Below are 46,459 nucleotides of genomic sequence, written 5' to 3'. Positions count from 1 at the left end.
GGCGGCGGGTGGCCTCAATCCGTCGCTGCTCGCCGGTCTGGGCGGTCTGGGCTCGCTGTACGCGCCCATCCAGCGCCAGAACGTGGAGCTGAAGCTGACCGTCAAGCCGCAGATCAACGACAGCGACTACATCCGCATGGTCATCACGGAGCAGACGGAGGAAATCGCCTCCAATGACCCGGTGCTCGGTCCGACGACGAGCAAGCGCAGCGCGAAGACGACGGTCATCGCCAAGGACCAGGAGACGGTGGTGCTGGGCGGCATCATGCAGGACCGCACCATCGAGTCCGTCACCAAGGTCCCGGTGCTCGGCGACATCCCCATCATCGGCAACTTCTTCCGGGAGACGTCGCGCAAGAAGACGAAGACGAACCTGCTGCTGTTCCTGACGCCCTACATCATCCGGGGCCCGGAGGACTTCCGCACCATCTTCGAGCGCAAGATGAAGGAGCGGCAGCAGTTCGTGGAGCAGTTCTACGGCCAGGTGCCGGGCTACGACGTGGCGGTGGACTTCAGCCGCAAGCCCGGTCCGCTGTCGCGCATGAACCAGGCCGTCATCCGGGAGCGCAACCGCGCGGAGAACGGCGGCCCCGGGCTCCACGGGGAGAAGGTCATCGGACCGAGTTCCTCCTCGCCTGCTCGCCAGGACTCCGCGCCGTCCACGCGGCCCACGCCTGCCCCGTCGCCTGAGCCGGAGGTGCGGGAAGTGGCTCCGCCCCCCGCGGGTTCCGAAGAGTCAGCCCCCGCGGCCCCGACGCCCGAAGCGCCGTCTCCGGAGTCCTCCGGAGACGCGTCGCCAGAGCGCCTGCGCATCCAGCCTGAATCGGGGAACTAAGAGCCCATGAACGTGACCGCCGACCCCACCCTCGCCACCGCCGCGCCCGGCGCGGCCACCGCCCGGAACGACTCCACCCAGGTCGTCGCCCACGGGCAGGCCTTCCTCTGCGGAAGGCCCCTGGGGGAAATCCTTCGCGCGCTCGTCCCCTCGCTCACCGAGGAGAAGCTCCACGAGGCGCTCGCCGCCCAGGAGGAGAAGGGTGGGCGCATCGGTGAGGTGCTGGTGGGCCTCAAGGCGGTCTCCGAGGAGGACGTCGTCAAGGCCCTGGGGCACCAGTTGGACCTGCCCTACCTGGCGCGCATCTTCACGGAGGAGGTGGACGCGGAGCTGGTCAAGCGCATCCCCATCAACTTCGCCAAGCAGTCGCACATCCTCCCGCTGTCCGTGGAGGGTGACGCGGTGGTGCTGGCGGTGGCGGACCCGCTGGACACGTCCACCATGGACCACGCGCGGCTGCTGTTGGGGCAGAGCATCAGCCCCCGGCTCGCGCTGGCCTCCACCATCACCGACGCCATCAACAGCGTCTATGACCGCTCCATCAACGAGGCCGAGCAGCTGGTCGACGAGATGGAGACGCAGGACCTGGACGCGCTCGCCCACGAGCTGGACGAGCCGCAGGACCTCCTGGACACGGACGACGAGGCACCGGTCATCCGGCTGGTGAACTCCGTGCTCTTCCGCGCCGCCAAGGAGCGCGCGAGCGATATCCACATCGAGCCCATGGAGCGGGAGCTGCTCGTGCGCTTCCGCGTGGACGGTGTGCTCCAGGAAGTCATCAAGCCGCCCAAGCGCTACCAGAACGCCATCGTCAGCCGCGTGAAGGTGATGGGGCAGCTCAACATCGCGGAGAAGCGCCTTCCGCAGGACGGCCGCATCCGCATCAAGCTGGCCGGCCGCGACATCGACATCCGTCTGTCCACCATCCCCACCACGAACGGGGAGCGCATCGTCATGCGTCTGTTGGACAAGACGGCGACGCTCCTGGACCTGGCGGAGATTGGCATGAGCCAGGTGACGCTCCACGCGATGGAGGCGGTCATCAAGCGCTCGCACGGCATCGTCCTCGTCACCGGCCCCACGGGCTCCGGCAAGACGACGACGCTCTACGGCGCCCTGTCGAAGATCAACACCTCCGACCTGAACATCCTCACCGTCGAGGACCCGGTCGAGTACCAGCTCAAGGGCATTGGCCAGATGGCCATCAACCCGAAGATCGGCCTCACCTTCTCCCAGGGCCTGCGCTCGTTCCTCCGCCAGGACCCGGACGTCATCATGGTGGGCGAGATTCGCGACAAGGACACGGCGGAGATCGCCATCCAGGCCTCCCTCACGGGCCACCTGGTGCTCTCCACGGTGCACACCAACGACGCCGCGGGCGCCGTCACCCGTCTGGTGGACATGGGCGTGGAGCCCTTCCTGGTGGCCTCGTCGCTCACCGGCATCCTCGCCCAGCGACTGGTGCGCCGGGTGTGTCCCGACTGCCGCGTGGCCTACCAGCCCACGGACGTGGAGCTGAAGGAGCTGGGGCACTCGCTCGCCTCGTTCAAGGCGCGCTACGGGACGGACCGCATCTACAAGGCCGTGGGCTGCCCCACGTGCAACCGCAATGGCTACCGCGGCCGCACGGGCATCTACGAGTTCCTGCCCGTGGACGACGACGTGCGCCAGCTGGTGCTGAAGAACGTGGACGCCTCCACCATCAAGAAGTCCGCCACGAGCAAGGGGATGATCACCCTGCTGGAAGACGGCGCGCGGAAGATTTCGCTGGGCGAGACGACCATCGCCGAAGTGCTGAGCATCACCCAGGAGGACATGTAACCGACAGCTCCTCCCTGGGAGGGGCCGGGGTCATCGAGCCATGCCGGTCTTCGAGTACAGAGGTCTCAATTCCGCGGGCAAGCAGATCAAGGGCCTGTTGGAAGCCGACTCGCCCAAGACGCTGCGCTCCAAGCTGCGCGCCGACGGCGTGTTCCTCACGGACGTGCTGGCCCAGGCGGAAGGCAGCCGGGGCGCGGTGTCCAAGGGCGCCAACGCGGCGCAGGTGTCGCGCGACATCGACCTGCGCAAGCTGGGCCGGGGCCGCGTCAACACCGACGACGTCGCCATCTTCACCCGGCAGCTGTCCACGCTGCTGGGCGCCGGCGTCACGCTGGTGGAGTCGCTCACCGCCCTGGTCGACCAGGTGGAGAAGGAGCGCTTCAAGCGCGCCCTCTCCGACATCAAGCAGCGCGTCAACGAGGGTTCGACGCTGGCGGACGCGCTCGCTCAGCACCCGAAAATCTTCCCCAACATCTACGTGAACATGGTGCGCGCGGGCGAGGCGTCCGGCGCGCTGGACGCGGTGCTCACGCGCCTGGCCGACTTCACGGAGAACCAGGCCCGGCTGCAGCAGAAGATCCTCAGCACCATGCTCTACCCCGCCATCATGATGGTGGTGGGCGGCGGCATCCTCGTGGCGCTGATGGTGTTCGTGGTGCCGAAGGTCACCAAGATCTTCGAGACGATGAAGGCCACGCTGCCCTTGAGCACGCGCATCCTCATCGCCACGAGCAACTTCTTCCAGAACTGGTGGTTCGTCGCCGTGCCGATGATGGCCCTGGGCGTGTGGCTCTTCATGCGCTGGACGAAGAGCCCCAAGGGCAAGCCGAAGTGGGACCGCTTCGTGCTGAAGGCGCCCGTCGTCGGCAGCCTCGTCCGCCTGCTGTCCATCTCCCGCTTCGCCCGCACGCTGTCCACGCTGCTCAAGAGCGGCGTCCCGCTGCTGGCGGCCATGGACATCGTCAAGGCCATCATGACGAATACCGTGCTGGCCGAAGTCATCGAAAAGGCCCGCGACTCCATCCGCGAGGGCGAGAGCATCGCCACTCCGCTCAAGCGCTCCGGGGAGTTTCCGCCGCTGGTGTACCACATGGTCGCCATTGGAGAGCGGTCCGGACAGCTGGAGGACATGCTCACCAACGTCGCGGACAACTACGAGACGCAGGTGAACGTGCGCATTGGCGCACTCACCTCGCTCCTCGAGCCCCTGCTCATCGTGGTGATGGGCGCGGTGATTGCATTCGTCGCCCTCTCCATCCTGTTGCCGATTCTCCAGGTGAACTCGGCCATCCGGTGAGGTGCCAGGGACATGACGAATGACACGCTCGACCGTTGGATTCAGCGCGCGACGCTCGCGGCGATGATTGCCCTCGCGGCGGCGCTGGTGACGGTGGGGGCCCGACTCTACGGGCCCCGAGCCCCCGTGCCGCCCGCAGGGGTGGTGGACGGGCCCCGGGCACCCTGACAGGAAGTCCTGAACACGATGCGGTGGCTTGCCAGAAAGTCACCCCGAGGTGAGAGCAGACATGAGCCAGAACACCCACTCGCAGCAGCGCCGCCGCCGCAACCGCCGCGGCATGACCCTCATCGAAATCATGGTGGTCATCACCATCCTCGGCCTCATCGCCGCCGCCGTCGGCGTGGCGGTGATTCCGCAGCTCGAGGCGGCCCGAAGGGACAGGGCCTCCCTGGATATCAAGAGCATCCAGGGCGCGCTGAAGCTCTATTACACGAAGAAGGGGAAGTACCCGGACACGTCCTCGGGCCTCAACGCGCTGGTGGAGACCCAGTCGCTGGAGCAGATGCCCAAGGACCCGTGGAACAACGACTACGTGTACCTGAACGAGGGCGGCAAGCCCGTCATCATCTCCTACGGCGCGGACGGCACCGCCGGCGGCGAGGGCAACGACGCGGACATCTCCTCCGCGGACGGCGCCTCCGCCAAGAACAAGTGAAGAAGTAGCGCACCCCGCGTGTTGACAGGGCTTCGGGTATGAACGTGCAAACCTCACTTCCATCCCAGATGCCCTCGCCCGCGGGGGCCCTGCGCCCCCAGACGAAGGGGCGGCTGCTGCTGGCGGCCATCTTCCTGGTGGCCACCGTGCTGGCGTTCGTCCTCGTGTACGTGACGGACGACCGCTCGCTGGTGCCGGAGCAGCGCCGGGCTCGCGGAGAGATTCGCAAGCTGGAGGGCCTGTTCAAGGCGCACAACCGGCTGATGGGGCGCTTCCCGTCGAAGGAGCAGGGCTTCACGCCGCTCATCGAGGCGAAGCTCATCGACTCCGTGCCGTTGGACCCGTGGGGTCACCCGTACGTCTACTGGATGGATGGCAGGAATGGCGCCGTCATCTCCTACGGGGCGGACGGGAAGAAGGGCGGCGTGGGAACGGACGCTGACCTGAGCAGCGGGGGCGTGCTGACGGACTGGGGGCAACCATGACGCGTGTCAGGACAGCGACCGGGCGGCGCACGCTCCACCGAGCCCAGCGCGGCCTGACGCTCATCGAGATCTCCATCGCCATCATCATCGTCGCGATGCTGTTCTCCGCGGCGGTGATGGGCATCGGCTCGCTCACGGGCGCCAAGGCCAAGGGCGCCGCGGGGGAGCTTGCGGGCACCATCCGCTCGCTCTACGACTCGGCGGCCCTGCGCGGCAAGACGTGCCGGCTGGTCTTCGAGATTCCGGACCCCAAGGAGGAGAAGGCCACGCGCTACCATGCCGAGTGCGCCGAGAGCGCGGTGACGACGTCCAGGGACCGCGACACCGCCCTGCGCGACGAGAACCGCGAGCGCGAGCAGGCCCGGCGCTCCAACCGGGGCAACACCCAGGGCAACGAGGAGCGCCGCAGCTACGTGGCCTCGGGCGGAGACGCGCCCAGCGCGCAGGAGCTGATGGACGGAGAAAAGGAGCGCGTGCAGAACGCGGCGCGTTTCTCCTCGTTCACCTCGGAGGAAGTGCCGGCCAGGGACCTGCCCGCGGACGTGCGCGTGTCGGTGTGGACGCGCCAGCAGAAGGAGGCCGTCGACAACGGCGTGGCGTACCTCTACTTCTTCCCGCAGGGGTACACGGAGAAGGCGTACGTGTACGTGAGCCAGGGCGACAACGCCTGGACGCTGGACGTGTCCCCGCTCACCGGCAAGGTGACCATCGCGAACGACGTGCTGGAGGTGCCGCGATGAGGCGCGCCTCGGGCTTCACGCTGCTGGAAGTCGTCGTGGCGCTGGCCATCCTGGGCCTCGCGTTGATGGCCATCTTCGACCTGAACGCGGGCGCGGTGTCCAACCACGTCTACACCAAGCGCCTCACGGTGGCCTCGCTCCTGGCGCGCGCGAAGATGACGGACGTGGAGCAGAAGCTCTACGACGACGGCTTCTCGCCCGACGACGACGAGGAGTCCGGCGACTTCTCCGACGAGGGCTGGTCCCAGTTCAAGTGGAAGGCGCGCATCATCGCCCCGAAGCTGGACGGCGTGTCGCCGGACCAGCTCATCGGCGCCCTCTTCAACCTGCCCATCGGCGGAGGGGACTCGGATGACCCGATGAGCGGCATCGCCAGTCTGTTCGGCGGAGGTGCCGGTGGCGGCAAGGATGGCGCCTCCAGTGGACCGCAGCCCGCGGGCGGAGGCCTGGGGGGCGCGGCCATGGGCATGGCGCAGCCCATGTTCACGCAGATGGTGCAGCAGCTCACCCAGACGGTGCGCGAGGTGCACCTCACCGTGTACTGGCAGGAGGGCACCCAGTTGGAGAGCATCGACCTGGTGACGCACGTGGTGTCGCTCGGGCCGGGCTCGGACCGCAACGGCGGCTTCACGGCCACGCAGGGCACCACGCCGGGCGCCGACAACCAGTGGGTGGACCCCGACAGCCCGGGGATGATCGTGCAGAACCCCATCCCCGGCCCCAACGGCACCATGCTCCATCCTGAGACGCGCAAGCCGCTGATGCGCCGCTCGGAGTGGCTGCAGCGCGCCAATGGCGGCAGCCAGCCGCAGCGAGGCGGCGGTAACGGCGGCGTCGTTCCCAACCCGGGCGGCGGCATCTTCGGAGGCGGTCGTCCGTCGATTCCGAACTTCCCCGGCATGCAGCAGAGGAACGACCGATGAGGACCGGGCGCGCGCGCGGCTTCACGCTGATGGAGGTCATGGTGGCGGTGGCCATCACCGCCCTGATGGGCACGGTGGTGGCCATGGCCTTCCAGACGGGCCTGACGGCGAAGGAGTCGGTGGAGGAGGACGCGGACCGCTACCGGCAGGTCCGGGTGGCGATGAACCGGATGGCCCGGGAGATTGGCTCCGCGTACGTGAGCGACAGGTTCGACCTGAAGCGCTTCCGCGACCAGCAGGACCGCCCCACCAACTTCGTGGGCGAAAGCGACCGACTGCTGTTCACCACGTTCGCCCACCAGCGGCTGTACACGGACGTGAAGGAGTCCGACCAGGCGGTGGTGGAGTACTTCCTGGAGGCCTCCGACGACCGGGCCGCCAAGGGCCGCGTGGACCTCAAGCGCCGCGTGAATCCCAACGTGGATGACCGCATGGACCGGGGCGGCACGACGGACGTGCTGTTCGAGGGCGCCAAGAAGCTGGAGTTCGAGTACTGGAACTCCGAGAAGAAGGAATGGGATGACGAGTGGGACACCCGCCGCACGGAGCAGAAGACCATCCTGCCCACGCGCGTGCGGATGTCGATTACCGCCGTGGACGAGACGGGCAAGGAGGCGCGCTACTCCACCCAGGCGCGCATCATGTTGAACACCGAGCTGCCGAGGTACTGATGCCCCTGCCCTTCTTCCAGCAGACGCCCCGGCGGCGCCGTCCCAGTCCGCCCACGTCCGGAGCCGCGCGCGGCCCTGGTGGGGAGCGTCGCCCGCGTGGCGTGGCGCTCATCATCGCGGTGGTCTCCATCGCGCTCCTCACGGTCATCGCCACCGAGTTCGCCTACAACAGCCGGGTCGACCTCCAACTCGCGGCCAATCAGCGGGACGAGGTGCGCGCGTATTACATGGCGCGCTCGGGCGTGGCGCTGTCGCGGCTCCTGCTTCGCTTCCAGAAGCAGGTGGACCAGACGCCCATCCCCAACCCCGCGTCGCTGCTGGGCAGCCTGATGGGCAACCAGGGCAATCAGGGCAACACCCCGCAGCCGACGTCGCTCAACCTCCAGCTCTGGAAGATGGCGCGGGTGGACTGCCACATGCTCAAGGGCATGGTGAAGAGCGAGGGCCTGGAGCCCGAAAACGACGCTCCGCCACTGGCCCCCGTGGACGAGGACGACCCGAACTTCGACATGAAGGACGGCGAGGACCCGGCGTCGCGGGAGATGTCGCAGCAGATGACGCGCCGCTCGTTCGGCGGCTTCGAGGGCTGCTTCCTGTCCACCATCTCCGACGAGGAGGAGAAGCTCAACGTGCACCGGCTGGTGGCGGGCGCGGGCGACGCGCTTCCCACGGCGCTGCGGATGTTGGACATGCTCGAAGACAAGCGCTTCGAGTTCCTCTGGGAGCGCGACGACGCGAACAAGGTCCGCGGCAATCCGCGGGAAGTGATGCTGGCCATCAAGGACTGGGCGGACGACGACGAGACGGGCTCCACCATCAACCCGGCGGACCCCGTCAACCCCATGCCCTCCGGCTTCTCCGACGAGGGCTCGCCCTACAGTCGCTACGAGCCGAGCTACGAGCCGAAGAACGCGCGCTTCGACAGCATCGACGAGCTGTACCGGGTGCACGGGGTGAATGACCAGTTCATGTCGGCGTTCCGTGACAGGCTCACGGTGTACCCGGACATCAACTCCCGGCCCAACATCAACACGGATGACCCGGTGATGATGGGGCTGGCCATCATGTCCGTGGCGGACCCGGCCCGGCCGGACCCGCGATTGAAGGACCCGGTGTTCCTCAACGAGCTCATCACCCGCATCCGCAGCGCGCGCATGTTCAGCTTCTTCGGCATGGGCGTGCAGGACTTCGTCGCCGTGGTGGAGAGCGCGGGCATCGTCGTCAATCCCGCCGTGAAGTCCAACGTGGCGGGCAATCGCCTCATCGGCGACAAGAGTCAGACGTTCACCATCAAATCCGTGGGAGAGGCGGGCAACGTGCAGAAGACGCTGACCGCAGTGGTCCGGCTGGACGACACGCTGGGCAGGCTCCTGTACTGGAGAGAGGAATAACATGGCCCGCATTCTTGGCCTCGATTTGGGCAGCCACTCCGTGAAGGGCGTGGTGCTGGAGGCGCGGACGAAAGGACACGCCACCCGGAGCTACGTGGAGGTGCGCCGCGCCCAGGAGGGCGAGCGCGCCGACACGCTGCGCGCCGCGGTGCAGGAGCTGATTGGCAAGCTGCCACCGGGTCACGCCGACCAGGTCGTGGTCGCCCTGCCCGGCCCCGCGCTCATCACCCACTCGCTGAGCCTGCCGTTCTCCGACGGGAAGCGGATTGAAGCGACGCTGCCCTTCGAGATTGGCAGCCTGCTCCCGTTCGACATCTCCGACGTCGTCTACGACTACCAGGTCGTGGGCCAGAAGGAGACGGACGGCAAGGAGAAGGCCAGCGACCTGCTGGTGGGCGTGGTGCGCAGGGCGGAGCTGAAGTCGCTGCTCGACATGCTGGGCGAGCTGAAGGTGGACCCGCGCATCGTCACGCACCCGGCGCTGGCCTACCAGAACATGCTCCAGCAGGCCGCCAGCCTCTTCGAGGGCAGCGGCGAGGGCGGCGTGGTGGCCGTGGTCGACATGGGCCACGAGCGCACCTCGGTGGCCATTGGCCGGCCGGGCACGGGCGTGCAGTTCGCGCGCACCTTCGCGGGCGGCGGCAAGGACTTGAGCAAGGCGCTGGCGACGGAGTTCCAGACCTCGCTCACCGAAGCCCATCACTGGAAGGAGCAGCACGGGGCCATGGCCAGCGCGGCGCAGGGGCCGGACGCGGAGCGCGCGGCGGCGGCCTTCGTGCGCGGGCTCCAGCCGGTGCTGCGCGAGCTGCGCCCCACCCTGAAGGCCTACACGGCGCGCAGCCGCCAGCAGGTGGGCGCGCTGGTGCTGTGTGGCGGCTCGGCGCGGATGCCGGGACTGGCGGAGCAGCTCTCCCGGGACTTGAACCTGCCGGTGCGCGTGCTGGCGCTTCCCGCGGACACCTCGGAAGCGGTTCCCTCCGCGGAGCAGCCGTCCGCCGCGCAGGCCTACGCGCTGGCGCTGCGAGGCAACGCCACGGGCGCGCGTGCGCCGCGCTTCAACTACCGACGCGACGACCTCGCCTTCAAGGGCGACTTTGACTACGTGAAGGACAAGCTGGGCCTGCTGGCGTCCTTCGCCGCCACGCTCTTGCTCTTGCTCATCGCCTTCGGCGTGGTGCGCAACTCCGTGCTGTCGCGGCGCGAGGCGCAGGTGGACGCGGCGCTGTGCGAGACGACCCAGCGCATCCTCGGCAAGTGTGAGAAGGACTACAACCGCGCGCTGAACCTGCTCAAGGGCGTGGAGAGCCCGGCGGCGGCGCTGCCCCGGATGTCCGCGGTGAACCTGCTCGCGGAGGTGACGCAGAAGGTGCCCGCGGACCTGCCGGTGAAGTTCGACCGCATCCAGATCGACACGGACCGCGTCATCCTGCAGGGGGAGACGGACTCCTCCAAGCAGGTGGATACGCTGTCCAACGCGCTCAAGAACCACGCGTGTTTCAAGGAAGTGAAGCAGGGCAAGGTGGAGCGCACCCGCGACGGGCAGAAGGTGACGTTCCGCCTGGACGTGCAGGTGCAGTGCCCTGGTGCGGAAGGGGGGGAGAGCTAGTCATGGCCAGGCTTCAGGAAGTGCTCGCGCCGGTGCAGACGTGGTTCGAGCGGTTGAGTGACCGTGAGCGGCGGATGGTGTCCATCGCCGGCGCGGCGGTGGCGGTGTTCGTCGTGTTCGCGGTGCTGATGACATTCGCCAACACCGCGTCCGGCTACCGCAAGCGCACACAGGACAAGCTGGCGAAGCTGCAGGAGGTGCAGGCGCTGGCGGCCAGCTATCGCGAGGCGCAGGCGTCGCGGCAGGCGGTGGAGACGCAGCTGACGTCCAGCAACGTGCAGCTCATCACCTACATCGAGGACAAGGCCACGGCGGCCGGGCTCCAGGTGCCCAACATGACGCCCAAGGGCGACGTGGGCGTGGGTGACGGGAAGATCATGGAGAGCTCCGTGGAGCTGACGTTCTCCGACGTGGACCTGCGCAAGCTGACGGACTTCATGCGCACGGTGGAGAGCGGTCCTGGCGTGGTGAAGGTGAAGTACCTGCGCATCGAACCGAGGCCGAATGACACGCTGACGGCGTGGACCACCGTGGCCACCTACCGGATGAAGCAATAACCCATGTCCTCTGACACCAAGCTCGCGCGCTGGAAGATCATCCTGGGCTACGGCGCGTTCGCGCTCGTGGCCTTCATCCTCTGCCTGCTCATCACCTTCCCGTACGACACGGTGCGCACGCGCCTGGTCTCGGAGGCCGCGCAGGCGGGGCTCGCCGTGCGCATCGGCTCGCTGAGACCGGGGCTGGCGGGTGTCACCGCCACCAACGTGCGGGTGAGCAAGCCGCCCCAGCCGCTGAGCGCGGAGACGCTGGCGATGCTCGTCAGCGGCGAGGGAACCCTGCCGGGCGCCGCGGAGCTGGGCGAGGCGGTGGTCATCGACAGCGTGGCGGTGCGCCCCACCCTCTTCCCGCCGGGGCTGGCCATTCGCGCCAACGCGCTGGGTGGAACGGTGGCGGGCTCCATGGGCTGGCTGGGCGACATGAAGGTCCGCGCGGAGCTGGACGGGCTCAAGGCCAGTGGTGGCAACCTGCCGGCCTTCCTCGGGATGGACCTGGATGGCGAGCTCAATGGCGTGCTGGCGCTGACGCTGCCCAAGGGCAAGAGCCCGGAGCCGGACCTGTCCCAGGCGAACGGCGAGCTGACGCTCGACTCACAGGGGCTCATCATCAAGGGCGGCAAGGCGTCCATCCCCATGGGCGGTGGCAACTCGATGCCCATGGAGCTGCCGCAGGTGGCGCTCGGCGCGCTGGTGGGCCGCATCAACTTCGAGAAGGGCCTGGGCACGGTGCAGGAGTTGCGGCTGAAGGGCGAGGACGTGGAGGCGCTGGCCACCGGCACGCTGAAGCTGGGCAAGCGGCTGGAGTACAGCGAGCCCGCCATGGATGTGAATCTCCGGCTGGACCCGGAGGCACAGAAGCGGCTGGGCCTCCTGGCGGCGGGCATCACCATCTTCCCCCCGGACAAGAAGGACCCGAGCTTCCGGGCGGCCAGGCTCGGCGGCTTCCTCAACCGGCCCACCTTCCTGCCCCGTCGGTAGCACGCGGCACCTGGGGGCGCGCCCAACCCGACGCGTGGGGTTGAAGTCAGCGCGCCGGGACGTGTAAAGCGCGGGCGCACAGGAGGGTCGTGGATGCCGGAGCTGGTGTTTTTTCGTCGTGGCGAGGAGGTGTTGAGGGTGGGCGTGGACCGGGCACGGTTGGTGCTCGGGCGCGGCGAGCAGAGCGACGTCGCCATTCCGGACCCGGAGGTAAGCCGTCAGCAGGTGGCGCTGCTGTGGGACGGAACGCGGTGCCGGGTGCAGGACCTCTCCGGCAAGGGCACCGTGGTGGGCGGCACGTCCGTCACCGACGCAGAGCTGCCCGATGGCGCCGACCTGGTGCTCGGTCAGTGGCGCGCGGTGTTCCGCCTGAGCGGCGGCGGCGAGGGCGCGGATGTCGCCACCGAGGTGGGCCACACCACGTCCATCCAGAAGGACGCGCAGGTGCCGCGCTGGCAGCCGGCGCAGGTGCGCGTGAAGCAGGGCCTGAACGAGTCGGTGCACCGGCTCACCGGGGACAGCTTCACGGCGGGCAAGGACGCGGGCTGTGACCTGGTCCTCCAGGACCGGTTCGCCTCCAGCAAGCACCTGAAGGTGACGCGGCGGGAAGGCACGTTCCACGTCGTGGACCTGCGCTCCACCAACGGCACGTGGCTGGGGCCGGTGCGCCTGTTCGAGGCGGAAGTCACGCTGCCCACCACGCTGCGGGTGGGTGAGACGGAGCTGGTGCTGGAGGTGGCGGCGACGGGGTCCAAGAAGGAAGTGGCCTCCTTCCACGGCATCATCGGCAACGACACTGCGGTGAAGGGGCTGGCGGACCTCATCGAGCGCGTGGCGCCCTCCACGGCGGCCGTGACGATTCTGGGCGAGTCCGGCACGGGCAAGGAGCTGGTGGCGAAGGCCATCCACCAGTGCTCGCAGCGGGCGAACAAGCCGCTGGTGCCGGTCAACTGCGCGGCCATCTCCAAGGAGCTCATCGAGAGCGAGCTGTTCGGCCACGAGAAGGGCTCCTTCACGGGCGCGGCGAACGCGCGCAAGGGCGCCTTCGAGGAGGCAGACGGCGGCACCCTCTTCCTGGACGAGATTGGCGAGCTGCCGCTGGACCTGCAGGCGAAGCTGCTGCGCGCGCTGGAGAGCGGAGAAATCAAGCGCGTGGGCGCCAGCCGGCCCATGCACGTGGACGTGCGGGTGGTGGCGGCGACGAACCTGGACCTGCTGGCGGCGGCTCGCGAGGGCAAGTTCCGCGAGGATTTGTACTACCGCCTCTGCGTGATTCCGTTGCACCTGCCGCCCCTGCGCAGCCGCAAGAGTGATTTGCCCGCGCTGGCCGAGCACTTCGTGAAGGTGTACGCGCCGCGAGGGCAGACGGTGAGCTTCTCGGCGGCGGCGGTGGAGCGGCTCCGCGGACACATGTGGCCGGGCAACATCCGCGAGCTGCGCAACGTGGTGCACCGCGCGTTGTTGTTCCGCAAGGGCCCGGTCATCGACGCGGCGGACCTGACGTTCGACCAGGAGATGAACAAGGAGACCGGCATCGCGGTGCCGGAGCTGCCTCCTGGGATGACGCTGGAGCAGATGCTGGAGAAGCTGGAGCGGCAGATCGTCGAGGCCGCGCTGCGCCGGTACAACAACAACCGCGAGCGCGTGGCTCGCGAGCTGGGCGTGGCCCGCTCCACCCTGTTCAAGCGCCTGAAGGACTGGGGCCTGACGAAGCAGGACGAGCAGGAGTAGCGCCCGCGACAGCCCCGCCCTTCAGGCGTCATGAAGGGCGGGCGCGCCGTGTCGCGGGGCCCGTCGAGCATCAACACCGCGAATCGCTCGGACCGCATCGACGTGCGCGTGGAACCGTTCCCGTTTGACGACGCCCAACCCCGAGTCGGCGACGATGACGATGTCCGTCGAAGCCGTCGCGAGATCGACCTCGAGGGGCGGAATCCGGAACGAGTCCCCCCCACCGCCCAGCCTCATCTTCTTGTCCATCCACGACCTTCCTCCGTGGATGACACGGAGCCAGACGGCGTTCGACCCGGCCGGCGGAACACCCCGTGAACCCCGCCCACGTCCCGCGCCACGCGGCCCCAGGACACCGTGAGCCTACCCACCTTCATGCCCTGAAGTACGAGCGGAAACCCGGCGCCGGGCTCCTGTCCGTACCGATAGATGCGCGGTGGAAAAATCCCACCGCCACGGGCCGATAGACCCTTTTCGCGACCGGTTCGTTCCAAAGGAGGTCCCCGCTGGGGTGTTCAGGAGCCCACCCGTGATGCACGCCGCAGTCATCGACCTTCCGCCACTGACCCAGCTCTACAACGAGCACCGTGCCCGCGCCCTCGCCATCGCCCGCCGCATCGTCGGCGACGCGGACGATGCGGAGGACGTGGTGCAGGACGTCTTCGCCCGACTCGCCTGGAAGTCTCCTGGCTACGGCGGACGCGCGGCCTGGACCACGTGGCTCCACCGCGTCATGGTCAACAGCAGCATCAACTGGCTGCGCGCACGCAAGCGCCGCGAGCGACTCAGCCTGGAGCCATCCGAGCCCCTCACGCCCGAAGTCCAGGCCGTGGGCGCGGAGTTGGAGCGCCACTTCACCGACGCCATGCAGGAAATCAACGAGCAGCAGCGCCAGGTCCTCCACCTGCGCGAGGTGCGCGGCCTCAGCTACCCGGAAATCGCCCGCCTGCTGCGCATCCCCGAAGGCACCGTGAAGAGCACCCTGCACCGCGCCCGGCAGCGCACCTTCGGCCTCATGGAAGAGCGCGGCCACCACCCCTGAGGCACACGGCGCTACTCCAGCGCCCGAAGCTGGAGCTTCTCCCGAGCCTCCAGCCACGACGCGGGAATCGCCGCCCTGCCCGTGACGAGCACGACGATGCCGCCCACCATGGCGCACGTCGTGTCCATGTCGCCCCGCCCGGACACCGTGGACCACAACGCGTCCTCGTAGTGCTCCAGGTGCCGCACCGCGCACCACACCACGAAGGGCACCGTGTCCTCCGACAACACCTGGAAGCCACTGCCCAGCTCCTTCGCCGCCGCCGTCGGCGTCGTCTCCAGCGACCAGCCCCGAGCCTTCTCCAGCCCGCGCCGCGTGGCCCCGTTCGGCGTGTACTCCAGCACCACGTCGAAGAGGTTGCGCGCACGCCCGCGCGTCGCCGCGTCCTGACACGCCCACGCCGCCGCCACCGCGACGGCCACGGCGCCCGCCTGTCCATCTGGATGGTAGTGCGTCACCTCCGCGGAGAGCCGCGCCTCGTCCGCCGCGCGCCGCAAGTCGCCCGCGAAGTAGGCGCCCAACGGAGCCACCCGCATCGCCGCGCCGTTGCCCTTGGACCCCGTGCCGTCGAAGACCTGGGACGACGCGGGCAGCCAGTGCATCCCCAGGTGGATGCGCTCGAGGATATCCAGCGCCGTGCCGCCATAACCCCGGTAGCGGTTGGCGCGGTAGCGCTTGCCGAAGAGCTGCGCGAGCCGCTCCTGCTCCACCTGCCCATGCTCGTCGAGCACCTGGACGATGGAGAGCGCCATCTCCGTGTCGTCCGTGTACGGCCACGGAGGGGAAGGCGGCCTGCGCGCCTCCACCCACTCCGCCACCAGGCTCCGCGCCGCGAAGAACCGCTCGCCAAAGCCATCCCCCACGGAGAGCCCCTCCAACGACAACAGGGCTCGAGACATCCGCTCCGCGTGGTCCGCCGGTCTGCCAGTCGAGGACATGGCGCCAGTCAACACCCGGCGCCACCTTCGTGTCAAATCGACACTATTCGACTACTCGTCACCCTTCGCGCCGACGAACTGGTCACCCTTGTCCTTGAAGAGGACGTTGAAGTTGGTGAGAGAGCCGTAGACGCGGGTGATGTAGCTCTGCATCTCCACCTTCTCCGCATCGGACAGCTTCGGATGGGCGTTGAGCTTCTGCTCGAGCACTCGGAGCCTGTCGCGCACCATCACGACCTTGTGGAACAGGCTGTCGATGGGCAGGTCCTTGGCCTGCAGCTCCGGGTTGCCCGGAACCAGGCGCACCATGCCGCCCTCCCACTTGCCAGCGAGCGGGGGCGCGTCGGTCAGGCCGGACGCCTCCCGGAAGATGTCCATCAACTCTTCACGCGTCATGTTCAGCCCTTCCAGGTCCACGACTTCATTGGGGTCCACCCGGCGGCGAATGACCACCGGGGCCACGCTGCGCGCGGTCCGCTCGCGCGAGGGAGAATGCGCCGCCGGGGCCACGGCCGTGCCTCGGGGCGCGTACTTGTCACAGATGGGGGCGGACGGAGGGAACATGCCCCGCGAGGACTGGAGCCGACACGGCCCCACCCAGCCCCGGCGCTCATCCACCGAGTGAGGGCTCCACAGCTTGCAGTTGCCGCACACCTGCTCTTCCGGCCGGAAGGTGGGCAGGGGCGGAGCGGTGTCCGCCGGGTCTGTCATCAGCGCGTCTCCCCCGCAACGGGCGGGCCCTTGCGCACGCCCAGCTCCCTCAAGAGCGTGTCCGCGTTCTCCACCTGGTCCAACATCCACAAGACATACCGCACGTCCACGTTGACGTTGCGGGCCACGTCCGGGTTGTAGCCGAAGTCGTTGGCCACGTTCTCCCAGACGCGGTCGAAGTTGACGCCCACCAACTGCCCCTTGCCGTTCACCGTGGGGCTGCCGGAGTTGCCACCCGTCGTGTCCGCGTCCGCCAGGAAGTTCACCGGCACGTCCTTCAGCTTCTTGTCCGCCCAGGCGCCATACCGCTTGGACTCGGCGACCTTCGACACGCGCTCCGGCACGTCGAAGGGCTCCTCGCCGGTGTGCTTGGCGAGCATGCCCGTAAGCGTCGTCTGCGGCGTGTACACCGCGCCGTCTCTCGGCGAGTAGCCCTGCACCTTGGCGAACGTCACGCGCAGCGTCCCGTTCGCATCCGGCGCCACGGGCTTGCCCGCATGCGCCAGCACCGCCTTGCGCCAGTCCGGACGCAGCCGCAGCGACATGCCCTGGCGACGGTCTCCCACGTCGTCCAGCGCCTCCAGCTCCCGCGCCAGGTCCGCGCCGAACGCCAGCATCGGGTCCTTGCGCGCCTCCAGCTGCGCGACCGTCTCCGTCGCCATCTTCATGCGCTCGGACAGCGTCAGCACCTGGGTGACGGCATAGAGCGCGTCCACCTTCGCGGCGACGTCCTTCTCCACGAACACCTTGCCGAAGTGCTTGTCCACGGCGGCGATGCGCTCGTCCGCGCCCAGCGCCTGCGCGCGCCGCACGTAGGCCATGAGCAGCCGCTTCTCCGCCGGCAGGAACACGTTCTTCTGCTCGCGCTCCAGGCGGTCCTTGATGCGGGCCTGCTCGCGCTCCATGTACTCCGGGCGGCGCTCCAGGTCCGGCTTCGCGCGCTCCGCGGCCAGCCGCGACAGCGTCACCGCCAGCGCGGGGCCTCGGGCCAGCCGAGGAGTCGACCCGAGCAGGAACTCGCGCTCGAATACCTTCGTGTTCGCCTTCTGCTCGGCCAGCAGCGCGTCGCGGGCCGTCAGGGCGCTCGCCCACTTCGCGCTGTTCTTGCCGGCCCAGGCCGCCACGTCCGCTTCGGACTGGTGCTGCTTCTCCACCAGCTTCCCGCGCTTGAGCCCCGCGAGCTGCCCGCCCGCGTTCTTGTGCACGTTGTGCAGGCTCTTGACGGTGGACGCGACGGCGATCTTCCCGGCCGGGTCCTTGTCCCCTTCTTCCTCCAGGATGCGGATGGCCTCGCCGAACACGTCGCGCATGCGCGGGTAGAGCCGCGACTGGCGCTCCGCCATCTCCTCCGCGAGCAGCGCGCGGTAGGTGCGGCCCGGGTAGCCGAGCACCATCACGAAGTCGCCCGGCTTCACGCCCTCGGTGGCCAGCGGGAAGAAGAACTCCGCCTTGAACGGCACGTTCTTCTCGCTGTACGGCGCCGAGGCCCCATCCGGCGCGGTGTACGCGCGGACGATGGCGAAGTCACCGGTGTGGCGCGGCCACATCCAGTTGTCCTCCTCGCCGCCGTACTCGCCCACCGCGCGCGGCGGCGCATAGACGAGCCGCACGTCCACCAGCTCCACCGCGTCCACCAGCGTGTAGTTGACGCCGCCGTCGAACGTGGACACCTGGCAGCGCGTGGCAGGGCGCTTCTCGCACTCGGCCACCAGCTCCTTCTGCTTGCGCTCGATGGCCTTGTAGCGGACCAGGTCGTCCGCGCCCTGGGGCACCGCGGCGAGCACCTGCGCCGTCACGTCCGTGAAGCTGCGGGGCACCTGCACCCGCGCGCCCTTTCCGGGCAGCTCGTCCTTGCGCTCCGAGGCCAGGAACCCCTGGGTGATGAGGTCCCTCTGGGGCGTGCTGTGCTCCTGGATGACGCCGAAGGCACAGTGGTGGTTGGTGATGACCAGGCCCGTGGAGGAGATGAAGGCGCCGGTACACCCACCCACGTTCACCGCGCCCGCGAGCAGGCCGGTGCCACGCTTGGGGTCCCAGAGCTTCCGGGGAGAGACCTGGAGCCCCTGGGCGCGAAGCCACGCCGGGTCCAGGTCCAGCACCTGCTGGGGGGTCCACTTCCCTTCCCCGGCCAGAGCCGGGGCAGCCACGAGCGAGAGCAGGAGCAGCGCTTTCTTCATGGAGAACTCCCTACCCCGTCCGGCGCCCGGAGGCGACCCCCTCGGAGGGTCCGACGCTGCGCGGCAAGCCAGGAGTTTCCCGGGAAGAGGGACCGAGCTTAAGTGTTGGGGTGTCTGATGGAGGGGAGGCCCGGAAAACGATGAGGACCGCCAGCGGAGCAAAGCTCGACCTCGGCCGCCTGGCCCTCCTGCTCGCCATGCTGGGAGTGGGTTGGTATTTCTGGGACTCGCCCGTCCTGTGGCCCCTCAAGGTGCTGGTGGTGATGATGCACGAGAGCGGGCACGCGCTCGCCACCCTGCTGCTGGGTGGGTCCGTGGACCGCATCCACCTGATGGCCGACCAGGGGGGCCTGTGTATGTCCCGCCTCCCACCGGGCGTGCTGCGACAGGTCGTCCTGTACTCGGGGGGCTACCTGGGGAGCGCGGTGGCCGGGGCCGGGCTGCTGATTGCCACCTTCCGGTTCCAGCTCCGCCGGGGCGTCCTCGTGGCCGCCTCCGCGTGGCTCGTCATCATGGGCCTGCTGTACGCGGGCGACATGTTCACCCTGGCCTTCTGCGTGGGCACCGCGGTGGTGATGGGCGCATGCGCGAAGTGGCTGCCGGATGGCGCGGTGGACCTCCTGAACCTCTTCATCGCCGCCTTCACCGCGCTGTACGCGGTGTTCGACCTTCGCGATGACCTCTGGAACAGCACCGTGCGCGCGCAGAGCGACGCGGCGCTGCTCGCCGACGTCACCTACGTGCCCTCCATCGTGTGGGCCGCCTTGTGGACGCTACTGGCCGTGGGCCTGCTGGTCGTCGCCGCGTACTGGTCCCTCCACGCTCGGCCCCGGGGCATCCAGATGCCCCCGGTGGGCACCCGGGCCCGCCGGGCCTGAGCCGCCACTTCATACTCCGTGGCAAACGCAACATTGAAACAATTACAGAACGCCTACTAGAGTGGGTCGGGTCGTACTCCCGCTCGAGAGGTGTTCCATGAGAAGCGTCGTACTCAGCGTCGTCGTGGCGTTCCTGGCCGCGTGTGGCACGGGCCCCGAAGAGACGACTGCCCAGGCGCTCGACGTCCAGCGCTCCGCGGTCAACATCACCGTGGAGGACCAGATTGTCACCCGCCTGCCGAGCGCCTCGGGAGCCACCCTCGGGTATTCCGAGTACCTGCCTCCGGGCTATCTGACGTCGACCCAGAGCTACCCGGTCATCATCCACCTCAACGGCATGGGGGAGCTGGGTCGGGCGACGACGGAGGCGGAGCTGTACGCCATCACCACGAGGCACGGCGCGCTCGCCAACATCCGCGCGAGCGCAACGTGGAAGACGTACTTCGGCAACAAGCAGGTGATGGTCTTCACGCCGCAGAGCCTGGACAACTACTCGCCTGCGGAGCTTCGTCCGTTCGTGCAGTTCATCGTCGCCAACTACCGCGTCGACCCCACGCGGGTGTACCTGACGGGCCTGAGCATGGGCGGCTGGGGGACGTGGCGGTACGCGAACCTGTATGGCGCGGAGCTGGCGGCCATCGCCCCCTTCGCCACCAACATCGGAGCGCCGGGCAACACGCTCACCACGCTCAAGGACGTGCCCATCTGGGCCTCCAGCAGCTACAACGAAATCGCCGCGCAGCAGGCCTGGCTGGTCAGCTACACCAAGAACTACGACGTGTCGCAGGTGGTGAACATCTCCAACACCTCGCAGAAGCTGACGTACCTGTTCGACAAGACGACGAAGCAGTGGACGTCGCAGGCGGGCGCCGTGAGCACGGGGACGGCCATCGCCCGGTTCATCGTGATTCCCGGCTCGGACCACACCGGTTGGTCGGAGTCCTACGGCACGCAGGCATTCTGGGACTGGATGCTGGCGCAGCAGCGCGGCACGACGCCGCCCCCACCCACCCAGTACACGCTCACCGTCAACAGCGGCGCGGGTGACGGCCAGTATGTGAGCGGCACGCAGGTCACCCTCACCGCCGACGCTCCGGCCCCTGGCTACGTGTTCGACCAGTGGACCGGCGCCACGGTGGCCAGCACCACCTCCGCGACCACGACCTTGACGATGCCCGCGACGGCCACCACCGTCACCGCGACCTACCGCGTGTCCTCGCCCACGCAGTACACCCTCACCGTCAACAGCGGCGCGGGCGACGGCCAGTACACGAGCGGCACGCAGGTCACCCTCACCGCCGACGCTCCGGCCTCTGGCTACGTGTTCGACAAGTGGACCGGGGCCACGGTGGCGAACCTGACGTCCGCGACCACGACCCTGACGATGCCCGCGGCGGCCACCACCGTCACCGCGACCTATCGCGTGTCCTCGTCGGGCCTGCCCATCACCACCGAGGACCAGCTCGTCGGCCGGCTGACGAGCGCCACGGGCGCGCCGTACGCCTACGCGGAGTACCTGCCGCCGGGCTACCTGACGTCTCCGACGACGACCTATCCGCTGGTGCTCCAGCTCCACGACTCCGGGGAGATGGGCACCACGAGCACCGAGGCCCAGTTGGTGGAGATGGTGTCTCGCTACGGCCCGCTCAAGCTCATCCGCGACAACGCCACCTGGAAGGCGTACTTCGGCACGAAGCAGGCCATGGTCTTCGCACCGCGCGCCTCCGCGAACTGGGACGCCACGCAGCTCAACGCCCTGGTCGACTTCCTCATCGCCAACTACCGCGTGGACCCGTCGCGCATCTACGTCACGGGCCGCGTCCTCGGCGGCTCCGGTGCGTGGAATTATGGCCACAGCCACGGCAACCGCATCGCCGCGCTCGCGCCCGTGGGCGCGAACCTGGGCGGCCCCGGCCCCGCGCTCACCCAGTTGGTCAACGTCCCTGTGTGGATGGTGGACTCGTGGCAGACGGCCGATGCGTGGACGGCCCAGCACTCCTGGTTGCGCGGCCTGACGAAGGCGTACGGCTGGGACCAGTACCTGACCTTCGCCGCGCCCGCCGCGACGCTCACGTACGTGTTCAACGCCACCAACGACACCTGGTCCACCCAGACGGGAGCCCACGGCGCGGGGACCTCTCCCCTGCGCTTCACCGTGCACCCCCAGGGCACCGACTTCGGCACGCCCACGTACGAGGCCGTCGCCTTCTGGGATTGGATGTTCGCCCAGCAAAGACAGGCTGGATTCTTCCATCCGCGCCTGAATTGACCCCCTGAGCGAAGGCCTGCTCATTCCAAGGCGACGGTCATCCTCCGTGGCGACTGTCGCCCTCCACCAGGGGCCAGGAGGTTGCGAGGGATTGCCATTCCGCACGCACCCGGGTCCGTCCGAACGTGGGTCAAGACTTATCCGCTAAACGGAATTTCACGGATTTGTCTTGTGCAAAACAGACGGACTATACGTGCGGGCCACGTAGCTATTTCCGGCTACGGGCAATCCCATACCCCCAGGAGCAGACATGAAGCTCAAGACGTTGATTGGCTCGCTGACGCTGGCGACGCTGCTGACCGGTGGCACGGCCGTGGCCCAGAACATCGAGCCGGTGCCCCCGCACGAGACGGGCGAGATTCCCAGCAGGGATGGAGAGATGGTGCGCGTTCCGTTGAGCAAGGTGCTCAAGGACTCGGCGCGTGAGGACATCGAGCAGGCCCCCGTGGAGGGCTTCCTTCCGGAGCTCCCCATCCTGGTCGACGGTGTGAAGTACACCGCGAAGCAGATCCAGGAGAAGGACATCCACCTGTCGCACTACGTGCTGGACGCCCGCTCCGCCGAGCAGGCGGTGGTGCAGGGCTTCCGCACCACGGCGGACGTGACGAAGTACTTCAACCAGACGGGCCAGTTTCCCTCCGAGCAGCCCACGGGAGCGGAGCTTGGGCCGTGCAACCCCTGGTCGGTCTTCTTCGAGCACTCGTGGTACGGCGGCGCCAACTTCTCCGTCTATCCGGGCTGGGGCTACAACACGCTGGGCTGGTGGAACGACCGCATCTCCTCCATGTGGAGCACCCAGTGTGGCCGTTGGACGGTGATGACCGAGCACCATTATTTCGGCGGTCACCAGCTCTGGGTCGCGCGCGCCTGGGCCGTCGGCAACATGGGCAGCTACGGCTGGTACACGGGCTGGTGGCCGTTCCGCCGCTGGCACTCGTGGAACGACCGCGTCTCGTCGGTCGCCGTCTACTGGTAGTCGCAGGGTGACGTGAGTGGGCCGGAGGCCGCTGTCGCCTCCGGTCCCGCGTCAAGGAACCGGGCCCGTGCTCACTCGGAGGGAGGCTCGGCCGCCACCGTGTGCCACCGGTCGTCGTGAATCCAGCCGACGGTCCGGTCCGCGAGCGCCCACACGCCATTTCCGGCGCCGCGCAGCCCGGTGAAGCGCAGCGAGTCCGCCTTGGAAATGGCCACGGGCTTCAGCCTGTCGCCGACCACCCGGTCGATGCCTCCCAGATGCGCCACGTAGACGTGGTCCTGGAACGTCGCGATTCCGTAGTAGTCGCGCTCGGTGTCGGGAGGCCGGATGACGCGCCAGTCGTCGCCGCTTCCCAGCAGGACGGCGCCTTCGCCACCGCAGAGGGCATAGCCGCTCTTCAGCGTGCATACGCCATTGAAGCCCGTCTCCAGCGGAAGCGAGATGCGGCGCCAGCGCTTTCCGTCGAAGTGCGCCAGATGCCCCTCGGAGGTGGCGGCCATGAAGTCGTCGCGGCCGTGGCCCGCGAGGGCTTCGAGGGTGACGTCCTCCCCGTCGATGGTGAGCTGGGGCAGCGTGCTGAAACGTGCCTTGCCCAGCACGTAGGCCTGCCCCACCGAGCCCACACAGACGACGTCGTTCCCCAGCACGCGGAGTCGACGCAGCGGCCCGAGGTCCTCGACGGCCGCGTTCTTGAACACCTTGCGAGAGGCCTTCAGCGCATCCCGTGTCCTCGGCGTCTTCCAGTCGAAGCGAATCACCGTCCCGTTCTCTCCGAGGACGTACGCCAGTCCCGCCTCCGTGGCATCCACGGAGAGGACCGCCTCACCGAACACTTCGAACTCCAGCCACGCGCCGTCCCTGCGCACGCCGATGCGATTGCCGGGGTTGTCGTAGTCATCCCCCACCGTGCATGCGGCGATGACCACCCCAGGAACGGGGCTCAGGCCCTCTTGGATGTAGGCGTCGCGCAGGAACTCCGCATCCGTCAACCCACTCATGTCCGAGAACTCTCCAACGTGTGGCGCCACAAGGATTCGACCAGACAGGACATTTACGACATGGGCGTCGGGCACGCCATCTCCTCCTCGCTCGGCCCCTTCGCGCCTCTGTCAACGCTCCATCCACGGACATGCAATTGCAACTCAAGAAACAACAGAAACTGGTGGGCTTGTGAATCCAGATATAGACAGACAGGGCCGCACTCCTCCCACACCTCGAGGTGGATTCATGAGAAGCGTTGCGCTCGCCGTCTTCGTAGCGGTCCTCACGGCCTGCGGGCCGGGCCAGGAAGAGACTCCCGCCCAGGAACTCGATACCCGCCCTGCCCCGCTCATCACCCCTGTCGAAGACCAGATTTCGGTGCACATGCCGAGTCCCGCGGGCTCGCCGCTTCCCTATGGCGAGTACATCCCTCCGGGCTACAACACCTCGACGGAGACGTACCCGGTCGTCATCCACCTGAACGGAATCGGCGAGCTGGGCGTCGCGCAGAACCCGACGGCGCTCTACGAGGTCGTGACGCGCAACGGGGCGCTGCGGAACATCCGCAACAGCACCACCTGGAAGACGTACTACGGCCAGAAGAAGGCGCTCATCTTCGTCCCGCAGGGGTTGGACAACTACTCGCCAACGGAAATCCGTCCGTTCGTCCAGTACATCGTCGCCAACTACCGGGTGGACCCCAAGCGCGTCTATCTGACGGGGCTGAGCATGGGCGGCTGGGGTGCCTGGCGCTATGCCACGCTCTACGGGAACGAGCTGGCGGCGCTGGCGACCATCGCCTCCAACATCGGCGCCCCGGGTGACACGCTCACCAAGATGAAGGACGTCCCCGTGTGGGCCGCCAGCAGCTACGGGGACCGGTGGGGCGAGCAGTCCTGGGTGCTCCCCGTGACGAAGAACTACAACTACTGGGCGTTCCCGCCGCTCGTCCAATCCACGCAGACGACGACGTACCTGTTCAGCAAGACGACGCAGACCTGGACCTCGCAACCCGGCGTCATCTCCACGGGAAGCTCCATCGTTCGCTATGTGCTGTACCCGGGCACGGCGCACATGGGCTGGTCCGAGACCTACGGCCTGCAGGGCTTCTGGGACTGGATGTTCGCCCAGCAGCGTCCGTAGTCGGCACCGGAGCGGACCGGAGGGCCGTGTCCCCTCCGGTCCCGCTTCACGGAGTGCTCACTTCCGGGGGCGCATTCGGAACGCGACGAACGACGCCACGTCGGGGAAGGCGAAGTACGGGTTCTTCTGACGCACGTCACCCAGGGGAGCCACCGGCACGTCCGCGTAGTCGTGCCCTGGCAACAGCCGCGTCGAGTCCGGGACCTTGAGCAGCACCTGAGACAGTGAGCGGTACATCGCCTCCGGGTCTCCCCCGTTCATGTCGCACCGGCCGCAGCCGTTGATGAACAGCGTGTCCCCGGACACGAGCGCGTCACCGGCCAGCAGGCAGTGGGAGCCCGGCGTGTGCCCTGGCGTGTGCAGTGCCTGGAAGACCTCGGCGCCCACGGGCACCGCGTCCCCGGGCCCCAGCGGACGCAGCGCGTCCTTCAGTTCGCGCAACTCCGCGGAGAACTCCACCTCCGCGCGCTGCGCGTAGACGGGCACGTCATGCCGCGACAGCAAATCCGGCAGACCGTTGATGTGGTCGAAGTGGCAGTGCGAGACGAAGGCTCCGGCCAGGCGCTTGCCGTCCTGCGCCACCGCGCGCTCAATCGCCTCCACATCCCACGCCGGGTCCACCACCACGACGTCGGGAGAGTCCGCCGCGCCGACCAGGTAGACGAAGTTGTCCATGGGCCCCAGCTTGAGCTGACGCACGTAGGGAATTCGCATCTCTCATACCTCCCGGGAAGACTCTACCGCTTGAGACTTGCCGCCACGGCCTCTTCCCTCTTGAATGGGCGTCTTTTTCTCGGAGGTCCACCCACCGTGAAGCGCTCTCTGCCGTTGCTCGTCTGCACCCTCCTCGCCGGCTCGAGCGTCGTCGCCAAGGAACGGTCCACCTTCAAGTACACCGCGCCCGCGGACGGGGAGCGTCCGGTCATCGTCGACGCCGTCATCGCGCCGCAGGGCAGCGACTTCGCCATGCGGCTGCGCTTCGACAAGGACCCCTGGGGCGAGGAGTGCAAGAGCCGCTGCTCCAACGCCACGTTGTTGATCGACACGGACTCCAGCAAGCAGACGGGGCTGCGGCTCGCGCAGGGGGCCCCGGGCAACGGCGCCGACCTGGCCGTCATCATCCAGGGCGTGCGCGACTATGCGTCCGGGGGCGGCGGCAGTGCCCAGACGTGGTTGCGAGTGAAGGTACGACTGCTGGGCAGCGAGGCGAGCACCGTGGATGACGGCGAGTTGCTGGCCGAGCTCAGCCACAAGCACGACACCGACCGCATCCAGTCCGACGGTAAGACGGTCTACCTGTTGATCGACACCACCCACGCGTCCATTCCGTCCGCGCGCAAGGCGCGGGTCGTCTATCAGCCACCCGGTGGCAAGCCCATCCAGGCCACCGTGCCCGGCATGATTGGCGGCGGCGGCGGCCGGGGCGTGCGCATCTTCAAGGACGGCAACTGGGGCAAGGCGCCCAAGGCGACGCCCTGAGCTGACGCGGAGCCCACGGGGCACGGCTCCTCGCTCGAATGGCCTCGGACGAGACCAGGCGCCTGTGCTAGGGCAGGCCCGCCTCCTGCCCTGCCCCCATCATGAGAACAAGACCCCTGTTCTGGCGCCGAGCGTTCGTCGCCAGTTTTCTGCTCCTCGCGGCATGTGAAGCCCGAGAGCCCGCCGCATCCTTGCCCCCCAGTGGCGAGGTCTTCTCCGAGCGCCGCCCCATCCAGGCGTCCAGTCCCTCGAAGCAGGTGGGGGAGAGCTGCGACAGTGGGCACGGCACCGCCTGTATTTCGGATATCTGTCTGCACACCCGACCCGAGCCCGGCGTCGGCTACTTCTGCACGCAACGATGCGAGAGTGACGCCCAGTGCCCGCAGGACTGGCGCTGCGGACAGGTCTTCCCGACGAAGGGTGGCGAGCTGTGCGTGCCCCCCGAGGGATGGACTGGCGCGGCGGCCGAGCCGCGCTGACACGTCTTCTCCCCGGGGAGGCGTCGAGCCCCCCGTGAGCCTTGCACCTTTCGACCCGTCTGCCCCGACGCTCGTCCATGCCAACCTTGAGTCACGCCTTCGTTTGCGCCTTGTTGCTCATCCCCGTCTCGCTCGCCCACGCGGCCCCCTCCTGCGTCGTGGGCTCGACGAGTTCGTGCATGTCGGGCATGTGCCCCGGCGAGAGGCTCTGCGTCCCCAACCCCGAGACCACCACGGGCGGAGTCTGGAGCGAGTGCAATCCAGACATGTCCCCCAAGCCCTGCACGGCCTGCGGCGCGGGCGGAACCCAACGATGCGAGTCCAATGGCACGGACCTGGGGACCTGCCAGCCCGCCACCCCGTGGGACTTCGAGAGCTGTGGCAACAGCTGCGACGAGAACGCGGATGGTGTCGAGGGAGAAGGGTGCGCGGGACCCAAGACCTATGACTACTGCGAGCGCGATTCGGCGGGGGCGCTGGTGCGGTGGACCTGCGGCTGTGGACTGACGGCCAAGGTGGGCTATTGCCTGGGCAGCACGGACTCGCAGACCAGTTGCGCGAGTCCCGAAGGGTGCCTGAAAGCCCCGAACTTCGGAGCCACTGGAGCCGCGCAAGCCGGAGGCGACTACGCCTGCTGTGTGTCGAGCCTGCCCTGCGCCTCCGAGGGCTACATCCGCGCCGCGATGCACTGCGAGCAGACAGACTCCCTGCGCTTCGAGTGCGCGCCAGGGGATTCGTGCGATGACAGCAACGCGTGCGGCAACACCTGCAAGGGACTCGCACCCACCATCAATCCCACGACGGGCGCCCAGAGCCGGGGAGGTGCCTACTGCTCCGCCGGCCCGGTGTGCAGCGCCGCGCAGGGCGGCTTTGGTCCGCCGCAAGAAGGAAATGTCAGCGCGAGCATCTACCGCGTGGAGTGTGGCTGGGCGTCCAGCGCCGACATGGGCAGCAGCTACACATGCCACGTCGTCAGTCGCCCCGGCCTGACGCTGACGGTGCCGCCCCCCGAGCATTCGGACGGGCCACGAGACCCGCGCGGAGACCGTGACGAAATCGGAGGGAGCACCAGCGGAGGAAAAGACGACGAAACCGGAGCCTCGCCCACCCCCGATACCGCGAACGCGTGCCTCGCGAAGGCGTCTCAAGTCACCGCGTCGGCCATTGGGGCGACGTCGAGCCCCACGGTCAGCCTCTCGGACTTCACGACGCGCTACAGCGCCTCCGACCTGGGCATCCGCCTGCCCGGCAGCGGCTTCAACTTCGTGCGGAAGTACGTCTCCACGGACAACTTCTGGTCCTATCAGTCCATGCTGGGCAACGCGGATGAGCCCTTCGTGGCGAAGCCCTTCGGCTCCAGCCCCACGCGCAAGAGTTCCCTGCGGTGGTGGCATGGGCTGTACAGCATGGTTCAGCCCCAGGGCTGGGTTGGAGGCGTGAGCACCTGGGCGGTGCGCGACCCGGAGGGCTCCGTCCTGGAGTTCGTGGCCTGCACGCCCGGCACCATCAGCACCACGCCCTGCTTCGCCTCTCCCCGAAAGACCACGCGCTGGTCCAACGCGAGCCTGCTCTGGACGGGGAGCCACTTCGTGCTCATCAAGCCGGGGGACGGGCGCTACGTCTATCAGTCCCCGTGGACGCATGAGGAGTCCTGGTACGTCCGCACGAAGTACTTCTTCCTGACGCGAGTCGAGGATGAAGCAAGCGCCTCTCCGCCGCGCGTCCGCCTCGAGCTGACATATGCGGTCCCCTCCGTCTGGGATGAGAACGACGAGCCTGTCGCCTGTCCTGGCCAGAGCAGTCTGGGCAACGGCGTCCCCTACCTGCGGGACATCACCACCGAGACGGGAGCGCGCGTCCGCCTCCGCTACCGGCTCGTCCGCGCTTCCGTCCAGCCCACCACCGAGTGCGTGATTGACAGCCTCTCCCTGGCGAGAAACCCCAACGCGATCGACCCCCTCCTGCGGCAGCAAGAGGACGTCGTCGCGCGCTACGAGTACTACACGCACCCCAGCCTGCCCTCGGTGCAGCGCGCGGGGCTCCTCGCGCAGGTGGAGTATCCGGAGACGGGGGACGTGGTGACCTACGGTGACACCACGACCTCCGACGCGGGCAGCACCCAGTGGGGCGTCGCCGCCAACTCGCAGGTCCTCGCGACCCATGCGTATCAAGCCGGAAAGGTGCAGGCCGTTGGCGCGGGCGGCACGACCACCATGGCCTTCAGCACGGGCTCAGGCAACTGCGGCGGCCCGTCTCCCATGGGGCTGGACGCCGGCACGCCCTGTGTCCCCCCCAGCGTCGAGGGAATGACGGCGAGCTCCGGTGACTCGTCGGGCACCACGGTGCAGTTCACGCGGGGGTTCTCCACGCGGGTGAGCCCCTACTCTCCCCACCCTCTCCTTGAAACCCAGTCCGACACCTGCCTGTCCGGAGACTGCCGAGGCTTCGCCTCGGGCTACCTCGCGTACGAGTACGCCGAGCCAGAGGACGGCAACCTCTACCTGCGACGCACGAGGAACAAGGCCCAGAGCTACGTCCGGCGAGACCGCGTCTTCGCGGAGGAAGGCGTCGCCTCCGTCCCGGGTGTCGTTAGCCCGGTCATCCAGGTCACGGAGAACTTCGGAGAGACCTACCAGGGGGATGGTGGCGTCGCAGGGGCGACGACGAACTTCATCTACTCCAACTCACCGCTCCCGGCGGACCAGGCATGGCAGCCCGTCACGGAGAGCGTGAGTGTCGCGGCCTCTACCTTCAAGCCAGGCGAGCAGGTCATCACTCGGACACGGCATGACGCGTCGACGGGGTTCCTCAAATCCGTCATCCGCTCGGGCTACACGCACCAACTCGACATGGCCACCGGGACCTGGAGCCCACCGGTGCTCCAGCACATTGGCGTCTTCTACTTCAACCACCACCGGTGCCTGGGCGCGACAGATTCGGGGACGGCCCGGCTCGCGGAGATCCACGGCCCCTGCTTGATCTCCAGCCCGGAGGCCACCGACTGCTCCGGCACGGACTTTCCCATCACCCAGCACCACCACTACGGCCCACCGTCCGCCGAACCCAGCAACCAGGCCGGGAAGTTGAAGAAGGTCTCCCAATTCATCCGCCATGGCGGGCCCCTGGCGTGCGCGGGGCACCCCACCCTGGAGACCCGCTACGATGAGTATGACGGCCGAGGCAATCCGGTACAGGTCCGCTCGCCCCAGGGCGAGGTGACGAGAATCGCCTACATCGGGGGCCGCATCTCCCGCTCCACGAGCGGTGGGTTGTTGACCACCTATCAGTATGACGGCGCCAGACAGCTCGCCGTGCATCACCCGTCCGGGGCCTACACGGTGAGCTGCTACCGGAAGAACACCCCCGCCGGCCAGGGCTGCGCGCAGGGAGAGCTCACGTCCGTGCTTCAGTGGGAGGCGGTGGCATCGGACGCGGCGGGCGTCGACTGGAGCGAAATGCGAGTGCTGGAGTACTGGCCCCATGGCGCGCTGAAGACGGAGACGCTGCGCTCGCGCGGGCAAGGCACGGAGGAGACGCGCAGGACCGTATCCCATCATCCAGATCCCCACCTCCGCCCCACCTTCACCCGCTGGGGAACCGGACCTGGGAGCTTCTCCGCCACCTCCGCCTTCGACGTCAGGAACAACCTGGTCGCGACGGGCGACGCGTTCAACACGCCTCCGGACTTCTGCAAGGACGGCAACGCGGTGTCTCCGGCGTGCACGGCGCTCGCCTATGACAACCTGAGCCGACTGACGCGCGTGTCGGAGCTGCCCACGCCGGGCGTCGAGCAGCATTCGACGTATGACTATGACGTCCACGGCAATGTCAGCAGCGTGCGGATGGGCTGCTCGAGCACGGACCCGACGTCGTGTGGAGGCTCCTCCACGTACCAGTTCGACGACTTCGGCCGGCTCGTGAGCGTCCTCCTGCCGAATGCACGAGGGCCGGTCCATCATGCACATGACGCGCGTGGCAATGTCGTGGCGAGGCAGACCGAAGCCATGCGCGGGGCGGGCGCATTCATCCGCTACGAGCATGACCTCCTCTCAAGGCCCCTGACCGCGTCATCCGTGCACTGGAGCGACGACTACCGCTCCTTCCACTACAGGCTGGGCTATGACGACGACGAAGCGCCACCCGCCGGTTGCGCCACACAGCTCAACAGCCTCGGGAAGCTCCGGTTTCGCCAGGACAGCTTCGGACGCACCTGGTTCCAATACGACGCCGCGGGTCGCGTCGTGCGGGAGATGCGGGTGCGCGCCACTGCCACCGGCTGCGCGCAGGGCCTGGAAGCCAACCCCGACACGTTCTACGAGTATGACGCCGTGGGGCGGCTCTCGCGCTTGACCTATCCCCATGGGCGAACCGTGACGTATGTCTATGGGACGGGCGCGAACGCGGAACGAGTGGCCGCCGTGGATGTCAGCACCTATGACGGCGCCACCTGGCAGACCCGCCGCATCGTGAGTACCGTGGCGTGGGAACCCTTCGGCGGACTGCGCGGCTACCAGATGCACCATGCTGGCTCGGGCACGAGCAGCTCCGTCGAGTACATGCTGGGTGACGACTCCTCGAGTCCGCCCACGTCGTCGGCGGACGCCTGCACCCGTCCCGCGCCCTCGGCGAGCGCGTCCGACCTCACGGGCCGATGGCGGGCCTTGCGAGTCTCCTCGGGCGCATTCAGTCCCGGGTCGGGCAGTGGAGACATCTACAACCGCACCTTTACCTGGACCGCGAACCAACTCAGCCGGATGGACACGTGCGTGCTCGACTCCGCCGAGGCGCAAACAGAGCTGTACTCGTATGACCGGACGCTGCGGCTCACAGGGGCCACGCGGCCTCCTGGCAACGCCCTGGCCACGGGTGGCGCATACACGTCACGGACCTATGGGTATGACCGGCGCAGCAACCGCACCGCCAGCACTGACGATGGCGTGGCGAACTCCTTCGTCTTCTGGGCCATGCCCACGGACGGGCCGGATGCGGTGGGTGTGCACTACAGCGACCCGGGCCAGCTCGCTCAGGAGTGGTACTTCTACGACGGAGACGGCCGCTTCAACCGCAAGAGCACCGCGCGCGACGGCCCCACGGGGATGTATCTGCACATGTATCCCCAGTACTACACGGGGCTCGGGTTCCTGGAGGGCACCTTCCAGGCGGTCTATTTGAGTTCGGGCGCGTACTACAATTACTTCTACGACGCCCACGGCCGCCGCCGCCTCAAGGTCCACCCCACGGGCGCACGCGAGGAGTACTTCCACGACCTGGGGAACCAGCTCCTGTCCGACAGCGCGCCGAACGACCTGGTGACGTCAGCCACACACTACGTCGAGGACGACTATGTCTGGCTGGGAGGAAGGCCGGTCGCGGTGCTGCGCGGGAAGTTCTCCACGACGTGGGCCCGGCAGGCGGATGACTCGGCGGACTGCACTCGCGCGGGTGAACCCGCCGCATGCGGACTCTACTTCCTCGTCACCGAACGCTCCGGCATGCCCGTGGTCATGCTGGATGACTCGCGCCGCGTCACGGGCGTCGGCGAGTACGACCCGTTCGGGCACGTCAACCGCGTCAAGCAGGTCGCGGGCTCCACCAATCCCTATGCCGACAGCCTGAACGTGGAGCTCAAGCGCTTCGAGCAGCCCACGCGCAGCTCGCAGCTCCGACTCCAGCAGCGCGTGCTCTTCAACCTCGTGGAGACCGAGCCGACGCAGGACTTCGTGCGGCTCGAGGACTCCGTGACGCACGCCGCGTTGTCCGGGGCCATCTCCGGCAAGAAGCCAGGGAAGTTCTGGAGCGACTGGGTCGAGCCTTCGTCCGGGTCGCTGTCCATCCAGTTCGTGTCCAACGCGACGTGCGACAGCGCGACCTGCGGCGGCGATGCGGGAGCGGGGCTGGGCTGTACGTGCCCCTCCGAGCCATCGCGAGGCGTGGTGCTCAAGGGCACCGAGTACCGGCGGTTCCAGCAGGGAGCGACACCGTTCTGGGTGCCCTTGCGGTTCCGCGGCCAGTATCACGACATCGAAACGGACTTCTTCGCGAACGGCCACCGCTACTACGAGCCGGAGCTCGGCAGGTACATGGACCCGGAGCCGCTGCTGGGCGCCGCGCCCATCGCGTTCCCCGCGTATGCGTATGCGCTGAACAATCCCGTCATGCTTGACGATCCGACGGGACTGGTACCTGGAGAAATCTTCCGGGGCGGCACGATGCAGGAACTTCGAGACCGCGCCGCGATTGACGCGCTGGAGTTCATCCATCCCTCCGCTGAGTTGTACCAGATGGAATATGGAGGAATGCTCTGCCTCCGTGAGGATGGCGGGGTCTTCGCGACGGACCCTGTATGCAGCACCAATCCCGACGACCTTAAAACCGTGTATCCCCAGGATGCACCTTGTCCTGAAGGAACCAAGTCGATTGGCGGGTACCACACCCATCCCGGCAACTCGCAAGACATGGACAACAAGACCGCGCCTCCATTCAGCTACCACGACGTGAAGTGGTCGAATTCCTTTGGGACCTTCTATCTCTCGCGCGCAAACGGGGCTGAAATCTGGCGGTGGTACCCCCACCCGGTTGCCATCCGCACGCGGATTCGGCCCTGAAGCGGAATCACAACCGAGACGTTCTCCTCTCGCGCGGAACGCTGATGGCTCCACGCGGGAGGCAACCCAGCCGGGAGAGTTCATGAAGCCCATCACCATCGCATTCGTCGCCTACCTGGCCGTCACGGGTGCGGACGCGCCCGCATCTTCTTTCGAACTGGTCTCCCTGGTACGACTGCTCGCGGCCCCCGAGGCCTACGACGGCAAGCGCATCCAGGTTGTCGGCTACGGGTCCTTCGACTCAACAGGCACTGCGCTCTACCTCAACGCCCAGGATCACCAGCATGGCGTTCCCATGAGCGCGGTGTGGCTCGTGCTTGGACAGACGGGGGCGCCCAAAGCGGGTTCGCCTCCGGGCTACGTCGTCGTGAGAGGAACCTTTCGCGCGGAGGGCCGCGGTGCAATGGGTCTCTTCTCGGGAGCCATCACCGACATCGACCGCCTCGAGGACTGGGTCATGGATTCCCCCGCGCTCCCCACGCAGCCGAAGAATGAGCCCACTCGGACGCAGGGCTGTCGCTGAGTCGCGCGAATCATGAAGCCCGTCACCATCGCATTCGTCGTCTACCTGGCCGTCGCAGGCGCGAGCGGTCCCTCTCCGGCTGTCGAGTCCGTCTCAGTGGTACGACTGCTCGCGGCCCCTGAAGCCTACGACGGCAAGCGCGTCGAGGTCGTCGGCTATGGGACCTTCGAACATGAAGGCACGGCCCTCTACTTCAATCCCCAGGACCATCAGCATGGCGTTCCCATGAGCGCGGTGTGGCTCGTGCTCGGCGAGGCGTGGGATTCGAAGGAGCGCACTCCTCCTCGCTATGTCATCGTGCGAGGCACCTTTCGCGCGAAGAGCCGCGGTGCCCTCGGCCTGTTCGCGGGCGCCATCACGGACATCGACCGGCTCGACGACTGGGACCTGGGGAGCGCCGCGCCCCCACAGCAACCCAAGGGAGAACCCACCCGCGCGCGGGGCTGCCTCTGAAACGAAGCCCGTGGACCAGGCCCTCCCCCGGCTCGGGCCTCAGTCCTCGCGCCATGACCCGGCATGCTCCCGAGCAAAGTCTTCGAAGGAGCGCGGCGGAGTGCCCGTAACTTCGAGCACAGCGTCGCTGGCCCTGGGTGCCCGGCCCTCTCGGTGGAAGCGGAACATGTCGATGAGCCCCTCGACGTGCGCGGGGCTCACGGCATACGGCAGCATCGCCTCGCGAAACCCCCCGTCAGGGATGGACTCGTACCTGAGCTCGCGGCCCGCCGCCTGACCGAGAACGCGCGTCATCTCCTGATACGTCATCGCCTTGGGGCCGCAGAGGTCCAGGTGCCTCCCCGTGAAGGACTCGGACGTCAGACACACCGCCGCCACGCGGGCGATGTCCCTCGCGTCGATGGGACTCTCCTCTCCATCGCCCCATGGCAGGCGCAGCACCCCTTCGGTTTTCAGCGCGTGGCCGTAGTACGTGACGAAGTTCTGCATGAAGCCCCCAGGCCGGAGCACGGTGTTCGGGATTCCCGAGCGCTCCAGCTCACGCTCGATGGCGCAGTGGACACGAGCCAGGAAGAACGCCTCGCTCCCCGCACAGAGAATCGAGAGCTTCACCAGCCTGTTCACCCCCGCGCGACGCGCGGCCTCGATGACTCGCACCTCGGCGCCGACCTGGTCGACCATGTCCCCCGTCGCGAGGAACACCGTCCGCGCACCGTCCAGACATGCCTCCAGTCCTTCGCCCGTGCTCAAGTCGACACGCGCATGCTGTGTGGCGCGAGGGTCCGGTACTCGCGAGCGAAACGCCGCCCGCGTGGGCACACCCCGCTTCACGAGCTCGTCGAGGACCGCGCTTCCCACCACTCCCGTTGCACCCAGGATGACGTTCATGCGCGGCAAGATGCGCGCGCCAGTGCCTCACCCAATAGGAAGCATTTGACCCCGCTCCTCGGGCGGCAGCGCCGTGGCGCCGCGAGCGGCCGCTGACAGGGCCCCCGGAGCCAATCCGGAGAGCTTCCGGCATTCGAGCAACCAGTGGGACTGGTCGCAGTACCCCGCTTCATGCGCCAGCCAGGTGAGCGACGCCGTCGCGTCCTCTCTCGTGCGCTGGAGTGCCTGCTGGAAGCGGCGGACCCGGAGGAAGTCTCGCGGCGTCAGTCCCACCTCGCGCCGGAACAACTCGATGAACCTGCGGTGACTCAAGCCCGAGCCCGCGACGAGCGAAGAGACAGGCACGTCCGCCGTACTCGCTCGAAGTCGCCCCAGCGCCGTCCACACCGCCTCATGCACGGCCCGGAGCGACGCATGCCGGGCAAGGAACGCCGTGCCCAGAAGCGCGAAGCGCTCCTCGTCACTCGACGCCTCTGAGAGTCGCGCCACCCACCGCGTCGCGACAGGCCCCCACAACGAGGACAGCTCCACGTGCCGCCCGGCCAGCGCATCCAGGGGAACGCCCAAGAGGGGCCAGGCGCCCCCCGCGCGGAAGTGGACTCCCGCGAGCATGGACTGCTGCGCCGTGGGAACATCGAACGCCGCGCGCCGAGGACCAGAGACCAACGCCTCCGCGCACGCCCCCGCCTCACCATCCAGCTCCCGCCACTCCAGTCGCTGCCCCGCCAAAGGAATCACCAGCTCCAGCGTTCCCGTGGGCAGCACTCGCTCCAGCCCATGCCCGGGCCGATACCCGTCGTACAGCCAGAAGGCCTGGATGAACGGGCGCAGGGGCTCGGGAGGCGCGAGCGCACGGTAGAAGGAATGGACCTGGGTCATCGCTCGCCCTGCTTCATACCCCCGTCTCCAGCACGCCGCGTCGAGGCCCGGGCAAGGGAGCAAGCCCACCCTGTCCTACCTGCCCAGGGCCTCCCAGGAGCCAACCGGGCGTCCTCTCCTACCCGCACCCACCGTCCCGTCCCCAGGTGAGTCCTACGGGCCCTCGCCCTCGGAATTCCAAGGGGTTACAGGGATGTTTCACCTTGGGACCGAACTGGACGGGCTTTCAGGTAGGATGCCTCCGAGGATACGCAACCCCCCGAATTCGTTCCAATTGTCAGGGGGCCATGGTAGTCCCGCCGCTTTGTTACAGCTTCCAGATTCCATGGCGCGGAGTGCGCGAGTCACGCACCGCGTTCGGGTACGAGACGTTCTCACCTGGGTTTGAAGAGCATGCGCGCAGAAGCCGAAAAGAAGACGCCAAAGAAGCAGGGAGGCGCGGGTGGCGGGGGTGGAGCCTCGGGCTCGGCGGGTGGTGGAGATGGATATATCCCCGCCTCGCTCGCTGACGAGGCGCGTCGCCGGTACATCAACTACGCCCTGTCGGTCATCACCTCGCGTGCCCTGCCGGACGTGCGCGACGGCCTCAAGCCCGTGCAGCGCCGCATCCTGTACGGCATGTGGAACGACCTGAACCTGTCGTTCGACACGAAGTACCAGAAGTGCGCACAGGTGGTCGGCGCCATCATGGGTCGCTACCACCCGCACGGCGACGCCTCCATCTACGACGCGCTCGTGCGCATGGCGCAGGACTTCTCCCTGCGCTACCCGCTGGTGGACGGCCACGGCAACTTCGGCTCGCTCGACGGCGACTCCGCGGCCGCCTACCGCTACACCGAGTGCCGACTGGAGAAGCTCGCCACCGAGATGCTGGGTGAGCTGGAGCGCAAGACGGTCGACTTCCGGCCCACCTACGACGGCACGCGCAACGAGCCCATCGTCATCCCCTCGCGGGTGCCGCAGTTGCTGATGAACGGCACCACGGGCATCGCCGTGGGCATGGCCACCAACATCCCGCCCCACCACCTGGGCGAGCTGGTGGACGCGCTGGTCGCGCTCATCGAGAACCCGGCGCTGCTCACCAAGGATCTGCTCAAGTGGATCAAGGGCCCGGACTTCCCCACCGGCGGGCAGATCCTCAATGACAAGAAGGAGCTGCGCGACATCTACGAGACGGGCCAGGGCAGCGTCCGCATCCGCGGCGAGTGGGACACCGAGGAGCTCAAGCGCGGCGGCACGCAGATCATCGTCACGTCCATCCCCTACACGGTGAACAAGTCCACCCTGGTCGCGAAGATTGGCGACCTGGTGCGCGAGCGGAAGCTGCCGCTCATCGTCGACGTGCGCGACGAGTCCACCAAGGACGTGCGCATCGTCCTGGAGCTGAAGAAGGACGCCAACGCCGACCTGGTGATGGCGTACCTCTACAAGCACACGCCGCTGCAGACGACGTTCGGCGTCAACCTCACCTGCCTCGTCCCCAGCGACGACAACCCCGAGGTCGGCACGCCGCGCCGGCTGGACCTCAAGAGCATCCTCCAGTTCTTCCTCGACTTCCGCTTCGGCATCGTCACGCGGCGCTACCAGCACGAGCTGGGCGAGCTGCAGAAGCGCGTCCACCTGCTCGAGGGCTTCGAGAAGGCCTACGACGCGCTGGACGAGATCATCCGCATCATCCGCCAGTCCGAGGGCAAGCAGGACGCCGCCCAGAAGTTGATGGTGCGCTTCAAGCTGGATGAGCTCCAGGTGGACGCCATCCTGGAGATGAAGCTCTACAAGCTCGCCCGCCTGGAGATCCTGGTCGTCCAGAAGGAGCTCAAGGAGAAGCGCGCGGAGATCAAACGCATCGAGGGCATCCTCAAGGACAAGAAGAAGGTCTGGGGCACCGTCAAGGACGAGCTCGCCGAAATCAAGGGGCTCTACAACGACAAGCGCCGAACCAAGATTGGTGGCGCGGGCTCCGAGGAAGTGGAGTTCAACGCCGACGCGTTCATCGCGGACGAGGATGCCCATGTGGTCATCACCCGCGACGGCTGGGTCAAGCGCGTGCGCGAGGTCAAGGACCCGTCCTCCACCCGTCTGCGCGAGGGCGACGCCGTCATGGCCGTGCTCGCCGGCAGCCTGAAGGCGAACCTCGTCCTGTTCAGCAACTTCGGCACCGCCTACGTCACCCGCTTCAACGACATCCCCGCCTCCACCGGCTACGGCGACCCCGTCCAGAAGCTGTTCAAGTTCGACGACGGCGAGCGCGTGGTCGCCGCCCTCTCGCTCGACACGCGGCTGGCGAGTCCGCAGAAGCTCCTGGGCGTGACGAAGCAGGGCATGGGCATGCGCTTCCTCCTGGAGCCTCACCTGGAGGTTTCCACGCGCGCCGGACGTCGCTACGCCAAGACGGGCGAGGGCGATGAGATCATCGGCGTGCAGGCCGTGGGCGAGAAGGACCTGCTCGCGGTGCTCACCAAGAAGACCAACGCGCTGGTGTGCAAGGCGGCGGAGATCAACGAGCTGGCCGGCCCTGGCAAGGGCGTCACCGTCATCAAGGTGGACGCGGACGACCAGGTGGTCGACTTCCTCGTCACCGCGCCGAACCAGAAGGACGCGAAGCTGGATTTCGAGACGCAGAAGGGCCGCAAGCTGCAGCTCGCCCCCGCGAAGTACGGGGTGACGGGCCGCGGCGGCAAGGGCCACGAGATGTCCAAGCGCGACGCGGTGGAGGACGTGGCCCGGCCCGTCGTCTTCATCCCGTTGCCCGAGAAGAAGGACTAGCCAGAGGACGCCATGGCGACGAAGAAGGAAAGCTATACAGGCGCCGACATCCAGGTCCTCGAGGGCCTGGATCCGGTGCGCAAGCGCCCGGCCATGTACATCGGCGGGACGGACGGCACCGGGTATCACCACCTGTTGTGGGAGATCCTCGACAACTCGGTGGACGAGGTCATCAACAGCCACGCCACCACCGTCGAAGTGACGCTCCACAAGGATGGCCGCAGCATCACCGTGGTGGACAACGGGCGCGGCATCCCCGTGGACATCATGCCCAAGCTCAAGAAGCCCGCCGTGGAGGTCATCCTCACGACGCTGCACTCGGGCGGCAAGTTCGAGCAGGGCAACTACACCCACTCGGGCGGTCTGCACGGCGTGGGCAGCTCCGTGGTGAACGCGCTCTCCCGCAAGCTGACGGTGGAGATCAAACGCGACGGCAAGCGCCACATCCAGACGTACGCGCGAGGCAAGCCCACCAGCCCCCTGAAGGCGGACGGCGGCGCGCGCGGCACGGGCACGTCCATTACGTTCGAGCCGGACCCCGAAATCTTTGGCGAGAAGCTGAAGTTCGACGCGGAGCTGGTGCGCGAGCGGCTGGAGGCCAAGAGCTACCTGCACAAGGGCATGATCGTCATCTGGAAGGATGAGACGGCCAGCCCCGCCACGTCGGTGACGTACAAGCACGACGGCGGCATCGCCGAGTACCTCACCAAGGTGGTGACGGAGCGGCAGAAGCCGCTGGTACCGGTGGGCAGCACCAACTTCTACCACTCGCGCGACAACGGGGTGCGGCTGGAGGCGTCGCTGGGGTGGACGGAGGCCACGGACGAGCACATCCGCTCCTACGTCAACGGCGTGCCCACCCCCATGGGCGGCACGCACGAGGCGGGCCTCAAGGGCGCCATCGTCAAGGCGGTGCGCAACTACATCGAGACGCACGACCTGACGCCCAAGGGCGTGACGCTCACCGCGGAGGACATCCGCGAGGGAATCACGGCCATCCTGTCCGTGTACGTGGTGGAGCCCCAGTTCCAGGGCCAGACGAAGTCGCGCCTCAACAACCCCGAGGTGACGGCGCAGGTGGACGGCGTGCTGCGCCCGGCGCTGGAGAAGTGGCTCAACGACAACAAGAGCATCGCCGAGGCCGTCGTCGGCCGCATCATCCTGGCGGCCCGCGCTCGCGAGGCCAGTCGCGCCGCGTCCCTGGCCGTCAGCCGCAAGACGGCCGTCAGCCACCGGCTCAACCTGCCGGGCAAGCTGGCGGACTGCTCGTCCACGGACCCCAACCTGAGCGAGCTGTTCCTCGTCGAAGGTGACTCGGCAGGTGGTTCCGCCAAGCAGGGCCGCGACCGGCGCACCCAGGCCATCCTCCCCTTGCGGGGCAAGGTGCTCAACGCGGAGCAGGCGTCCACCGACAAGGTCGCCGGCAACAAGGAGCTCCAGGACATCGTCAGCGCCCTGGGCTGCGGCATCGGCGCGGACTTCGACATCACCAAGCTGCGCTACGGCCGCGTCTTCCTGCTGATGGACGCCGACAGCGACGGGCACCACATCGCCACGCTGCTGCTGACGTTCTTCTACCGGCACCTGCGCCCGCTCATCGAGAGCGGCGCCATCCACATCGCCCAGCCTCCGCTGTTCCGCGTGGACATCGGCAAGGAGACGTACTGGGCGCTGGACGAGGCGGACCGCGACAGAATCATCCGCGAGAAGGTGAAGGGCAACGCCAAGCCCAACATCATGCGCTTCAAGGGCCTCGGTGAGATGACCGCCGACGAGCTCAAGGAGACGACGCTGGACCAGAAAAACCGGATGAGCCTGCGAGTCACGATCGACAACCCCATCGAGACGGACCGCGTCATCAATGACCTGATGGGCAAGGACGTGAGTGCCCGGTTCCGGTTCATCATGGAGCGCGCGGGCGAGGTCGAAGCGCTGGACGTCTAGCCATCCGTCATCCTGCCGCGGGTCCCCCCCGCCCCGGATTGCCCCCGGGGCGGAGGGCCGTGACGGGGCTCCCCTCGCTCGGCTAGCATCCGGCGCCGTGACTACGTTCCGCCGAATCGCCCTGCTCCTCACCCTGCTGCTGGCCGTCCTTCCCGCTCATGCCCAGACGACGCGCAAGAAGTCCGCGCGCAAGAAGGCCGTGCCCACCAAGGTGGTGAAGAAGAAGCCCTCGGGCAGGGACGTGAAGAAAGCCCCGCCCGTGGAGGACACGGACACGGCGGACACGAACGACGTCGCGTCCCCGGAGCCCATGGTCTTCGGAGAGCCGGACTCGAAGCCGCACCCCACCAACAAGCCCGAGGCGCCCGCCGCGAAGCCTCCGCCCGCCGCGGTGGCCACGCCGGTGGCGCCGCCCCCTCCGAGCGCCACCGAGCCGGAGAAGCCCAGCACGAGGCCGTCGCTGGCCGCCACGCCCGCCGTGTCCACCGGCCCCGTGGCGCTCTTCTCCGTCGCCCGAGCCTCGGCTGCGTCCGCCGCGGCGCTGAAGCTGGAGACGGAATTGACGCGTCACCTGCAGCGCGGCGGAGACGTGCAGTTCGTGGACCTGGGCGCGGCCTTCCCGCCCCCGGAGCCGACGCCGCTGACGAAGGCCGACGGGCTGTTCGAGGACGGCCGGGCCGCCTACGACAACCTGGACCCGGAGGTCGCCGAGGCGAAGTTCCGCGCGGCCGCCGAGGCGTACGAGCAGGCCCCCGGTGAGCTGCGGCCCGAGCGGCTGGGTGAGGCGTTCCTGTTCCTCGGCGCGGCCCGGATGCTCAATGGCGACGCGGCTGGCGCGAAGGAGTCCTTCATCCGCTCCGTGGTGGCCGAGCCCGCCACCCGCCCGGACAAGGCGCTCTTCGGTCAGGACGTGCAGAAGGCCTTCGACGAGGCGCGCGCCGAAGTGAGCGCGCGGCCCGCTGGCACCCTCGCCGTGGAGTCCCAGCCCGCGGGCGCGCAGGTCCACGTGCGCGGCCAGGAGCTCGGCGTCACGCCGCTCAAGGGCGTGTCCGTCCCCGCCGGCCACCACGCCGTCATCGTGACGCTGCCGGGCTACACGTCCTTCGCCCAGTACGCGGAGGTGAAGTCCACCGGGAGCGCCGAGGTGAAGGCGACGCTTGTGCCCGGGCCGGGCCTGTCCGCCATCCGCGAGGCCGCCGTGCGCGCCGGCTCGCAGGAGGCCTTCGACAGCGAGACGCTGCCTCCCGAGACGGGCGCCATCGCCGAGCGCCTGGATGCCCGCTACCTGGTGCTGGCCGCAGTGTCCCAGGACAAGAAGGGCCGCCTCCAGGCGGAGCTCCAGGTCTGGGACGTGCGCACCCAGGCCCGGCTGCGCGGCGTGGAAATCGACCTGTCGGGCAAGGACCGCAAGCGGGGCCCCGAGGCGGCCGCGCAGCAGGTCCGCGACTTCATCCACGGCGCCATGTCGCCCCGCGTCGCGGAGAGCGGTGGCACGGGCGTGTCCCTGCTGAAGCGGCCCTGGTTCTGGGCCGCCGTCGGTGGCGTGGCGGCGGTGACGGCGGGCGCCGTCTTCGTGGCGACCCAGGACAAGGGCCGTCCCTTCAATCCCATCACCGGAGGAACAGGCTTCTGAGCCACGGGTTGAATGACGGTTCGCCGCTCGCGTCGCTCGTTTCAGAGGTTACCCCATGAGAGCCCTCGTCCTCGCCCTGCTTCCCTCGCTCGCCCTGGCGGCGTCCCCCGCCCCGGCCCGGCGTGTCTCCAGCCTCCTCGTCCCCATGGACCCGGCCTCCGAGGCCAACGCGGTCCAGATGGAGGGCTACATGAACGAGGCGCTGGGGAACTTCTCCGGCTTCACCGTGCGCAAACCCGAGGAGCTCTTCGGCCTGCCCGGAGACCCCGCCGCCCAGTCCGCGCTCGAGCGTGCCCGCAAGGGGTACTCGGAGAGCGCCGCCGCCTTCGACAAGAAGGAGTACGACGAGGCGGAGGCGAAGGTCCGCGCCACCCTCAAGGAGCTCAACGGCGCGCCGTCGTCCATGAGGGGTTGCTCGCCCCTGTGCGAGTCGCTGGCGCTGTACGCGGCGCTCCTGCACCTGCGTGGCGACGTGGAGGAGGCGAAGCTCGTCCTCATCGACCTCATCGCCGTGTCGCCGACCTTCGAGCTCAACCCCAAGCGCTTCAGCCGGGACTTCATCGCCCTGCGCGTGCAGGTGGCCACCGGCCGCACGTCCCAGCTGCGCGGCAGCGCCACGGTGAAGTCGCGGCCCGCTGGCGCCCGTGTCTACGTGGATGGTGAACTGGCCGGCCACACGCCGGTGACGATTCCCGCGCTGGCGGTGGGCAAGCATCTGTTGCGCATCGAACGGCCGGGCTTCCGCCAGTTCGGCCAGCTCATGGAGGTGACGCCGGACGACGTGGAGGTGAGCACGGAGCTGGTGCCCACCGCCTCGTACAAGGCCTACGACGCGCAGCTGGACCGCGTGGCCAGCGAAGTGTCGCGTGGCATCCCCCAGGCCAACGGCGTGGCGGGGCTGGGCAAGTCCATGGGCCTGGAGCGCGCCATGGTGGGCACGGTGAAGGCCTCGGGCGAGGGCTCCGAGCTCATCCTGGGCTACTACGACTTGCGCAACGGCAAGAAGCTCGGAAGCCGCCGCGTGGTGCTCCAGGGCGACGAGTTCGGTCAGCTCAAGCAGGAGATGGAGCGCATGGTGAATCAGATGGTGAACACCAGCGAGGGTGGCGGCGAGAAGGTGGTGCGCAGCTCCGACCCGCTCGACAACCGGGGCGGCACCGAGGACTGGGGCGCGGAGGACCGCGGCGGACGCACCCGCTCCGAGGAGAAAAAGAAGAAGAAGGTGGATGACCCGCTCGACGGGGTGTCCGGAACCGAGGACTGGTGACACGCGGCGCTTGTCCTCGGGCGGGCGCGGCCTAGAGTCCTGGCGCGTATGCGCCTGCTCGCCCTCCTGCTGCTGCTCCCGTCGCTCGCGCTCGCTCAGACGAGCACCATCGTCCAGGCCCCCGTCCCCACGCGGGGGATGACGCTGCCGCCCACCGGCGCGGCCCTGGTCGACGAGGCCACCGCCCTGTCGCTCAACCCGGCCGGGTTGGGCTTCGTCCGCTCCGGGCAGCTGTTCTACCTGCACGAGCGCAACCTGGAGCGGGACAGCGTCGCGGACGGCGTCTTCCTGGGCGCGCAGCTCCTGGGCCTGGGCCTGGGCGCGTCAATGGAGTGGATTCGCGGGCGTCACGAGCCGGACTACCGGCGCACGTCGCTGGGCCTGTCGCTGGGCTCGCCCACGCTGCAACTGGGCGGCTCCTGGCACGGCTTCAGCTCCGACGATGACGACATCGACGCGCTGGACACGTTCGACGTGGGCCTCACCGCCCGGCCCGTGCGCGCCCTGTCGCTGGCGGCGGTGGTGAAGGACCTCAACGCGCCCACCGAGGAGAGCCTGGAGGTCAAACGCAAGTACGACTTCGGCCTGGGCCTGCGCCCGCTGGACGAGCGCTTCACGCTGGGCATCGACTGGCTCTTCTCCGAGGGGGCCTTCCGCCAGGGTCAGGCGACGTACACGCTCCAGGCGGAGGTGATTCCAGGGCTGCGGCTGGGCGGAGGCGTGTCGCACGGCTTCGTCAGCGGCGTACCGCTGGCGCTCCAGTTGGCGGCGACGGTGGACACCGGGCACATCGGCGTCACGTACGCGGCGGGCGGCGGCGAGGACGGCACGGACCATGTCGTGGGTGTGCGCCTGTCTTCGGAGAGCTATCGCTCGCTGCGTCCGCCCGGGGGCGTCGTCACGATGCTCGACTTGAACGACGTGCTGGCCAGCGGAGGCAGTCCGCTCCTGGCGGTGCTCGGGGTGAGCGAGGCGGACCCGTTCCTGCGGCTGTCGCGCTGGCTGGACCTGGCCGCGAAGGACGAGCGGTTGTCGGGCGTGGTGCTGAAGATGGAGGGCCTGCCGGGGGTGGACTGGGGCAAGGCGGAGGAGCTCCGACAGGCAGTGCTGCGGCTGCGCGCGTCCGGCAAACGGGTGATGGCGGTGCTGCTGTCGGTGGATGACATGGGCTACTTCGTGGCGACGGCGGCGGAGCGCATCTACGCGGTGCCGGAGTCCTTCCTGCACATCAACGGCCTGGCCGCGCACCTGCAGACCTACGGCGGGACGATGGACAAGCTCGGAGTGAAGTGGGACGTGGCGCGCGTGGGCAAGTACAAGACGGCCCCCGAGCAGCTCACCCTCAGCGAGCCGAGCGACGCGTCGCGCGAGGCGGTGGGCGCGTACCTGGACAACGAGGTGAGCTGGTACGAGCGCGCGGTGACGGAGTCGCGCAAGGTGCCGGTGGAGAAGCTGCGCGAGCTGTGGGCCGCGGGCCTGCCCACGCCGAAGCGGGCCCAGGAGCTGGGCTTCGTGGACGCCATCATCCACCCCGCGGAGCTGGACGGGAAGGTGCGGGAGATGGCGCCTCGGGCCCGCTTCAGCGCGGCGTACGCGCCTCGCGACGAGCGCGAGGACCGCTGGGGCAAGCGTCGCCGCATCGCCGTGGTGCCGGTGCTGGGCACCATCGCCGGAGGCAAGAGCCGCGAGGACCCGCTGGGCTTCAGCCGCATCGCCGGCGCGGAGACGGTGGTGCGCGCGCTGGAGTCGGCGAAGTCGGACCCGTCCGTCGTCGCCATCGTCCTGCGCGTGGACTCGGGCGGCGGCGAGGTGCTGGCCTCCTATCTCATGTACCAGGCGGTGCTGGACGCGGCGAAGGTGAAGCCCGTCATCGCCTCCATGGGCGACATGGCGGCGTCCGGCGGCTACTACGCGGCCATGGGCGCCACGGAGATGCTGGCGCTGCCCACGACGATTACCGGCAGCATCGGCGTCTTCTACATCAAGCCCGCGCTGCGGGGCCTGCTCGGGGACAAGCTGGGCATCAGCCAGGAGACGCTGAGCCGCTCTCCCATGGCGGACGTCTTCGACACCTGGCAGCCCTGGACGCCGGAGCAGCAGACGGCGGTGCAGCAGTGGGTGGACGCGTCCTACGACATGTTCATCACCGAGGTGGCCCGCGCGCGCAAGAAGGACAAGGCGGAGGTGGATGCCATCGCCCGAGGCCGGGTGTGGAGCGGCACGGACGCGCTCGCCCGGGGACTGGTGGACCGGCTGGGCGGCCTGCATGACGCGGTGGAGTCCGCTCGCAAACACGCGGGCGTCCCCCAGGCCGAGGAGCTGGACCTGGTGCTGATAGGCGAGGCGCGCGGCTTCTTCTCCAGCATGGGCGGGGAGCCGGGCGTGCAAGCGGCCCTTGCCCTGCTCCCGGCGCCTTCCGAGCCCTTCCCCGCCGCCTTGCGACAGCTGGCGCGCGACGCGGGGGTGAACCTGGAACTCCTGCGCCCGGGGATGAAGGCGATGATGCCCTTCACCCTCACCGTTCGCTGACGACGCCACGGTGGGGCGGGGTCCGCCCGCCAACACCGGGCGAAAAAACCGGGAGCGCGCCGGGCGTCCTCTGTTAGTGTTCCTCATGCACGCTGGTCGGCTTTCGGGCCGCCAGGGTGCTCCAGGGACCGGCGGTTCGGCCTTCCGTGTCTCAGGGCCCCGCGCCCGGCTCCCTGTCCCACAGCCTGAGTCACCCTGCGTCCCCC

At 68.3% G+C, this 46,459-nt stretch carries 38 protein-coding genes; 29 read left to right on the top strand and 9 right to left on the bottom strand.

Features of this window, described 5'->3' with window-relative positions:
* The 14 genes from FJV41_RS18695 to FJV41_RS18635 all read left to right on the top strand — a co-directional run.
* Window positions 1–835, top strand: an 835-nt coding sequence (locus tag FJV41_RS18695; protein ID WP_497812659.1) for a secretin GspD/PilQ domain-containing protein, incomplete at its 5' end; no start/stop codon positions are given.
* A gap of 6 nt (window positions 836–841) precedes the next feature.
* On the top strand, window positions 842–2,656 hold the full coding sequence (gspE, locus tag FJV41_RS18690; RefSeq protein ID WP_141643871.1) for a type II secretion system ATPase GspE: 1,815 nt from the start codon (window positions 842–844) through the stop codon (window positions 2,654–2,656).
* A gap of 40 nt (window positions 2,657–2,696) precedes the next feature.
* Window positions 2,697–3,953, top strand: a complete 1,257-nt coding sequence (gene gspF / locus FJV41_RS18685; protein ID WP_141643870.1) for a type II secretion system inner membrane protein GspF — start codon at window positions 2,697–2,699, stop codon at window positions 3,951–3,953.
* Window positions 3,954–3,965: 12 nt separating this feature from the next.
* Window positions 3,966–4,121, top strand: a complete 156-nt coding sequence (locus tag FJV41_RS52350) for a hypothetical protein (protein ID WP_174457160.1) — start codon at window positions 3,966–3,968, stop codon at window positions 4,119–4,121.
* Window positions 4,122–4,182: 61 nt separating this feature from the next.
* Window positions 4,183–4,611 carry a type II secretion system major pseudopilin GspG gene (gene gspG, locus FJV41_RS18680; protein WP_141643869.1) on the top strand — a complete coding sequence of 143 codons (429 nt, stop codon included), beginning with the start codon at window positions 4,183–4,185 and terminating at the stop codon, window positions 4,609–4,611.
* 38 nt (window positions 4,612–4,649) lie between these two features.
* Window positions 4,650–5,096 carry a type II secretion system protein GspG gene (locus tag FJV41_RS18675; RefSeq protein WP_141643868.1) on the top strand — a complete coding sequence of 149 codons (447 nt, stop codon included), beginning with the start codon at window positions 4,650–4,652 and terminating at the stop codon, window positions 5,094–5,096.
* The gene (locus FJV41_RS18670) at window positions 5,093–5,836 is read left to right on the top strand and encodes a prepilin-type N-terminal cleavage/methylation domain-containing protein (RefSeq protein WP_141643867.1); all 744 of its coding nucleotides are present in this window, start codon (window positions 5,093–5,095) and stop codon (window positions 5,834–5,836) included. The genes FJV41_RS18675 and FJV41_RS18670 overlap by 4 nt, the downstream gene beginning before the upstream one ends.
* Window positions 5,833–6,759 (top strand): type IV pilus modification PilV family protein, encoded by a 927-nt coding sequence (locus tag FJV41_RS18665; RefSeq protein WP_141643866.1) that lies wholly within the window; start codon window positions 5,833–5,835, stop codon window positions 6,757–6,759. The genes FJV41_RS18670 and FJV41_RS18665 overlap by 4 nt, the downstream gene beginning before the upstream one ends.
* Window positions 6,756–7,430 (top strand): PulJ/GspJ family protein, encoded by a 675-nt coding sequence (locus FJV41_RS18660; protein ID WP_141643865.1) that lies wholly within the window; start codon window positions 6,756–6,758, stop codon window positions 7,428–7,430. Before FJV41_RS18665 ends, FJV41_RS18660 begins: the two co-directional genes overlap by 4 nt.
* Window positions 7,430–8,821 carry a type II secretion system minor pseudopilin gene (locus FJV41_RS18655; protein ID WP_141643864.1) on the top strand — a complete coding sequence of 464 codons (1,392 nt, stop codon included), beginning with the start codon at window positions 7,430–7,432 and terminating at the stop codon, window positions 8,819–8,821. Before FJV41_RS18660 ends, FJV41_RS18655 begins: the two co-directional genes overlap by 1 nt.
* Before the next feature lies 1 nt (window position 8,822).
* Window positions 8,823–10,427, top strand: coding sequence for a pilus assembly protein PilM (gene pilM, locus FJV41_RS18650; RefSeq protein WP_141643863.1), 1,605 nt, complete (start codon window positions 8,823–8,825; stop codon window positions 10,425–10,427).
* A 2-nt stretch (window positions 10,428–10,429) separates the two neighbouring features.
* Window positions 10,430–10,984: a type II secretion system protein M gene (locus FJV41_RS18645; RefSeq protein WP_141643862.1), complete on the top strand. Its 555-nt coding sequence runs from the start codon at window positions 10,430–10,432 to the stop codon at window positions 10,982–10,984.
* Between the two features lie 3 nt (window positions 10,985–10,987).
* A complete protein-coding gene (gene gspN, locus FJV41_RS18640) occupies window positions 10,988–11,962 on the top strand; it encodes a type II secretion system protein GspN (protein ID WP_141643861.1) in 975 nt (324 codons plus the stop codon).
* Between the two features lie 93 nt (window positions 11,963–12,055).
* Window positions 12,056–13,693 (top strand): sigma 54-interacting transcriptional regulator, encoded by a 1,638-nt coding sequence (locus tag FJV41_RS18635; RefSeq protein WP_141643860.1) that lies wholly within the window; start codon window positions 12,056–12,058, stop codon window positions 13,691–13,693.
* Window positions 13,694–13,714: 21 nt separating this feature from the next.
* On the opposite strand, the gene FJV41_RS18630 is transcribed toward FJV41_RS18635, so the two are convergent.
* Window positions 13,715–13,942: a hypothetical protein gene (locus tag FJV41_RS18630; protein ID WP_141643859.1), complete on the bottom strand. Its 228-nt coding sequence runs from the start codon at window positions 13,940–13,942 to the stop codon at window positions 13,715–13,717.
* Window positions 13,943–14,225: 283 nt separating this feature from the next.
* Here FJV41_RS18630 and FJV41_RS18625 point away from each other — a divergent pair, with 283 nt between their 5' ends.
* The gene (locus FJV41_RS18625) at window positions 14,226–14,735 is read left to right on the top strand and encodes an RNA polymerase sigma factor (protein WP_141643873.1); all 510 of its coding nucleotides are present in this window, start codon (window positions 14,226–14,228) and stop codon (window positions 14,733–14,735) included.
* An 11-nt stretch (window positions 14,736–14,746) separates the two neighbouring features.
* On the opposite strand, the gene FJV41_RS18620 is transcribed toward FJV41_RS18625, so the two are convergent.
* From FJV41_RS18620 to FJV41_RS18610, 3 genes are all read right to left on the bottom strand, one after another.
* Window positions 14,747–15,634 (bottom strand): ADP-ribosylglycohydrolase family protein, encoded by an 888-nt coding sequence (locus FJV41_RS18620; protein WP_141643872.1) that lies wholly within the window; start codon window positions 15,632–15,634, stop codon window positions 14,747–14,749.
* Window positions 15,635–15,724: 90 nt separating this feature from the next.
* Complete coding sequence (locus FJV41_RS18615) at window positions 15,725–16,384, bottom strand: DUF8685 domain-containing protein (RefSeq protein WP_141643858.1); 660 nt, start codon at window positions 16,382–16,384, stop codon at window positions 15,725–15,727.
* Complete coding sequence (locus FJV41_RS18610; protein ID WP_141643857.1) at window positions 16,384–18,561, bottom strand: S46 family peptidase; 2,178 nt, start codon at window positions 18,559–18,561, stop codon at window positions 16,384–16,386. The genes FJV41_RS18615 and FJV41_RS18610 overlap by 1 nt, the downstream gene beginning before the upstream one ends.
* A 140-nt stretch (window positions 18,562–18,701) precedes the next feature.
* Between FJV41_RS18610 and FJV41_RS18605 the strand changes: the two genes are divergently transcribed.
* The 3 genes from FJV41_RS18605 to FJV41_RS18595 all read left to right on the top strand — a co-directional run bounded on the left by FJV41_RS18605 (window position 18,702) and on the right by FJV41_RS18595 (window position 22,684).
* The gene (locus FJV41_RS18605) at window positions 18,702–19,439 is read left to right on the top strand and encodes a M50 family metallopeptidase (RefSeq protein ID WP_141643856.1); all 738 of its coding nucleotides are present in this window, start codon (window positions 18,702–18,704) and stop codon (window positions 19,437–19,439) included.
* 97 nt (window positions 19,440–19,536) lie between these two features.
* Complete coding sequence (locus FJV41_RS18600) at window positions 19,537–21,708, top strand: InlB B-repeat-containing protein (protein WP_141643855.1); 2,172 nt, start codon at window positions 19,537–19,539, stop codon at window positions 21,706–21,708.
* Between the two features lie 250 nt (window positions 21,709–21,958).
* Window positions 21,959–22,684, top strand: coding sequence for a hypothetical protein (locus tag FJV41_RS18595; RefSeq protein WP_141643854.1), 726 nt, complete (start codon window positions 21,959–21,961; stop codon window positions 22,682–22,684).
* Between the two features lie 71 nt (window positions 22,685–22,755).
* Here the strand turns inward: FJV41_RS18595 and FJV41_RS18590 are convergent, their stop codons facing one another.
* Entirely contained in the window at window positions 22,756–23,682 is a 927-nt protein-coding gene (locus FJV41_RS18590) for a hypothetical protein (protein WP_141643853.1), read from the bottom strand.
* 229 nt (window positions 23,683–23,911) lie between these two features.
* Here FJV41_RS18590 and FJV41_RS18585 point away from each other — a divergent pair, with 229 nt between their 5' ends.
* A complete protein-coding gene (locus FJV41_RS18585) occupies window positions 23,912–24,808 on the top strand; it encodes a carboxylesterase family protein (RefSeq protein ID WP_141643852.1) in 897 nt (298 codons plus the stop codon).
* Window positions 24,809–24,865: 57 nt separating this feature from the next.
* On the opposite strand, the gene FJV41_RS18580 is transcribed toward FJV41_RS18585, so the two are convergent.
* Window positions 24,866–25,522: an MBL fold metallo-hydrolase gene (locus tag FJV41_RS18580; RefSeq protein WP_141643851.1), complete on the bottom strand. Its 657-nt coding sequence runs from the start codon at window positions 25,520–25,522 to the stop codon at window positions 24,866–24,868.
* 96 nt (window positions 25,523–25,618) lie between these two features.
* Here FJV41_RS18580 and FJV41_RS18575 point away from each other — a divergent pair, with 96 nt between their 5' ends.
* A complete protein-coding gene (locus tag FJV41_RS18575) occupies window positions 25,619–26,287 on the top strand; it encodes a hypothetical protein (RefSeq protein WP_141643850.1) in 669 nt (222 codons plus the stop codon).
* Window positions 26,288–26,478: 191 nt separating this feature from the next.
* Window positions 26,479–26,766, top strand: coding sequence for a hypothetical protein (locus tag FJV41_RS18570; RefSeq protein WP_181790751.1), 288 nt, complete (start codon window positions 26,479–26,481; stop codon window positions 26,764–26,766).
* Window positions 26,767–26,857: 91 nt separating this feature from the next.
* On the opposite strand, the gene FJV41_RS52345 is transcribed toward FJV41_RS18570, so the two are convergent.
* Window positions 26,858–27,034 carry a hypothetical protein gene (locus FJV41_RS52345; RefSeq protein WP_181790749.1) on the bottom strand — a complete coding sequence of 59 codons (177 nt, stop codon included), beginning with the start codon at window positions 27,032–27,034 and terminating at the stop codon, window positions 26,858–26,860.
* Between FJV41_RS52345 and FJV41_RS18565 the strand changes: the two genes are divergently transcribed.
* The 3 genes from FJV41_RS18565 (at window position 27,033) to FJV41_RS18555 (ending at window position 34,347) form a co-directional block, all read left to right on the top strand.
* On the top strand, window positions 27,033–33,371 hold the full coding sequence (locus FJV41_RS18565; RefSeq protein WP_181790747.1) for an RHS repeat-associated core domain-containing protein: 6,339 nt from the start codon (window positions 27,033–27,035) through the stop codon (window positions 33,369–33,371). The genes FJV41_RS52345 and FJV41_RS18565 overlap by 2 nt on opposite strands.
* Before the next feature lie 82 nt (window positions 33,372–33,453).
* Complete coding sequence (locus FJV41_RS18560; RefSeq protein ID WP_141643847.1) at window positions 33,454–33,894, top strand: hypothetical protein; 441 nt, start codon at window positions 33,454–33,456, stop codon at window positions 33,892–33,894.
* A gap of 12 nt (window positions 33,895–33,906) precedes the next feature.
* Complete coding sequence (locus FJV41_RS18555; RefSeq protein ID WP_141643846.1) at window positions 33,907–34,347, top strand: hypothetical protein; 441 nt, start codon at window positions 33,907–33,909, stop codon at window positions 34,345–34,347.
* 39 nt (window positions 34,348–34,386) lie between these two features.
* Here FJV41_RS18555 and FJV41_RS18550 read toward each other — a convergent pair whose 3' ends face one another.
* Together FJV41_RS18550 and FJV41_RS18545 are read right to left on the bottom strand one after the other, a co-directional pair.
* Window positions 34,387–35,235 (bottom strand): NmrA family NAD(P)-binding protein, encoded by an 849-nt coding sequence (locus FJV41_RS18550; RefSeq protein ID WP_141643845.1) that lies wholly within the window; start codon window positions 35,233–35,235, stop codon window positions 34,387–34,389.
* Window positions 35,236–35,262: 27 nt separating this feature from the next.
* A complete protein-coding gene (locus tag FJV41_RS18545; protein WP_141643844.1) occupies window positions 35,263–36,114 on the bottom strand; it encodes an AraC family transcriptional regulator in 852 nt (283 codons plus the stop codon).
* Window positions 36,115–36,507: 393 nt separating this feature from the next.
* Between FJV41_RS18545 and FJV41_RS18540 the strand changes: the two genes are divergently transcribed.
* The 5 genes from FJV41_RS18540 (at window position 36,508) to sppA (ending at window position 46,253) form a co-directional block, all read left to right on the top strand.
* A complete protein-coding gene (locus FJV41_RS18540) occupies window positions 36,508–38,880 on the top strand; it encodes a DNA gyrase/topoisomerase IV subunit A (protein WP_141643843.1) in 2,373 nt (790 codons plus the stop codon).
* A gap of 12 nt (window positions 38,881–38,892) precedes the next feature.
* Window positions 38,893–40,824: a DNA gyrase/topoisomerase IV subunit B gene (locus FJV41_RS18535; protein WP_141643842.1), complete on the top strand. Its 1,932-nt coding sequence runs from the start codon at window positions 38,893–38,895 to the stop codon at window positions 40,822–40,824.
* Window positions 40,825–40,921: 97 nt separating this feature from the next.
* The gene (locus FJV41_RS18530) at window positions 40,922–42,457 is read left to right on the top strand and encodes a PEGA domain-containing protein (protein ID WP_141643841.1); all 1,536 of its coding nucleotides are present in this window, start codon (window positions 40,922–40,924) and stop codon (window positions 42,455–42,457) included.
* 55 nt (window positions 42,458–42,512) lie between these two features.
* The gene (locus tag FJV41_RS18525; RefSeq protein ID WP_141643840.1) at window positions 42,513–43,724 is read left to right on the top strand and encodes a PEGA domain-containing protein; all 1,212 of its coding nucleotides are present in this window, start codon (window positions 42,513–42,515) and stop codon (window positions 43,722–43,724) included.
* 48 nt (window positions 43,725–43,772) lie between these two features.
* Window positions 43,773–46,253 carry a signal peptide peptidase SppA gene (gene sppA, locus FJV41_RS18520; RefSeq protein ID WP_141643839.1) on the top strand — a complete coding sequence of 827 codons (2,481 nt, stop codon included), beginning with the start codon at window positions 43,773–43,775 and terminating at the stop codon, window positions 46,251–46,253.
* Window positions 46,254–46,459 lie beyond the last annotated feature (206 nt).

The organism is Myxococcus llanfairpwllgwyngyllgogerychwyrndrobwllllantysiliogogogochensis, assembly GCF_006636215.1.
GTDB classification, from domain to species: Bacteria; Myxococcota; Myxococcia; order Myxococcales; family Myxococcaceae; genus Myxococcus; species Myxococcus llanfairpwllgwyngyllgogerychwyrndrobwllllantysiliogogogochensis.
The sequence above is the reverse complement of the archived record's forward strand: the minus strand, read 5'-3'. Positions and strand labels throughout refer to the sequence as shown.

Bases quoted from the DNA above. Each gene is read 5' to 3' on its own strand.
- gspE (WP_141643871.1), top strand. From the start codon at position 842: ATGAACGTGACCGCCGACCCCACCCTCGCCACCGCCGCGCCCGGCGCG.
- gspF (WP_141643870.1), top strand. From the start codon at position 2,697: ATGCCGGTCTTCGAGTACAGAGGTCTCAATTCCGCGGGCAAGCAGATC.
- FJV41_RS52350 (WP_174457160.1), top strand. From the start codon at position 3,966: ATGACGAATGACACGCTCGACCGTTGGATTCAGCGCGCGACGCTCGCG.
- gspG (WP_141643869.1), top strand. From the start codon at position 4,183: ATGAGCCAGAACACCCACTCGCAGCAGCGCCGCCGCCGCAACCGCCGC.
- FJV41_RS18675 (WP_141643868.1), top strand. From the start codon at position 4,650: ATGAACGTGCAAACCTCACTTCCATCCCAGATGCCCTCGCCCGCGGGG.
- FJV41_RS18670 (WP_141643867.1), top strand. From the start codon at position 5,093: ATGACGCGTGTCAGGACAGCGACCGGGCGGCGCACGCTCCACCGAGCC.
- FJV41_RS18665 (WP_141643866.1), top strand. From the start codon at position 5,833: ATGAGGCGCGCCTCGGGCTTCACGCTGCTGGAAGTCGTCGTGGCGCTG.
- FJV41_RS18660 (WP_141643865.1), top strand. From the start codon at position 6,756: ATGAGGACCGGGCGCGCGCGCGGCTTCACGCTGATGGAGGTCATGGTG.
- FJV41_RS18655 (WP_141643864.1), top strand. From the start codon at position 7,430: ATGCCCCTGCCCTTCTTCCAGCAGACGCCCCGGCGGCGCCGTCCCAGT.
- pilM (WP_141643863.1), top strand. From the start codon at position 8,823: ATGGCCCGCATTCTTGGCCTCGATTTGGGCAGCCACTCCGTGAAGGGC.
- FJV41_RS18645 (WP_141643862.1), top strand. From the start codon at position 10,430: ATGGCCAGGCTTCAGGAAGTGCTCGCGCCGGTGCAGACGTGGTTCGAG.
- gspN (WP_141643861.1), top strand. From the start codon at position 10,988: ATGTCCTCTGACACCAAGCTCGCGCGCTGGAAGATCATCCTGGGCTAC.
- FJV41_RS18635 (WP_141643860.1), top strand. From the start codon at position 12,056: ATGCCGGAGCTGGTGTTTTTTCGTCGTGGCGAGGAGGTGTTGAGGGTG.
- FJV41_RS18630 (WP_141643859.1), bottom strand. From the start codon at position 13,942: ATGGACAAGAAGATGAGGCTGGGCGGTGGGGGGGACTCGTTCCGGATT.
- FJV41_RS18625 (WP_141643873.1), top strand. From the start codon at position 14,226: ATGCACGCCGCAGTCATCGACCTTCCGCCACTGACCCAGCTCTACAAC.
- FJV41_RS18620 (WP_141643872.1), bottom strand. From the start codon at position 15,634: ATGTCTCGAGCCCTGTTGTCGTTGGAGGGGCTCTCCGTGGGGGATGGC.
- FJV41_RS18615 (WP_141643858.1), bottom strand. From the start codon at position 16,384: ATGACAGACCCGGCGGACACCGCTCCGCCCCTGCCCACCTTCCGGCCG.
- FJV41_RS18610 (WP_141643857.1), bottom strand. From the start codon at position 18,561: ATGAAGAAAGCGCTGCTCCTGCTCTCGCTCGTGGCTGCCCCGGCTCTG.
- FJV41_RS18605 (WP_141643856.1), top strand. From the start codon at position 18,702: ATGAGGACCGCCAGCGGAGCAAAGCTCGACCTCGGCCGCCTGGCCCTC.
- FJV41_RS18600 (WP_141643855.1), top strand. From the start codon at position 19,537: ATGAGAAGCGTCGTACTCAGCGTCGTCGTGGCGTTCCTGGCCGCGTGT.
- FJV41_RS18595 (WP_141643854.1), top strand. From the start codon at position 21,959: ATGAAGCTCAAGACGTTGATTGGCTCGCTGACGCTGGCGACGCTGCTG.
- FJV41_RS18590 (WP_141643853.1), bottom strand. From the start codon at position 23,682: ATGAGTGGGTTGACGGATGCGGAGTTCCTGCGCGACGCCTACATCCAA.
- FJV41_RS18585 (WP_141643852.1), top strand. From the start codon at position 23,912: ATGAGAAGCGTTGCGCTCGCCGTCTTCGTAGCGGTCCTCACGGCCTGC.
- FJV41_RS18580 (WP_141643851.1), bottom strand. From the start codon at position 25,522: ATGCGAATTCCCTACGTGCGTCAGCTCAAGCTGGGGCCCATGGACAAC.
- FJV41_RS18565 (WP_181790747.1), top strand. From the start codon at position 27,033: ATGTCCCCCAAGCCCTGCACGGCCTGCGGCGCGGGCGGAACCCAACGA.
- FJV41_RS52345 (WP_181790749.1), bottom strand. From the start codon at position 27,034: ATGTCTGGATTGCACTCGCTCCAGACTCCGCCCGTGGTGGTCTCGGGG.
- FJV41_RS18560 (WP_141643847.1), top strand. From the start codon at position 33,454: ATGAAGCCCATCACCATCGCATTCGTCGCCTACCTGGCCGTCACGGGT.
- FJV41_RS18555 (WP_141643846.1), top strand. From the start codon at position 33,907: ATGAAGCCCGTCACCATCGCATTCGTCGTCTACCTGGCCGTCGCAGGC.
- FJV41_RS18550 (WP_141643845.1), bottom strand. From the start codon at position 35,235: ATGAACGTCATCCTGGGTGCAACGGGAGTGGTGGGAAGCGCGGTCCTC.
- FJV41_RS18545 (WP_141643844.1), bottom strand. From the start codon at position 36,114: ATGACCCAGGTCCATTCCTTCTACCGTGCGCTCGCGCCTCCCGAGCCC.
- FJV41_RS18540 (WP_141643843.1), top strand. From the start codon at position 36,508: ATGCGCGCAGAAGCCGAAAAGAAGACGCCAAAGAAGCAGGGAGGCGCG.
- FJV41_RS18535 (WP_141643842.1), top strand. From the start codon at position 38,893: ATGGCGACGAAGAAGGAAAGCTATACAGGCGCCGACATCCAGGTCCTC.
- FJV41_RS18525 (WP_141643840.1), top strand. From the start codon at position 42,513: ATGAGAGCCCTCGTCCTCGCCCTGCTTCCCTCGCTCGCCCTGGCGGCG.
- sppA (WP_141643839.1), top strand. From the start codon at position 43,773: ATGCGCCTGCTCGCCCTCCTGCTGCTGCTCCCGTCGCTCGCGCTCGCT.